At 27.4% G+C, this 50338-nt stretch carries 42 protein-coding genes, 1 other RNA gene and 1 pseudogene; 19 read left to right on the top strand and 25 right to left on the bottom strand.

Going from position 1 to position 50338, the window contains the following annotated elements; translation table 11 throughout:
- Window positions 1-857: 857 nt before the first annotated feature.
- Complete coding sequence (locus tag Q0K52_RS05560; protein ID WP_297297326.1) at window positions 858-1913, bottom strand: S-methyl-5-thioribose-1-phosphate isomerase; 1056 nt, start codon at window positions 1911-1913, stop codon at window positions 858-860.
- A gap of 22 nt (window positions 1914-1935) precedes the next feature.
- Window positions 1936-3159 carry an S-methyl-5-thioribose kinase gene (mtnK, locus tag Q0K52_RS05555; RefSeq protein ID WP_297297324.1) on the bottom strand — a complete coding sequence of 408 codons (1224 nt, stop codon included), beginning with the start codon at window positions 3157-3159 and terminating at the stop codon, window positions 1936-1938.
- A gap of 657 nt (window positions 3160-3816) precedes the next feature.
- Here mtnK and Q0K52_RS05550 point away from each other — a divergent pair.
- The 6 genes from Q0K52_RS05550 (at window position 3817) to Q0K52_RS05525 (ending at window position 8863) form a co-directional block, all read left to right on the top strand.
- Window positions 3817-5175 carry an FAD-dependent oxidoreductase gene (locus Q0K52_RS05550; protein ID WP_297297322.1) on the top strand — a complete coding sequence of 453 codons (1359 nt, stop codon included), beginning with the start codon at window positions 3817-3819 and terminating at the stop codon, window positions 5173-5175.
- A gap of 195 nt (window positions 5176-5370) precedes the next feature.
- A complete protein-coding gene (locus Q0K52_RS05545; protein WP_297297320.1) occupies window positions 5371-5922 on the top strand; it encodes an ECF transporter S component in 552 nt (183 codons plus the stop codon).
- Between the two features lie 27 nt (window positions 5923-5949).
- Window positions 5950-6501, top strand: a complete 552-nt coding sequence (locus tag Q0K52_RS05540; protein WP_297297319.1) for an ECF transporter S component — start codon at window positions 5950-5952, stop codon at window positions 6499-6501.
- Window positions 6502-6637: 136 nt separating this feature from the next.
- Window positions 6638-7198 (top strand): ECF transporter S component, encoded by a 561-nt coding sequence (locus tag Q0K52_RS05535; RefSeq protein WP_297297317.1) that lies wholly within the window; start codon window positions 6638-6640, stop codon window positions 7196-7198.
- Window positions 7199-7312: 114 nt separating this feature from the next.
- Window positions 7313-7894: an ECF transporter S component gene (locus tag Q0K52_RS05530; protein WP_297297315.1), complete on the top strand. Its 582-nt coding sequence runs from the start codon at window positions 7313-7315 to the stop codon at window positions 7892-7894.
- 15 nt (window positions 7895-7909) lie between these two features.
- On the top strand, window positions 7910-8863 hold the full coding sequence (locus Q0K52_RS05525; protein WP_297297313.1) for a membrane dipeptidase: 954 nt from the start codon (window positions 7910-7912) through the stop codon (window positions 8861-8863).
- Window positions 8864-8968: 105 nt separating this feature from the next.
- Here the strand turns inward: Q0K52_RS05525 and Q0K52_RS05520 are convergent, their stop codons facing one another.
- The gene (locus Q0K52_RS05520; protein ID WP_297297311.1) at window positions 8969-9565 is read right to left on the bottom strand and encodes a TetR/AcrR family transcriptional regulator; all 597 of its coding nucleotides are present in this window, start codon (window positions 9563-9565) and stop codon (window positions 8969-8971) included.
- Window positions 9566-9679: 114 nt separating this feature from the next.
- Here Q0K52_RS05520 and Q0K52_RS05515 point away from each other — a divergent pair, with 114 nt between their 5' ends.
- Both Q0K52_RS05515 and Q0K52_RS05510 read left to right on the top strand, forming a co-directional pair.
- Entirely contained in the window at window positions 9680-11563 is a 1884-nt protein-coding gene (locus Q0K52_RS05515) for an alkyl sulfatase dimerization domain-containing protein (protein WP_297297309.1), read from the top strand.
- 55 nt (window positions 11564-11618) lie between these two features.
- Window positions 11619-13502: an alkyl sulfatase dimerization domain-containing protein gene (locus Q0K52_RS05510; protein ID WP_297297307.1), complete on the top strand. Its 1884-nt coding sequence runs from the start codon at window positions 11619-11621 to the stop codon at window positions 13500-13502.
- Between the two features lie 816 nt (window positions 13503-14318).
- Here the strand turns inward: Q0K52_RS05510 and queA are convergent.
- Genes queA through lepB form a run of 3 tightly spaced genes read right to left on the bottom strand, consistent with a single transcriptional unit; the run spans window position 14319 to window position 18120 of the window.
- Complete coding sequence (gene queA, locus Q0K52_RS05505; protein ID WP_297297305.1) at window positions 14319-15395, bottom strand: tRNA preQ1(34) S-adenosylmethionine ribosyltransferase-isomerase QueA; 1077 nt, start codon at window positions 15393-15395, stop codon at window positions 14319-14321.
- Between the two features lie 23 nt (window positions 15396-15418).
- Window positions 15419-17059 (bottom strand): hypothetical protein, encoded by a 1641-nt coding sequence (locus Q0K52_RS05500; protein ID WP_297297303.1) that lies wholly within the window; start codon window positions 17057-17059, stop codon window positions 15419-15421.
- Window positions 17060-17070: 11 nt separating this feature from the next.
- Complete coding sequence (lepB, locus tag Q0K52_RS05495; protein ID WP_297297301.1) at window positions 17071-18120, bottom strand: signal peptidase I; 1050 nt, start codon at window positions 18118-18120, stop codon at window positions 17071-17073.
- A 175-nt stretch (window positions 18121-18295) separates the two neighbouring features.
- Between lepB and Q0K52_RS05490 the strand changes: the two genes are divergently transcribed.
- Entirely contained in the window at window positions 18296-18823 is a 528-nt protein-coding gene (locus tag Q0K52_RS05490) for a hypothetical protein (protein ID WP_297297299.1), read from the top strand.
- Window positions 18824-18946: 123 nt separating this feature from the next.
- Complete coding sequence (locus Q0K52_RS05485; RefSeq protein ID WP_297297297.1) at window positions 18947-19819, top strand: glycine--tRNA ligase subunit alpha; 873 nt, start codon at window positions 18947-18949, stop codon at window positions 19817-19819.
- 74 nt (window positions 19820-19893) lie between these two features.
- On the opposite strand, the gene Q0K52_RS05480 is transcribed toward Q0K52_RS05485, so the two are convergent.
- From Q0K52_RS05480 to Q0K52_RS05445, 8 genes are all read right to left on the bottom strand, one after another.
- Window positions 19894-20412 carry a shikimate kinase gene (locus tag Q0K52_RS05480; protein WP_297297295.1) on the bottom strand — a complete coding sequence of 173 codons (519 nt, stop codon included), beginning with the start codon at window positions 20410-20412 and terminating at the stop codon, window positions 19894-19896.
- A complete protein-coding gene (locus tag Q0K52_RS05475; protein WP_297297293.1) occupies window positions 20405-21526 on the bottom strand; it encodes a chorismate mutase in 1122 nt (373 codons plus the stop codon). Before Q0K52_RS05475 ends, Q0K52_RS05480 begins: the two co-directional genes overlap by 8 nt.
- A 656-nt stretch (window positions 21527-22182) precedes the next feature.
- Entirely contained in the window at window positions 22183-23367 is a 1185-nt protein-coding gene (gene metK / locus Q0K52_RS05470; protein WP_297297291.1) for a methionine adenosyltransferase, read from the bottom strand.
- 151 nt (window positions 23368-23518) lie between these two features.
- On the bottom strand, window positions 23519-24505 hold the full coding sequence (locus tag Q0K52_RS05465) for a VWA domain-containing protein (RefSeq protein WP_297297289.1): 987 nt from the start codon (window positions 24503-24505) through the stop codon (window positions 23519-23521).
- A 506-nt stretch (window positions 24506-25011) separates the two neighbouring features.
- On the bottom strand, window positions 25012-26016 hold the full coding sequence (locus tag Q0K52_RS05460) for an AAA family ATPase (RefSeq protein WP_297297287.1): 1005 nt from the start codon (window positions 26014-26016) through the stop codon (window positions 25012-25014).
- Between the two features lie 17 nt (window positions 26017-26033).
- On the bottom strand, window positions 26034-26723 hold the full coding sequence (gene pnuC, locus Q0K52_RS05455; RefSeq protein ID WP_297297285.1) for a nicotinamide riboside transporter PnuC: 690 nt from the start codon (window positions 26721-26723) through the stop codon (window positions 26034-26036).
- 22 nt (window positions 26724-26745) lie between these two features.
- Entirely contained in the window at window positions 26746-28557 is a 1812-nt protein-coding gene (locus Q0K52_RS05450; protein WP_297297283.1) for a methyl-accepting chemotaxis protein, read from the bottom strand.
- Window positions 28558-28565: 8 nt separating this feature from the next.
- Window positions 28566-30368, bottom strand: coding sequence for a methyl-accepting chemotaxis protein (locus Q0K52_RS05445; RefSeq protein ID WP_297297281.1), 1803 nt, complete (start codon window positions 30366-30368; stop codon window positions 28566-28568).
- A 202-nt stretch (window positions 30369-30570) separates the two neighbouring features.
- Between Q0K52_RS05445 and ssrA the strand changes: the two genes are divergently transcribed.
- Window positions 30571-30923, top strand: a transfer-messenger RNA (tmRNA) gene (ssrA, locus tag Q0K52_RS05440).
- Between the two features lie 365 nt (window positions 30924-31288).
- Here ssrA and Q0K52_RS05435 read toward each other — a convergent pair.
- The 7 genes from Q0K52_RS05435 to Q0K52_RS05405 all read right to left on the bottom strand — a co-directional run bounded on the left by Q0K52_RS05435 (window position 31289) and on the right by Q0K52_RS05405 (window position 36708).
- The gene (locus Q0K52_RS05435) at window positions 31289-31969 is read right to left on the bottom strand and encodes a leucine-rich repeat protein (protein WP_297297279.1); all 681 of its coding nucleotides are present in this window, start codon (window positions 31967-31969) and stop codon (window positions 31289-31291) included.
- Between the two features lie 18 nt (window positions 31970-31987).
- Window positions 31988-32986, bottom strand: coding sequence for a leucine-rich repeat domain-containing protein (locus tag Q0K52_RS05430; protein ID WP_297297277.1), 999 nt, complete (start codon window positions 32984-32986; stop codon window positions 31988-31990).
- A gap of 158 nt (window positions 32987-33144) precedes the next feature.
- Complete coding sequence (locus tag Q0K52_RS05425; RefSeq protein WP_297297275.1) at window positions 33145-33783, bottom strand: invasin; 639 nt, start codon at window positions 33781-33783, stop codon at window positions 33145-33147.
- 10 nt (window positions 33784-33793) lie between these two features.
- Window positions 33794-34459, bottom strand: coding sequence for a tia invasion determinant (locus Q0K52_RS05420; RefSeq protein WP_297297273.1), 666 nt, complete (start codon window positions 34457-34459; stop codon window positions 33794-33796).
- A gap of 20 nt (window positions 34460-34479) precedes the next feature.
- Window positions 34480-35211 (bottom strand): hypothetical protein, encoded by a 732-nt coding sequence (locus Q0K52_RS05415; protein WP_297297271.1) that lies wholly within the window; start codon window positions 35209-35211, stop codon window positions 34480-34482.
- 13 nt (window positions 35212-35224) lie between these two features.
- The gene (locus Q0K52_RS05410; protein ID WP_297297269.1) at window positions 35225-36169 is read right to left on the bottom strand and encodes a hypothetical protein; all 945 of its coding nucleotides are present in this window, start codon (window positions 36167-36169) and stop codon (window positions 35225-35227) included.
- A gap of 17 nt (window positions 36170-36186) precedes the next feature.
- On the bottom strand, window positions 36187-36708 hold the full coding sequence (locus Q0K52_RS05405; RefSeq protein ID WP_297297267.1) for a hypothetical protein: 522 nt from the start codon (window positions 36706-36708) through the stop codon (window positions 36187-36189).
- 380 nt (window positions 36709-37088) lie between these two features.
- Between Q0K52_RS05405 and Q0K52_RS05400 the strand changes: the two genes are divergently transcribed.
- The 7 genes from Q0K52_RS05400 (at window position 37089) to Q0K52_RS05370 (ending at window position 44665) form a co-directional block, all read left to right on the top strand.
- A complete protein-coding gene (locus Q0K52_RS05400) occupies window positions 37089-37508 on the top strand; it encodes an HIRAN domain-containing protein (protein ID WP_297297265.1) in 420 nt (139 codons plus the stop codon).
- A gap of 40 nt (window positions 37509-37548) precedes the next feature.
- Window positions 37549-38568: a DNA polymerase III subunit delta gene (holA, locus tag Q0K52_RS05395; RefSeq protein ID WP_297297263.1), complete on the top strand. Its 1020-nt coding sequence runs from the start codon at window positions 37549-37551 to the stop codon at window positions 38566-38568.
- Between the two features lie 290 nt (window positions 38569-38858).
- Window positions 38859-39539 carry a late competence development ComFB family protein gene (locus Q0K52_RS05390; RefSeq protein ID WP_297297261.1) on the top strand — a complete coding sequence of 227 codons (681 nt, stop codon included), beginning with the start codon at window positions 38859-38861 and terminating at the stop codon, window positions 39537-39539.
- A gap of 59 nt (window positions 39540-39598) precedes the next feature.
- A complete protein-coding gene (locus Q0K52_RS05385; RefSeq protein WP_297297259.1) occupies window positions 39599-40150 on the top strand; it encodes a hypothetical protein in 552 nt (183 codons plus the stop codon).
- Window positions 40151-40293: 143 nt separating this feature from the next.
- Window positions 40294-40680, top strand: a complete 387-nt coding sequence (locus tag Q0K52_RS05380; protein ID WP_297297257.1) for a transcriptional repressor — start codon at window positions 40294-40296, stop codon at window positions 40678-40680.
- A 146-nt stretch (window positions 40681-40826) separates the two neighbouring features.
- Complete coding sequence (locus Q0K52_RS05375) at window positions 40827-42413, top strand: 1,4-alpha-glucan branching protein domain-containing protein (RefSeq protein ID WP_297297255.1); 1587 nt, start codon at window positions 40827-40829, stop codon at window positions 42411-42413.
- A gap of 560 nt (window positions 42414-42973) precedes the next feature.
- Entirely contained in the window at window positions 42974-44665 is a 1692-nt protein-coding gene (locus Q0K52_RS05370; RefSeq protein WP_297297252.1) for a phospho-sugar mutase, read from the top strand.
- Window positions 44666-45081: 416 nt separating this feature from the next.
- Here the strand turns inward: Q0K52_RS05370 and Q0K52_RS05365 are convergent.
- Together Q0K52_RS05365 and Q0K52_RS05360 are read right to left on the bottom strand one after the other, a co-directional pair.
- A pseudogene (locus tag Q0K52_RS05365) lies at window positions 45082-48197 on the bottom strand (efflux RND transporter permease subunit).
- Between the two features lie 94 nt (window positions 48198-48291).
- A complete protein-coding gene (locus Q0K52_RS05360; RefSeq protein WP_297297251.1) occupies window positions 48292-48555 on the bottom strand; it encodes a hypothetical protein in 264 nt (87 codons plus the stop codon).
- Between the two features lie 121 nt (window positions 48556-48676).
- Here Q0K52_RS05360 and Q0K52_RS05355 point away from each other — a divergent pair, with 121 nt between their 5' ends.
- Window positions 48677-49294 (top strand): HD domain-containing protein, encoded by a 618-nt coding sequence (locus Q0K52_RS05355; RefSeq protein WP_297297249.1) that lies wholly within the window; start codon window positions 48677-48679, stop codon window positions 49292-49294.
- 168 nt (window positions 49295-49462) lie between these two features.
- Here Q0K52_RS05355 and Q0K52_RS05350 read toward each other — a convergent pair whose 3' ends face one another.
- Window positions 49463-49609 (bottom strand): hypothetical protein, encoded by a 147-nt coding sequence (locus tag Q0K52_RS05350; protein ID WP_297297246.1) that lies wholly within the window; start codon window positions 49607-49609, stop codon window positions 49463-49465.
- Window positions 49610-49774: 165 nt separating this feature from the next.
- A complete protein-coding gene (locus tag Q0K52_RS05345) occupies window positions 49775-50050 on the bottom strand; it encodes a hypothetical protein (RefSeq protein ID WP_297297244.1) in 276 nt (91 codons plus the stop codon).
- Window positions 50051-50338 lie beyond the last annotated feature (288 nt).

Here is a 50338-nt window from a genome sequence, read left to right as displayed (position 1 = left end):
TGCAACTTTGACGAAGTCCGCAGAGCGTGTGCGGCGGGAAAAAGTTGACTAAAAAAATGACAAAGTTAAAAATTTTTCAGTATATACCTAAACAATTATATTTTGTCAAAATAATTTTTTTAATTTAAAATATTTTCAGAGCTTTGCCATTACGAAGTACACAGCGTGCTGCACAGCCAGCCTTCGGCGAGAACCTATATCCTCGACAGGCTCGGATACGCTTCGCGAAAAACTGCATTTTTAGTACAAATCTAGGTTATACACTATATTTAATACATATATTTTTAATATAAAGTTCTAGCAGTTGCGTTTTTTGATACTTTGACGAAGTCGCGGCAAAAAAGTTGATAATTCTATATAAAGTGCATCAGTTGACAAACTTAAAAATTCTTAGTATATACCTAAACAACTATATTTTATCAAAATTAAAATTATATTTTCTTTTTAAGATATGGGGCTTTGCCCACTGCGAAGCACACAGAGTGCAGATCTGCGTGCTTACGCAACACCCCACTTCTTTTGCGACCGTAGGGAGTGCCTGTGGTATTGCCACAAAGAAGCTATATCCTCGAGAGGCTCGGATACGCTTTGCGAAAGGCGGCATTTCGACTTAAATTTAGTAATTTATCTTACATGTCAAACATAATTAGTATGATTTAATACTAATTTTATATTTGCACTTTTTGGTTCTTTGACGAAGTCCACAGAGCGTATGTGGCGGGAAAAAGAACAACAAAAAATCGACAAAGTTAAAAATTTTTAGTATATACTAAATATGATATTTATATTTTTTCAAAAGCATTAAGAATTGCCTTTTTATAATACATTTAGGGAATTATTGATTCAGTATATATTAATTAATACTCACCTTCATCATTTCCAACATAGTATTTGAAAACGTCATAAGGAGAATAAATACCCAAATCTGTTACAATAGCACTAACCAAATGCGGAGGAGTATAATCAAATGCAGGATAAAATCCTTTAACTCCCTCTTTAGAAGTTTTTACTCCCATAGCCTCTGTTACAAGCTTTTCATCTCTGAATTCAAAATGTATATCATCATATCCGTTATAACCTTTATCCGGAGCCCCTGTTACAAAATAAGGAATTCCTAAATATTTAGCTACAATAGCTATTTGGAAAGTACCTATTTTATTTACAACTGCCCCATTCAAACATATTAAGTCAGCAGCAGAAGTGAATACATCTATTTTTTTCTCCTGCATAGTATAAGCAACCATATTATCAGTTATAACTGTAACATCAGCTCCTTGATCATAGGCAACTGTAGCTGTAAGTCTTGCTCCTTGGAAATATGGTCTTGTTTCAGCACATACAACTTTTATATCTTTATTTTTATTTTGGAATTCCTGTATCATAAAGCCTACTATAGACTCACCAAAACATTGTGTAAGTATAGTACCTTTATCCGGATACATTGAAACTAAATTTTCTGCTATTTTTTTTATTTTGGAGTATCTTTTAGTAGATAAATCTATACCCATATTGAACATGGCTTCTATAGGGTCTTTATTAGATTTTATAGCTTCTATACCAGCATCAAGACAGTTTTTAGTTATAGACATCATTCTTGCACTTGTAGTAGGTCTTGAATTTGCCAATGTATTGCAGGCATTAGTTAAAAACTCTATTCTATCATTACCTTCCAAATGTCTCGATTCATAACCAGCCAATGCCATACCCATAGCAACTGCCAAATAAGGGCCGGCACTTTGAGTAACCATATCAGCTATAGCTTTTGAAACTTCTTTATGGGTTTTACATTCAACAAAATTTACTTTATTAGGATAAACTCTCCTATCCAATATTTTAACGCAGCCTTCATAATACCAAGCTATATTTTCAAATTGAAGCATAAAAGCTAAATTTTTATCTATCCTATCAAGCATAAAAAACTCCAAAATAACTAAATTAGATATTATTAAAATTTAAATTTTGAATTACATTATCAATAAATTTCATAAACTTATCTTCTTCAGAAAGTTTATCCCTATATATAATACATTCCATACCTAAATTTAATAATATATATTCCATTTTCTTTCTAGTATCTTCATCAGTAACAGATTCTATCTCTTTTACCTTAGCACATCCAGTAGTTCTTCTTAATATTTCAAGTCCGCAAATACCATAAGATGTTTTTAATACTTCAAGCAAATAAAATTCTATAAAACCATCACTTTGTACTGAAACATCAATACTTTCATGTATAAATTTAGTAATGAATTTATCTTTAAATAATTTTATTATATCATCTATAACCTTGTATAAGAAAGAAGTATAATTTTTATCATTAGTAATAACTAAATGATAAATATAAGCAAATATAAAATTAGCTACTATAGTACCTACATCATACCCTATTGGACCATAGAAAGCAAATTCACAGTCCATAATCTTCATACAATCGTCTTTAACAAATATTGATCCTGTATGTAAATCTCCATGTATTAAGGCTTGTGAATGATTCATAAATTCACATTTCAATTTTGCTGCCTCTAATTGAATATGTTTATTATCATAAAGATTTGTTTTTACAAAATCATTTAAAGATTCAGAAAAGCTATTTTCATTTAAAACATTAAAAAACGGCTCTCTAAATACAAGTTCTTCACTTATCTTACATAATTCTTTATTAACATATTTTGCTGCATTATCTTTCTTAACAAAACTATCTATAAAGAAATCTGCTGTAGATAAAGTACTTTCAACTAAAAAGTCAGTTATTTGTTCCTGTAAATGATGATAAATATGACCTTTCATCAAAGCATCTCTTAATGGAATATAATCTTTTAAATCTTCCATTACAAATAGCTTCATTACTTTATCTATGCATATAACTTCAGGTGCTAGATCCGGAAGTATATCTCCATAATAAGATAATACTTCAGCCTCTCTCCTATTTCTATTAACATCAAGTATTCTTCCTGATGAGTTACTTCTTGTATGAACCCCAGCCTGTTTTAATATTATAGACTTTTCTCCATTACTTATTCTATAAACATAATTGATATTACCATCGCCTATTTCTTTACAAGTAATATTATCATCTGCTTTAAAATATTTAAGTTTCTTTTTTACATAAAGAAGTACATCTTTTTCTTCCATTAAAAAATATTCATTAAATCTTAACATCGTTCAAACCCATAAATAAATTTCTTTTGCAAAATATAGCATAAAAAGTGTAAATATCAATATACTTATAAAATATAAAAATTACCCTTATAATATACTATAATGTAATATTATTTTAACACTTACTATAAAAGATATAAAAAAATTATTTTTTATACAAGTGCCTCATAATGAAAATATTTAAAGATCGGTATATATTTAATTAAATATAGTCTATTAAAATATAATTATACTATATTTTTTACATTTTATCCTTTATTAATATCCCTATTACATAAATAATAACTATTTTACATTTTATATATATTTCAAAATAATACGCATTTATATATTTTTAGTTATTATTAAATTATAATTAATCTATAACTATTATTTATAGTAAAATTACTAAACAATATGCATATATGTATAATAATAATTAATTAATAATTTTAAAAACTTAATAAAAATTAAATAATTCAACCTCATATAATGCTGATATTCTACTAAAAATAAAAGATTCATGCTTATTAGTGAAATAATTATCAAAAAAGGTATGAAAAAACTAAAAAAAAATGACACTTAACCTAATATACCTTGACCAAGTATATTTTTTGTACTATACTAAATACTAAATAAAATAATTTTATATTTCTAAAAATTAAGGGGTTAAATATTATGAAAGTTATTGTAATCGGTTGTAACCATGCTGGTACATGGGCAGCAAAAACATTGAAAGCTACAGATCCTAATTGTCAGGTAGTTACTTATGATAGAAATGATAATATATCTTTCTTAGCTTGCGGTATTGCTCTTTGGGTTGGCGGAGTAGTAAAAGACCCTAAAGGCTTATTCTATGCTAGTCCAGAAGGTTTAAAATCTGAAGGTATTGATGTCTATATGGGACATGAAGTAATGAAAATAGACTGGGCTAATAAAAAATTAACAGTTAAAGAATTAGCTACTGGAAAAGAATTTGAAGATAATTATGATAAACTTATTCTTGCTACTGGTTCTTGGCCTGTAACTCCTCCTATAGAAGGATTAAAACAAGAAGGTACTAAATATGGTCTTAAAGAAGGTATTTTCTTCTCTAAACTATATCAGCAAGGACAAGAAATTATTGATGAAATAGCTAAACCAGAAGTTAAAAAAGTTATGGTAGTTGGTGCTGGTTATATAGGTGTTGAACTTATAGAAGCATTCAAAAATCATGGTAAAGAAGTAATCTTAATGGAAGCTATGCCTAGAGTTATGGCTAACTACTTTGATAAAGAAATCACTGATGAAGCTGAAAAAAGAATCAAAGAAGCTGGCATAGAAATGCATTTAGGTGAAACTGTTAAAAAATTTGAAGGCGAAGGCAGAGTTAAAAAAGTAGTTACTGATAAAGGTTCTTATGATGTAGATATGGTTGTTATGTCAGTTGGTTTCAAACCTAATAGTGAACTTTATAAAGACTATTTAGAAACTTTACCTAATGGTGCTATTGTAGTAGATACTACTATGAAATCTTCTAAAGATGATAATGTTTATGCTATAGGAGACTGTGCTTCTGTATATTCTTGTTCTTCAAAAAGCAATGAATATATAGCTTTAGCTACTAATGCTGTAAGAATGGGTATTGTTGCTGCTAATAACGTTTTAGGTAAAAAAGTTAATTATTGCGGTACTCAAGGTTCTAATGCTATTTGCGTATTTGGATACAATATGGCTTCTACTGGTTGGTCTGAAGAAACTGCTAAGAAAAAAGGATTAAAAGTAAAATCTAATTTCTTTAAAGATGCTGAAAGACCAGAATTCATGCCTAGTTATGAAGATGTATTAGTAAAAATTGTTTATATGGAAGATACTGGACGCATAGTTGGTGCTCAAATAGCTTCTAAACATAATCACGCTGAAGCTATACATGCATTCTCTCTTGCTATAGCAAATGAAATGACTGTACAAGACTTTGCATTATCTGACTTCTTCTTCTTACCTCACTATAACAAACCATTATCTTGGATGACTATGGTTGCTTATACTGCTAAATAATTATAATTGATTTTATACAATATCATTTAAGCCCTAATAAATTTATATTTATTAGGGTTTTTTTTTGAAAAATAATAAATTTAAATATTTTTTTCTTGAAAATAAAATTATTTTAAGTTAGTATAAATCAGCATAATGGTATACTCTTATCATTTATAATTTTTCATAAAACATTAATATAATAGATAATAAAATATGAATACTAAATTACAATATAATACATTAGTGATATTGATTGGTATAATATCAAACCTTACATTAGTATCTATAGTAGTAATTTTGAACATACCATATTTATTTATGGATTCTATAGGTACAATATTAACTGCTGTTGTATTAGGACCTATATACGGTGCTATTGTTGGAATGCTTACTAATTTAATAACTTCTCTAACAATAGATTATATTAATTTGCATTTTACTATTGTAAATGTTTTTATAGGAATAACAGCAGGAATTATTGCTAAAAAATATTATTTAAAAAGTTTTTTCAATGCTATAATTATTGGAATAATCATAGGTATAGTTTCTGGACTGATATCTGTGCCTATATCTATAGCTTTGGGCTATGAAGTTCCAAATGAAATGCTGCATAAATATATAGAATCTTTAATAAATAGCGGAAAAAGTATTGCATTATCAACATCAATTGTAGTAATGCATGATGCCATTTTTGATAAAATACTATCTTGTTTAATTGTGTGTTTTATAGTAAACAAAATATACTTTTTCAAAATATACAAATAGTATTATAAACTTTATATGGAGAAAAGTATGATAAACAAAGTTAAATACTATATATTAATATTATTTATTGGCATAATATCAAATATAGCTTTAGCATTTGTTGTACTTTTCTTAAATATACCATTCTTATTTATGGACTCTATAGGCACAATATTAACTGCTGTTATATTAGGGCCTTTATATGGAGCGATTGTTGGCATTATTACAAATCTAATAACATCTGTTACAATAGATTATATTAATTTGCATTTTGCTATTGTAAATGTTTTGATAGGAATAATTGCAGGGCTTATAGCTGGAAAATATGATTTCACAAAAATAAAAGTATCAATTATCAGCGGTTTAATTATTGCAATAATAGCAGGCATAATATCAGCACCTATTTCTATAATATTGGCTAAAGGCTTTACAACAGGTACTATAGACCAATATATTAAAGCTTTAATTAATAGCGGAAAGAGTCTTACTACATCTGTTTCTATAGGAACATTTTTAACAAATATATCTGATAAAATATTTTCTTGCTTATTAGTTTCACTATCAGTAAAAAATGTATATTTCTTCAAAATGTATAAATAATTTTATAAAAATATCTTTATATTCCGAAAAATTTAAAATAGTTATATAAGTATTATATATTGAAAATTATTTATTTTCTATATATGATATTTACATGATGATATATTGAATGTCTTTGGAGGCTATTTGTAGTTTTATGGAGAAAAAAATTATAGATAATATTAGTATGATGCTTCTCGGTATTTTTATCAATACTATATTAGGACATTTAATCATACTATTTAAAATACCATTTTTATTTATGGATTCTGTAGGAACTATTCTAATTGCTGTAGTATTAGGGCCTATATATGGTTCCATTGTAGGAATAGCAACTAATTTTTTACTTTCTATGACTATAGAATATGTCAATCTGCATTTTGCCATAGTTAATGTGGTTATAGGTATAACTGCAGGAGTAATAGCTAAAAAATATGATTTTTCAAATATAAAAGTTTCAATTATTTCAGGAATAGTTATAGGTATAATTTCAAGCATGGTAGCAATACCAATATCAATTATTTTGGCTAAAGGTGTTACCAATAAGCCAATAGACAATTTTGTTCAAGTACTAAATAATAGCGGAAAAAGCCTTTTAATATCAATAACTATAAGTACAATATCAAGTTCTATGCTGGATAAAATATTGTCTTCTTTACTTGTATCTATATCAATAAAATCAATACCTTTTTTAAATAAAAAAAATAATCATAAATAATATAATTTTCATAATTTTATAATAAAATAGACAATTATATAAATAAAAAGCTATTGAAAAATAAGGTTTATCGTTGCATATTATAGAATAAGAGATTATTTATGGTAGATATTTATGGATAATAATTTAAAATACAACTTATTAATTGTATTAATAAGTGTTATCATTAATTTTGTTTTAGCATTTATAGTATTAGTTTTAAATGTACCATTTTTATTTATGGATTCTACCGGAACTGTACTCACTGCTGTTATACTAGGACCTGTTTATGGTGCTATGGTTGGTATTATAAGTAATATACTTATATCTTTTTTAAGCGATTCACATTTATATTTTAGCATAATCAATGCATTTATAGGCCTTATAGTGGGGGTTATAGCTAAAAAGTTTAAATTTAATATAATATCTGCAATAATTGTAGGCTTAATTATAGGAATAATGTCGCCAATAATGGGAGTTCCTATATCTATAATATTAACAGAAGGTTTCAGCGGCGGTACTATAGATAATTTCGTTACATCTTTAATGGATAAAGGTATAAATATAATTGAAGCTTCATTTATTGCAAGAATGTTTTCTAATATATTTGATAAAGTATTATCCTGTATTATTGTATATATTTTATTAAAGAAGGTTCATTTCTTTAATAAATACCTGCATATAGAAAATAGCCCTGAAACTAAAGTGCAAGAATAAAAGAGGTAAATAATAATGATTTTCGATGCCCACTCAGATATATGGACAGATGTAGCTGTAAAAAGTTCTAAAGGTGAAAATAATATAATAAAAAAATATCATTATGATAATTTAATAAAAGGTAAAATAGGCGGTTCAATATTTGTTATATGGACTGAACCTAAAAACTATAATAGAGCATTGGAAAGAGTAAGAGAAATACAAGATGCAATAAAAAAAGAATTAGAATACATTGACGATGTAATATTAATAGCAAAAAGCTATGATGATATAATAAAAGCACAAAAAGAAAATAAATTATATATTTTTATAGGTTTTGAAGGACTTATATCTATCGATGATAATATTAATTTATTAGATGAATATTATGAATTTGGTGCAAGACATGCAAGTCTTACTTGGAATGAAGAAAATAAACTTGCAACAGGAGCTAGAGGAGATTCAAACAGAGGATTAACTCCATTAGGAAAAAAGGCTGTAAAAAAGATGCAGGAAAAAGGAATGATAGTTGATGTATCCCATCTCAATGATAAATCATTCTTTGATATTATGGATATTACTTCTGCACCTATTATAGCTTCCCATTCTAATGCCAGAGCCTTATGCAATAGCATGAGAAATCTTACCGATGAACAATTAAGAGCCATAAGAGATGTAAACGGCGTTATTGGATATAATTCATACAAAGATTTTACAGATGAAAACACAGATAAACAGACTTTAAATAGAGCTGTAGATCATATAAAATACATAGCCGATAAAATAGGAATAGATCATATAGGGCTTGGTTTTGATTATAATGAATATTTTGAAGATGAGGAAGTTCCTCCTGCTGTAAAAGGCTTAGAAAATGCCTCCAAATCTTATGATATTATAGTAAAATTGAAAGAAGCTGGTTTCAATAGCGAAGAAATAGAAAAGATTGAATATAAAAATTTCCATAGAATAATAAAAGAAATTATTAAATAATGGATTTCTAAATATTATAAAGATAATTATAAAAATTGTGAACCTCTAACAAGTTTACTTAGCAGAGTCTTATAGAAAACAATTTTTATTAGCAATAATAATAAATTAATGATCTATTTTTACAAATAAAGATAAATATAATTTCATCTCTTTTTCAGTTTCTTTAACAAGATTGAAATTGCTGTTTGATAAAGCCCATTCATAAAAAAATCCTCTGAAAAACACTATAAGCCTTTTAGTTATAGCCTCTGCACTGTCATCATATATAACTAAATTCGATTTTTTTAATGAATCAACTAAAGATAAAATATGATTATAAAAAAAAGCATCTTTTGATAATAAAGCATTATTCCTATTCATAATACTATAATTGAATATTTCAAGTATTAAATCCCCGCCTAATTCATCAACTAATTTAGAAAATTCTTTAAAAGCATATAATATATCTTTATATGAATTAGTTTTTTCCCTTGATAATATTTTTTCTTTATATACTTCAGCATTTGTAGAAAAAATATAAACTATTATTTCCTGCTTATTAGTGAAATAATGATAAAAATTTCCTATAGATATACCAGCATTAGTGCAAATATCTTTGATTTGAAGATCATTTAATGAATGTTCTTTCAATAAATTTATAGTAGTTTCTACTATTTTTTTCTTTGTTTGCTCTGCTTGTTCTTTTCTTGTTACTTTTTCCATATTTTTCATAAAAGAATTATAACAAATAACTTGACAAATTGCAATTATATAATAGAATTAATTCAATGAATTAATTCAATGAATTTATTCTATAACAAACAAGGAGTGAATTTGATGAATAAAATATTAACTTCAATACTTTGTATTTTTTTAATATCCTGTTCTTCTAATAATTTCAATTCAGAAAGAAAAGAAGCCACAGAATATACCAAAAAAGAAAATGAAAAATTAAAAAACTATTTGCCATTTAATGACAATACTGATTTTGAAAATGCTAAAAGAGGATTTATAGAAACTTCAGAAGATAATATATCATTTCCTTTTATATCCAATCAGTCTGCCCCAGATACTGTTAATCCTTCTTTATGGAGACAAGCTCAATTAAATAATATATCCGGATTATTTGAAGTAACAGAAGGCATATACCAAATAAGAGCTTTTTATATTGCCAATATGACTTTTATAAAAGGAAATACAGGCTGGATAGTAATGGATCCATTAACTGTAAAGGAATCTGCAGAAAAGGCATTAAAACTTTTCAGAAAGAATTTCGGTGATGATCCTATAACAGGCATAATATTTACTCATTCGCATATAGATCATTTCGGCGGAATAAAAGCTGTAATTACAGATGAAAATAAAAATATACCAATAATAGCACCTGAAGGATTCTTTGAAGAGGCAATATCTGAAAATCTTCTAGCTGGAAATGTAATGGGAAGAAGAGCATTATATATGTATGGAAATTTACTTGAAGAAGATGAAAAAGGAAATGTTGATATAGGATTCGGTAAAAAGGTTGCTGGAGGAGAAGCAAGCATAATAAAGCCTACAAAAGTTATTTCAAAAGATTATGAATCATACACTATTGACGGAATAGAATTTGAATTTTTAATGGCACAAAATACTGAAGCTCCTTCCGAATTCATTGTTTATATACCAAAATACAAAGCAGCTTCAGGAGGAGATGTGATGAATCATTCATTACATAATTTATCAACTTTGAGAGGTGCTAAAACAAGAGAGGCAATTCTATGGTCTGATGTTATATCAAAATCAAAAGAATTTTTATCAGGCAGAACCGAAGTATTATTCGGATCTCATACTTGGCCTATATGGGGAGATGAAAATATTCAAGTATTTTTAACAAAGCAGTCTGATATATACAAATATATTCATGATCAAACTTTGAGGCTTGCTAATATGGGATATACACCATTAGAGATAGCAGAAAAAATACAAATACCAGACAGTTTATCTAAAGAGTTTTATAATAGAAATTATTATGGTACTGTTAATCATAATGTAAAAGCTGTTTATGATTTTTATTTCGGTGCTTGGTGGGACGGAAATCCTGCTAATTTATATAAGCTTCCTCCTGAAGAGTCAGCAAAAAGATATGTTGAGTTTATGGGCGGAGAAAATAATATCATAAAAATGGCTAAAAAATATTATGATAAAGGTGAATACAGATGGGTTGTTGAAGTACTAAATCATGTTGTTTTTGCCAATCCTAATAATATAGAAGCAAGAAGACTCAGTGCCGATGCTATGGAACAGCTTGGATATCAAAGTGAATCTGCTGTTTGGAGAGCTTATTTACTTACTGGTGCTTATGAGCTTAGAAATGGTATAGATGAAAACAGACAAATTCAAAAAACAGATTCTAAAGATATTATAAATAGCCTGCCTATATATAAAGTTTTAGATTATTTATCTGTTTCATTAAATCCGGATAAGACAAAAGATATAAGCATATATTTAAATCTATCAGATGAAAATAAATATTTAATAAAAATAGAAAATTCTGTATTAAAATATAAAAATTATAATGGTGAAGAAACTGATATACAAATAAATACAGACATCAATAATTTCAAAAAAGTATTATTTACAAAAAATATTAATAATTTAGATATAAACGATAAAGAAAAATTTAATGATTTTCTATCATCATTTGATATGCCTAAATTTTGGTTTGGTGTAGTAACTCCATAATCAAATTTTATAATATAAAAAAATTTCAAATAAAATAAATAAAAGGAGATAACGAATGAATAAAATATTAACTTCAATAATTTGTATTTTTTTAATATCCTGTTCTTCTAATAATTTCAATTCAGAAAGAAAAGAAGCAACAAAATACACTAAAAAAGAAAATGAAAAATTAAAAAACTATTTGCCGTTTAATGACAATACTGATTTTGAAAATGCAAGCAGAGGATTCATAGAAACTTCAGACGGAAACGTTTCTTTTCCTTTCATATCAAATCAGTCTGCACCGAATACTGTTAATCCTTCATTATGGAGGCAAGCTCAATTAAATAATATATCAGGATTATTTGAAGTAACTCCGGATATATATCAGGTAAGAGGTTTTGATTTAGCCAATATAACATTTGTAAGAGGCGATACAGGCTGGATTGTAATAGATGTGTTAACAACAAAAGAATCAGCATCTAAAGCAATAGAATTATTTAGAAAGAATAAAGGAAATGCTCCGATAACTGGAGTAATATTTACACATTCACATGTTGATCATTTCGGAGGAATAAGAGGAATCATAGAAAACAATAATATACCTATTGTGGCACCTGAAGGATTTTTTGAAGAAGCTGTATCAGAAAATCTTTTAGCAGGCAATGCTATGAGCAGACGCTCTTCTTATATGTACGGAGGACTTTTACCAAAAGATGAAAAAGGTACTGTTGATGCCGGACTTGGTAAATTAGTAGCAACTGGAACTCCAGGCATTATAAAACCAAACAAAATAATATCTAAAGATTATGAATCATTCACAATCGATGGAATAGAATTTCAATTTTTAATGGCACAAAATACAGAAGCACCTGCAGAGTTTATGATTTATATACCAAAATACAGAGCTGCATCAAGTGCTGAAGTAATGAATCATACACTTCATAATTTATCAACATTAAGAGGAGCAAAGACAAGAGATTCTATTGTATGGGCTAAGGCTATAGAGAAATCAAAAGAATTCTTAAAAAACAGAACTGATGTATTATTCGGTTCGCGTCATTGGCCTATATGGGAACAAAGCAATATAGATGATTTTCTAAATAAGCATGGAGATTTATATAAATACATTCATGATCAAACTTTAAGGCTTGCTAATATGGGATATACTCCTATAGAGATAGCAGAAAAAATACAAATCCCAGATAATTTAGCAAAAGAATTTTATAACAGAGGTTATTACGGTTCTGTAAATCATGATGTAAAAGCTGTTTATGATTTTTATTTCGGTGCTTGGTGGGACGGTAATCCTGTTAATTTATATAAACTTCCTCCTGAAGAATCAGCAAAAAGATATGTTGAGTTTATGGGCGGAGAAGATAATATCATAAAAATGGCTAAAAAATCTTATGATGAAGGAGATTACAGATGGGTTGTTGAAGTACTCAATAATGTAATATTTGCTAATCCTAATAATGAAAATGCAAGAAGACTCAGTGCAGATGCTATGGAACAATTAGGATATCAAAGCGAATCTGCTGTTTGGAGGGCTTATTTACTTACTGGTGCCTATGAACTTAGAAATGATATAGATCAAAATATGAAGGCTCCTCAAACTACATCATTGGATATGATAAATGCATTATCTGCAGAAAATATGTTTGAATATATATCTGTTGCTTTGAATCCTGATAAAGTAAAAGATAAAAATATATCAGTACTTTTTAATATTACAGATGATAATAAATATCTTGTAAAAATAGAAAACTCTGTATTAAAATATAAAAAATATAATAATGAAAATACTGACTATACAATAGATATTAATATGTCAGACTTTAAAAAGGCATTATTTACTAAAAAGGCTGATGATTTAAATATTAACAATAAAGAAACATTTAATGAGTTTTTATCTTATTTTGATAATTTTGAATACTGGTTTAATATAGTAACACCATAATTAATAACATCTTAAAAATAACAAATAAAAGCAATTTATTAAAACTTTATTGTTTTTATTTGTTATTATTTTTTTATATATTTATTTATACTTAATTTTTCTAATAAATCACAAAATTAATATATACCTAAACAACTATATTTTGTCAGAAATAATTTTTTTAAATTTTAAATATCTGCAGGCTTTGCTCTTACGAAGTACACAGAGTGCAGCCCCCACTTCTTTTGCGACCGTAGGGAGTGCCTGCGACCATAGGAAGTCCTTTAGAGTGGCGTGCACAAAGAACCTATATCCTCGACAAAATCGGATACGCTTCGCGAAAGGCTACATTTGGGCTTTAATTTAATAAATTATCTTACATGTAAAACGATTTTAGTATGATTTAATACTAATTTCATACTTGCACTTTTTGTAACTTTTTGCGGCGGGAAAAAGTTGAATAAAAAAATTGACAAACTTCAAAATTTTCAGTATATACCTAAACAATTATATTTTGTCAATTTTATTTTTTATATTGTTATTATTTTCGGGGACTAGTCCCCGAACCCCTACTTCTTTTGCCGATTAGGCACCTACTCGGTGGTGACCCAAAGAAGCAAAAAGACTGCATTTTGGCTTAAATTTAGTAGTTTATCTTATATGTAAAACATAATTAGTATGATTTAGTACTAATTTCACACTTGCACTTTTTGGTTCTTTTTGCGGCGGGAAAAAGAACAATAAAAAAATTGACAAACTTAAAAATTTTCAGTATATCTAAACAATTATACTTTTTTACTTCTTAATTATTATTTTATAATCATAGCAAATAAAAAATTAATACATAAACATAGCGTCGCCGTAAGAAAAAAATCTATAATTATTTTCTATAGCTAGCTTATAAGAATTCATTATATTATCATATCCGGCAAAAGCACTAACCATAGCAAGCAATGTAGAATGAGGTGTGTGAAAATTAGTAATTAAAGCATCAACGCATTTAAACTTATAAGGCGGATAAATAAATATATTAGTAGAACCTTCCATTCTTTTAAAATCATAATTATCATATTCGCTTTCTAATACTCTTGCAACAGTAGTTCCGCATGATACAACTCTCCTACCCTCTTTCTTGGCATTAATTATTATATCGTAGCTTTCTTTCGGTATTATAAATTTTTCTTCATGCATAACATGATTACGTAAATCATCTTCTTTTAAAGGATTAAAAGTAGAAAATCCAACATGCAATGTAACATAGCAAACTGTAATTCCCATAGACTTTATTTTCTCTAAAAGCTCTTTAGTAAAGTGAAGTCCTGATGTAGGAGAAGCAATACTTCCTTCGTTTTTAGCATATACATTCTGATAAAATTCCTTGTCTTTATCATTGTATTCTTCCTCGCCTTTCTTTTTTCTGCTTTGAATAATATATGGAGGAAGCGGAACTTTACCTATAGCATCTAAAATTTCACTTGTTAATGGTTTAGAAAATTTTATTAATTTAGTTGATATATTATCTTTTTCTAATACTGCCTCAATATTTCCAACATTCTCTAAATTGCTGTAATCTAAATATAATATATCCTTCTCTTTTATGTTTTTTCCTTTTATTAAACATTCCCAAGTACTTTCATCATCATTGAATTTATTAAGAAGCAATATTTCAACATTACCGCCGGTATTTTTCTTTGCATATATTCTAGCTGGTATTACCTTGCTGTCATTGAGAACTAAAACATCATCTTTTTTTAAATAATTGATTATATCTGAAAATATTTTATGCTCTATTTCTCCTGTAGATTTATTTAATATCATTAACTTACAATGATCCCTTTCATAATTCGGAGTTGTAGCTATTAAATTTTCTGGTAAATAAAAATTATAAGTTTCTTTATTTAAATAATCTATCATAATTTATTGCCGCTTTATTCAAATTAAAATGTTACTATTATCTTTCTTTGTCTTAAGAATTTTGTAAGACTCTTTTTAGTAGTAGAGCTTGATTTTATTATGGCATATTCATCATTAATTTTTGTCATAATAATACCCTTTCTTTTTGACTCATACATGATTTCTTCTAATTTATTAACATCTTTTATAATAACTAGAGTTACATTATCATAAACATGAGAAATAATGCCTCTTTCATACCATCTTTTTATACTTGTTTCAATATGTTTAGGCATTTCAACATTATTATCCAAAAGTATATTTTTCAAAACCACTAAAAATTTATCGAATACATAATCAGAGTTTTCATCACTAATTATAGTTTTTCCTTTTAATATACTTTCTTCTGTCATAGTATAAGTGTAAACTGTTTCCTGTTTATCAAGTTCAAAATACAAATTACACATATAAATAAAATTATTAGAAAATAGATGATGATTAATTAAAGTCAATTCAAAATTACCATTCATAAAACATTTTTTATCATTATTTTCTTCATTTGAAATTGCTCTAATTGCTAAGATAGCATTCTCATAAAAAGAAACTTCAACAAGTCCTAAAATAAACATAGAATATATAATATTATTATACATTTCTATTGTTATAGATGAACTGCTTTCTTTTAATTTCACAAATAATATAGATTTAGATATACTTTTATCTTCATCTAAAATATTAAATACTTTTTTGTAATAATCAGAATAATTTTTATAAATATTTTTTAATATAAGCTCTTGTCTAGCCTCTATAGAATTTGATAAATAATCTTTTATATTATCATATTCCAAAGATATATATCCCTTATTATCAAGCTTTATCAAAGATAATTTTGAACATATATTAATTATAATATTAGAATCTATATTATTAGTTAAGAAATCAATATTTATATCATCAGTACATAATTTTTGAACATCGCATTCATAAATAAAAGTTTCAATATCATTCAATATATTAAAATGATTGTTTATAAATATAGAACTTCCTATATTATCTTTTAAACTCTTTTCTAAATTAGATAAAACATTATTATTATTGATTCCAATATAAGGGTGAAGTTCCTCTCCAAAGAAATAAACAGAAACTATATTAGCCTTACATAAAGCAAATAATTCATCATCATCTATTTTTGCTTTATTATAATCAATGATATTGCCGTTCTCATATATATTTATTATTTTCTGCAAATATTTTTTATATACATTTGCAGTATATGAATCATCTGTATAACTAGGAATTTTTATATTATCTTTTAATAAAATATTCTCTATTATAGACTTTACATTAGGAAGAAAATATAAAGTATCATCATGAGAGTTTAATCTTCTTCTTTTTATTTTCAAATACAAAAGACCTGATTTTTTTATCTCATCTATATAATTAAAAAATACAGGTATTTGTTTTTGAGTATACTTAAGTGAATAAGCTATATCTATGGAATTTAATTCTTTGCTTTCATGCTTTAATAAATAAAGAATGATATTTTTAGCATCTTTAGATAAAGCATAAAATCTAAAAGAAACCAAAGATATATTAGAAGACTTAGCATCCAAGTCTTCTATACTTTTCACCTTCCAAGTTTTAAATAATTCTTTTAGAGTATCTTTAGAAATTTGGTCGTACATAATTGTTATTCTTATTTAATTATAAAATATTTAAAGAAGCCTTGTTCTACATTATCAGGTCTTTTTGACTGTATCCAAGCAATCATAGGCTGACCTTTAATTTGTCTGTATGGAACAAGTCCCCACATTCTACTATCGCAGCTTTGATCCCTATTATCTCCCATAACAAAGAAATAATCTTCAGGAACATTGTATATATATTCATCAGGTCTGTCTTCAGTATTAGGAACATATATATTCATCCAATACCATAATTTTATATCATCGCTTACTATTTTATCATTGATATAAACTTCAAAAGAACTAAGATCATTATAATAATCAGTTCTGTCTACAATTTTTTTGAATATTATAACATCACCCTTTTTAGGAATATAAATAGGTCCATATATATCTATAATAGGAACAAACTCTCTGTCATTTCCATAGAAGAAATAACCCCATTTGTCTTCTATTTCATTACCATCAATAATGATTTTTTTATTTCTAATTTCAACAGTTTCTCCAGCAGTAGCTATAACACGCTTAACAAATTCTTTTCTAGGATCCAAATCAACTGTTTTTAGCCCAAAAAATAAATTTGCCGGTGCTAAATGAGTTCCGCCTGTAAGTTTTTCTCCTATATAATCGGCAAGCAAAAATCTAGGATCCCAAGAAAAAGGAGTCAAAGCAAATACCATAACTGGAAGTTTTAACATTTGAACCAATGGAGAAGGCTCATAATAAGGCATAGCAGATTCGCATCCGAAAGAAGCTGAAGGAGGAGCTCTGAATACAACTAAATCTCCCCTTTGAGGTGATTTAATCTTTGGAAGTCTGTAGCCTAAAAGTCCGTCTGTAAATGGAAGTTTTACTCCATATACAAATCTATTAGCAAAAAGTCTGTCGCCAGGCATAATAATTGGTATCATAGAGCCTGTAGGAATTTGATAATTCTGTATTAAAAATGTATTTATAAGAAGCACTATTACTATAGCGTATAATATTTCTTTAAGAGTATGTTTAAAATTACGGCATTCGCCTATTATAGTTTCTGTAATATTTTTTATAGGATTCTCCATTAATTTAGCCCCTTCCAATAATAAATATTGATGTAAAAGTATATAATAAAACTATTAAAATAGCAATTAATAATAACTATTATTATCAAAAATAGTTATACTAAAAAATATTTTTATTTACAAAATCATCACTGGTTATATAATATATAACAATAAAACTATGGAGAGAATAATATTGAAAAAAATATTGCTGTTATTTATATTGATTATAACTTTATCATCTTGTGCTGCAAAAGTTCATGTAATAGAAGATTCTTTTTACGGACAAAAATTCTATCAAACTGATTATATTTCTATGAGTTATTGGTCAGCTACTCTTAAATTCAGATTAAGAAACATAAGCGGTACAGATGATATTATATTGGAAGCACAATATATAGCAGATGGTTCTTTCAATATTTCAGAAAAAAATAAAATAGTATTAAAATTTGCTGATAATACATTCTTAAATTTATATTACACATCTTTTGTACCAAAAACTGATGTGGAAGTAATATACGGCACTTCTATATATTTTATGGATACTGCTTATGTTGATAGAAGCTACAGCATACAGGCAGAAAACCAGATAAAAAATTTACCAGTTATAACTGATATAAGAGTGGAAACTGCTGAAGGATTCAAAAATTTTAAAGTAAAAGAAAGTCAGGCTGAGAATTTAATAAAGCTTTATAATGAAATGAAAACTTTATTATCCAATTAAGCTATATAATTACACTATAATTATACATTAAATATTTTTTAATAAAGTTATAGCATTTTAATTCATCATATTATATAATTATTGTTATTATTTAATTATATAAAAAATGGAGAGAGATTTATTATGACTTTCACAGATTTAATTATGACATTAAACAAATTCTGGAGTGAGAATAATTGTATTATACAGCAAGGTTATGACTTAGAAGTAGGAGCCGGTACTTTTAACCCTGCAACTGCATTAAGAGCATTAGGGCCAGAGCCTTTCAATGTTGCTTATGTAGAACCTTCAAGAAGACCAACTGATGGAAGATATGGAGAAAACCCTAACAGATTACAGCATTACTATCAATACCAAGTTATAATGAAACCATCTCCAGAAAATATTCAGGATTTATATATACAAAGTTTGGAAGCTTTAGGAATAAGCTTTAAAGATCATGATATACGTTTCGTACATGATGACTGGGAATCACCTACTCTTGGAGCTTGGGGACTTGGTTGGGAAGTTTGGCTTGATGGTATGGAAATAACTCAGTTTACATATTTCCAAGCTGTTGGAGGAGTAAACTTAAAACCTATAACAGGAGAAATCACTTACGGACTTGAAAGAATATGTATGTACTTACAAAATGTTGATAATGTTTATGATTTGGAATGGGGACATGGAATTAAATACGGTGATGTACATTTACAAAGTGAAAGAGAATTCTCTAAATATAATTTTGAAGTAGCTGATATAGATATGTATTTCAGACATTTTAAAGAATATGAAGAAGAATGCGACAGATGTTTAGCTAATGGATGCGTTCTTCCAGCTTATGATATGGTAATGAAAAGTTCACATGTATTCAATATGCTTGATGCTAGAAATGCAATAAGTGTAACAGAAAGAGCAGGATATATAGCAAGAGTTAGAGAGCTCATGAAAAAAGTTTCTGCTGCTTATATAGAATCAAGAGAAAAAATGGGATATCCATTAATAAAAAATAAATAAAATCATTATAACTTTTTTAATAAAAAAAGCCTCTGATAAAATAATCAGGGGCTTTTTATTTATTAATAAAAATATTAATCAAGATAAGACTTTATTTCATCATAAAATTTTGAAAAAGTTTTATTAATATCATCTTCCCAAGTATTATGAGTAAATATTATATCAGCAGCTTCTCTATATAAAGAATCTCTCTGTTTTGAAAGTTCTAATAATTTATTTTTATCTTTTGCTAATAATGGTCTTTCTTTAGGGTCTATATTTTGAAGTATTATATCAACACTTCTATCTATAAAAATAGTTAAACCTTTTTCTTTCATTGTTTTTCTGTTTCTTTCAGCTAATACTATACCGCCGCCTGTAGATAAAACCGCATTTTCTAAATTACTTAATTCTTCCAATACTTCACTTTCAATATTTCTAAAATAAGTCTCTCCTTCATCAGCAAAAATATTTGTAATGCTTCTATTTTCTTTTTTCTCAATGAATGAATCTAAATCATATAATGTATAATTTAATTTTTCTGCTAAAAGTTTTGATAAAGCACTTTTTCCTGATCCTGGCAAACCTATTATAAATATTACTTTATTATTCATCATACTGCCCCAAAATAATTAAATTCTCAACACTGTTTTCAAATTCTTCAAACTCCTTTTTATACTTTTCAAAATCCCCTGTCATATCAATATAAAAATAATATTGCCATTTTCTTTCGCTATGCGGACGGCTTACTATAGAAGTTAAATTAAAACTTTTTAATCTGTCAAGAGAATTAGCTAAACTTCCGTTCTCATGAGGAAGCAAGAATCTTATAGTCATTTTGTTTCCAGTTTTTAATGAATTGTCATAATTTGCAACTATTATAAAACGTGTTGTATTGCCTTTTATATTCTCTATATTTTCTCTGATCATTTCTAAATCGTAAATCTTCCAAGCATTTTTATTTGAAATAGAAGCAATAGTTTTATCATCTCCATTGGCAACTATAAAAGCAGCTTCAGCAGTATTTGATGCTGTAACAGTTTCAAAATTATTTTCTTTTATAAAATTAGAACATTGCTTTAATGCTTGATGATGAGATATAACTTTTTTAACATCTTTTATATCAGTGCCTTTTTTTACCATAAGTCCATATTCTATTGGTAAATAAATCTCCCCTACTATTTTGCAATTATAATCAGCAAGAATATCCAAAACTTCATTAACCATACCAGTAGAAGAATTCTCTAAAGGTAAAACTCCATAATAACTTTCACAGCTTCTTATGCTTTCAAGTACTTCTTCAAAATGTGCTTTCTTTATAAGTTTAGCATTTTCTCCAAAAAATTTTAAAGCAGCCTCATAACCGTTTCCGCCTTCTCTGCCTTGATAAACTATAGTCTCATCATATTTTATTTTTTCTTTATTATCTGATTTATTATCAGCTTCAGAGCTTTCATCAATCAAATGTTTCTGAAGTTGTTTTGATGTATACATTATATCATTATAAATCGTTGTTATTAAACTAGATAATTCTTTATTTTCAAGAAGTTCTATTTTTTTGGCAATAACTTCCTTTTCTCTTTTAGGATCAAATATAGGAGCGTCATATTTCTTTTTTGTTTCTCCTACTTTTATACTTACTTTCATTCTTTCATCTATTAAATTTACTATTTGTTTATCTATTCTATCAATTTCTTTTCTTAATTCTTGTAATTCTTCAGCTAGCATAATAATTCCTTATAAAAAATAATATTTCTAATTATAGTAATACAATAATAAAGATTATACTAAATAGGCGTAAATTGTAAAGTACTTTAAAATGATTATATTAATTAATAATTTTCTAATATATGAAAAAAATATAGTTTATACCTAAACAACTATATTTTGTCAATTTTTATATTTTCTAAATATATTATCAACTTTTTTGTCGCTCACGCTCTGCGGACTTCGTAAAAGTTGCTGCCTACGGCACGCAGAGCGAAAAACGCATATACTACAGCCTTATATTTTAAAAATATATATTAAAAGTAGTTTAATACCTTAAATTTTAGTAAAAAACGTAGTCCTTCGCGAAGCGTATCCGAGCCTGTCGAGGATATAGCTTCTTTGGGTCAACACCGAGTAGGTGCCTTGCCTACGGCACGCAGAGCGTCGGCAAAAGAAGTAGGGGTTCGGGGACTAGTCCCCGAAAATAATAACAATATAAAAACTAATTTTGACAAAGTTAAAAATTTTCAGTATATACTACTATAAAATATATTTCTAAATCATTAAATTCTTATTTAATTTTCATAAATAAGAAATTGAATAATATAAAAGGCTTGCTAATATTTTTATTAACAAGCCTTGAATGTTTAAAACTTTTTATATTCAATATTTAATTATTTAGCATTAGCAAATAAATCTTTTATATCTGTTTTTTCCCAAGTAAATTCTGGAAGCTCTCTACCGAAGTGTCCATAAGCTGTAGTTTTCTCATAAATAGGTCTTCTTAAATCGAGCTTTTTAATAATACCAGCTGGAGTTAAATCAATATGCTTAGTAATAATAGCAGCTAATACTTCATCATGAACTTTACAAGTACCGAAAGTATTAACATATACTGATAAAGGCTCTGGAACGCCTATAGCATAAGCAAATTGTACTAAAGCTCTGTCAGCTATACCTGAAGCAACTATGTTCTTAGCTACATATCTAGCCATATAACAAGCACTTCTATCTACTTTTGTAGGATCTTTACCAGAGAAAGCTCCGCCGCCATGAGCACCATGTCCGCCGTAACTGTCTACAATGATTTTTCTTCCTGTTAATCCGCAATCACCCATAGGTCCGCCAACTACAAATGAACCTGTTGGGTTAATATAATATTTTGTATTTTCATCAAGCATATTAGCTGGACATATCTCATTAATTACATATTTTTTGATGTCTTCTTCTATTTGTTTATGCTCAACACCAGCAGCATGCTGAGTAGAAATAACAACAGCATCTATTCTAGCAGCTTTACCGTCTTTATATTCAACAGTAACCTGACTTTTACCATCTGGTCTTAAATAGTCAACTACTTTATCCTTTCTAATTTTAGTTAAGCGTTCTGCTAATCTATGAGCTAAATGTATAGTTAAAGGCATAAAAGTTTCAGTTTCATTTATAGCATAACCGAACATTATACCTTGGTCGCCTGCACCTTCAGAAACATTTGATGATTCAGAATTAAATAAACCTTTACCAGCACTAACACCCATATCTATATCTGGAGATTGCTCTGCAATAGCCTCCATAACTGCACAAGTATCAGCATCAAAACCCATATCGCTGCTTGTGTATCCTATTCGCCTTACGGTATCTCTAGCGATTTTTTGATAATCCAATCTAGCTTTTGTAGTGATTTCGCCTGCTATTATTAGCATTCCAGTTTTTGCTAAAGTTTCGCATGCTACTCTAGAATTAGGATCTTGTTTTAAACATTCGTCTAAGACTGCATCGCTTACAGCATCACAGATCTTATCAGGATGGCCTTCTGTTACCGATTCAGAAGAGAAGTGATAATTCTTTATCTCTGCCATAGTTTTACCTCTTATTAAATATAATCAGCTTATTCTATATTAGTTAACATAAATAGTCAAGATAATATTTAATAATTATTATAATTTAGTATTAATATTTATTAAATATTATCTTAAAAAGAAGTTTATTGTGAATATTAAACATTTTAAACTACGGTATTACTAAGAATCTTGTGGTAGACAATACAATACTTAAACATAAACAAATCAAAGCTATTATAATAAACGGCTTATATAACTCATCATATTGAATTAAATTATCATCTAATATAGGCTTTTTTTCTATTCTGTCTATTGTATTATAAACATTATCCAAAGCAGATGCATTTCTGGCATTAAAATATTTACCGCCTGTAGTTGCTGCTATATCAATCAAAGATTCTTCATTGAGTGTAAAATCGGCTCTTATTCTTCTTTTACCATAATTAGGATCATCATAAGTAACCCAAGCATGACTTCCATTAGCATCACCTATACCTATTGTATATATTTTTATATTGAAATTTGATGCTATTTCTGAAGCTAATTTAGGGTCAATTTCTCCTGAATTATTTTCCCCGTCTGTAAGAAGAATTATAATCTTTTCATTATCCTCTTTTACACTTCTAAGCATATCTACTGCAGTAGCTATTCCAAGTCCTATCGAAGTAGAACCTTCTTCATCTATTTCTATATTTTTTATTTCTTCTTCTAATGAAGTATAATCAAATGTAGCAGGGGAAAGAACAGAAGCCCGCAAAGCAAATGAAACTAAACTAATCTTATCAAAATTTCTTTTTTTAATAAAATCTATCATAGTTTTTTTAGAAGCCTCAAGTCTTGTAGGTATCATATCTTCAGCCATCATAGAAGGAGAAACATCTACTACGAGAGAAATATATATACCCTCTCCATTTATATCAGATAAATGTGAAACTTTTGCCGGACGTGCTAAACCTATAATAGAAAAACAAAGTGCAAGCATTATAAGAAAAAATGGTATATCCTTAACATAGTACCTAGATTTCAAAACCTTTGACATACTTACCCTAGGGTGCTTCACTGAGTATGAATGATTCTTTCTAGTTTGAATATACACAAATATTATAATTGGTAAAGTTAACAGCAAGAATAAAAATTTTGGAGATACAAAAGTCATTTACCTATTTTCCTAATCATAATTTTATTATTAAAACATAAATATAATCATTAAAGTAATATTTGATAAATTATTATACTAAAATATATATAAAAGTAAAGTACCGAATTATTTTATAAGTTTATACTAAAAATTTTTAACTTTATCAACTAATAGATTTTATATAAAATTATCTACTTTTTTGCCGAGCTTCGCCAAAGTTGCTGCCTACGGCACGCAGAGCGAAAAACGCAACTACTAGAACTATATATAAAAAACATTCATATTAAATATAGGATATACCATAAAAATGCAGGCTTTCGCTAAGCGTATCCGAACCTGTCGAGGATATAGCTTCTTTGTGGCAATACCATACCTAGAGATACTCCTTTCAGTCGCAGTATTTCCTTCGGTTGCAAAATAAGTGTGGGTATAGGGCTAGTCCACAAATAATAAAAATAATTTTTAACAAAATATAATTGTTTAGGTATATACAAAAATATATTACAAACTAATAATATATTTAATCATAAAAATAATTTATCTATTATAGAAACAGCCTTTTTAAATCTTTCTTGATAATCGCCATTGATAGAATGATACTTTATATTTAAATTATGAAGTATATCTTTTATTTTATTGCTGTATTTAATTCTGTCATTCTTTATTACTTCGCTTCTGTCGCCATCTTGAATAAAATCAACATCGGGCTCTAAAAATAGTATAACATCATATTTATTTATATGTATAATAGCTTTTGCTAATCTTTCATTATCTATAATATTTTCATCTTCTAAAAAATGCATATAAAAGTTAGTTATTATTGCATCAGTATCAATAAATAATATCTTGTTGCTTCTTTCTATTGCTTTAATTTCATTTAATTTATGAGTAAGAAGTATTTCCGTAAAATCTTCTGAAAGCATAAGTAAATCAGTTCCGGATTTTTCAGACAATTCTCTGCCTGCTTCTTCTATATAGTTGGTATTATAATAATTTGCAAGATTAATTGTAAGTGTGGATTTTCCTGTACTTTCGCTTCCTAATAATAGAACTTTTTTTGTATAATAAGGCTTTACTATATTAGGCAAATAATCCCAGTATTTATAAACATTCTCTCTTATTTTTGAAGAGCTTATTTCATTTCTCTCTATAAATATTAACTCTGAATCTTTATAATATCTTGTATAAAAAGAATCTTTATTTTTATAATCATCTCCGCAAAATACAGCATCTATACGCTCACCTATAGCATTTTTTATTTTTATAGAATCTTCTTCCCAAAAATCTTCTGTATATTCTTCTTTTGTATTAGCATTATCTTCTATAAATATAATTTTTACATTTCCAATATGCTTTGTTAATTGATAAATCCAACGGTATCTTATTTTTTTATCAATTTCATTTCTGTTATTTCCAACACACAAAATTATATAAAGCTTTTTACATTGATTAGCAGCCTCTATTATACATCTTACATGCCCAAGATGAAGCGGATTAAAAGAACCTGCATACATTCCAACATTATACATAAAAACTCCAATAATGATTAATTAATGTTTTTAGATGATTCTTTATACCATTTTATAAACATAAACAAAGCATTAACTAAATAAACACTCCACATAAGCAAAGTAGCTATATTATCGCCGCCGCTTGAGAAATTAATATACCATATAGAAATATTTAAAATGTTTACTAATATCCACATTATCCATTGTTCTGTGCATCTCTTTACACATAGTATCTGAGCAGTTACAGCAAATACAGTACTTGCACTATCAATAAATGGAAGCGAACCGCCTAATTTTTTTAATATAAGTCCGTAAATAAATATTGATATAAAAGATAAAGTAAATATTATTATTTTAAATTTATTATTTAATTTTGTTTTTATTACTTCTTGGCTTTCAGTATTTATATTTCTGCTCCATAATACAAAGCCCACTATATTCATAGGTATATAATAAAATACATTGAGCATAAACTCACCGTAATATTTTGCATTAAAAGCTATAATAGAATAAAGAATAGTATTAACCATTCCAAATATATATGAAGATAATTTTCCTTTACCTGTAAGTATAACGCATAATATACCGCTTATAGATGATACTATACCTATAATATTTTCTTTCCAATAAATAGAAAGCGATAATATTATACCGCTTGCTAATATTATCCATAATATTTCTATTAATTTCCAATTTTGAAGTTCATTTTGTATAAATTTTTTCATAATTAATAAAAATTAAATTATATTATCTAAACTTAAAGAAGGATAATTCTTTTACTATATCCTCTGCCATTCTTGAAGTTTTAGCACTAGCCTCTGAAGCTTCTTTTGATAACTCTTCATTCTTTATCATTATTTCATTAATAATACCTATATCATTATTAATATTATTAATACGTTCTGTTTCATCTTGTGAAGAAGCAGATATCTCCAAAAGAATATTAGAAGTAGAAACAGAAGTTTTTGCTATCATATCTAAAGTTTTAGAAGCTCTTGCAACAGAATCACTTCCATTGTTAATCTTTTTAACAGCATCTTCTACTATAACAGTAATATCTTTTGTAGCCTGTGATACTGTAGTAGCAAGTTTTCTTATCTCGCTAGCAACTACAGCAAAACCTCTGCCCTGCTCTCCTGCACGAGCAGCCTCTACAGCAGCATTCAACGCTAATATATTAGTTTGTAATGCAATAGATTCTATAGATTTTGTTATCTCAAATATTTTTTTACTAGATGCTTGTATTTCATTCATATTGCTTTCTATTTCAAAAATAGTATGTACTCCAGTTTCTGTTGTATTTTCCATTTTATCCATAGAATCTTTAGAAGAAGCAATACTTAAAGACGATAAATTAATAGCAGTTGATATATCCTTTAAAGCTTCATCAAGTTTTTCCAAATTAACAGCTTGTACATAAGCTCTTTCCAAAAGCTTTTCACTAGAACTAGATATTTCAACACCAACACTATTAATATCTTCTATAGCTTTTTTTATTTTAAATACCAATTTACCAATTTTAGCTTCCATATTATCTATGGCACGTGCTAAATCGCCAGCTCTATTTCCTTTAGCTAATATCTTCTTATCTATTCTATAAGCAAAATTACCTTCTGCCATATTATCAATAGCAGTTATAGCCATATTCAAATAATTTGAAAGAGGAAGCAATACAATAGAAGTTAAAAATACTCCCATAATTAATAAGAATATAACTGTTAATACAAATATTAATGTTATCTTACCAAGTATAGAATTATATCTATCCAAACTGCCTTTTACAGCCAAAGCCCAATTAGCACCATTCACTTTTCTTACGCAAAACCAATTATTATTTTTTATAACTACAGGAGAATTATTATTAGTTATATATTGTGCAGCATCTTCAAAAATTTCATCACTATTAAATAAAGTAACTCCATCTTTAAGCACATAATTAGGATCTCTATGTCTCATATAATAACCATCAAGAGTAACTAAAAATATATTATTACTGCTTACATTTTTATAAGAATCTGTAAAACCAATACTTGAAAAATCTATACCAAGCACGCCTTTTAATTTTCCATTTGTATAAACAGCTTTAGAAAAAGTCACAAGAAGTTTTTGTGTATTAAAATCAACATAAGGCTCTGTTATATATATACCATTAGTAGTTAAAGCACCTTTATACCATACTCTTGAAGTTTGATCATAGTTAGTAGGATATTGATGCGTAACACTTAAAAATAAACCGCCTGCATAAAATGGAGTTTGATTACCATAAAGAATATCAAAAAAATCTAATCTCTTACTATAAACATTTGTCATAGATAAGCCCATTTCATAAGGAGTCAAATCTGATTTAGCATAAGAATCCAAAATATTTAATACTAAACCTATATTAGAAATTTCTCTCTCTATAGAATAATCTATAGAATCTATATCCATCTTCAATACTTCTAAATAGTTAGTCTTATATATATTTCTAAAAATCATAAATACTATTATAGCTGATATAATGATAAATAAAGAGTATGGAATAATTAATTTTAAAAGAAGTCTCACATTATTTTTCATATTACCTATTACTCCTTAGCCTTAAACTTAAAGAAAGAAAGTTCTTCTACTATATCATTAACTATCTTTGATGCTTTTACACTAGATTCAGCACTTTCATTAGCAAACTTAGTATTGCTTTTTGTTATATCATTAATTTTAGCAACTATATTATTAATATTATTAATTCCAGATTTCTTATCATTAGACATTCTATAAACTTCTGATAAAGAATTTGAAGATTCCAAAGAAGATGATTCTATACTTGTAAGAACTTCAGATGATTTACTTACAAATTCACTTCCATGTTCTATTTTAGAAACAGCACCTTCTACAATCTGAGTTATATTATCAGCAGAATTAGTTACTGTTTGTGCAAGAGAACGAACCTCTGTAGCAACAACAGCAAATCCCCTTCCCTGATCTCCTGCTCTTGCAGCTTCAACTGCCGCATTAAGAGCAAGTATATTAGTTTGAGATGCTATGGATTGTATTGTTTCTATAATATGAGAAATTTTATTACTTGATTCAGTTATTTCATTCATATTATTTTCTATTTCATTAATCATCTTAACGCCGACTTTTGTATTTTCAAATGATTCATCACTCATAGATTTAGCATCATCTGTTTTTTTAGATTCATATTCTATAGAAGAAGATATTGAATTAATAGCACTTACCAAATTAGATAAAGCATTGGACTGTTCATTTGCTTTGTTTGACAATTCAACACTGACATTCGCTATTGCTTCGCCATTTTTATTAACTTCTTCAACTCCCATTTTTATTCTATACATTGTCTTACCAAGATTTCTCTGCATTTTTTCTAATACTCCGGAGAGTTTTTTTGTAACTGTACTGTTCATTTTACTTTCTTTAATTCTCAAAGTAAAATCTCCTGTAGACATATTTTCCAAACAAGTTATAACATCATCTAATCTGTCTGAAAGAGGTATTATAGATATAGAAACTATTATTAATTCTCCAAACACAAATAATATACCAAAACCTATAAGGAATAATATTAAATATCTTATGCTGCTGTAATAGAAAGAAGCATCTCCTTTAACTGATATATACCAAGGAGCATTATTAATCTTAGCAACAGTATACCAATACTTTCCTTTAATATATATATTATTATTATCCATATTGTTTCTATATGAAGAAAATAATTCATCAGAAAATAGAAGTCTATCATTATTTAAAATATAATCTTCTTCATCATGTGTAATATATAAACCTTCTTTTGTAACAACATTAATACTTTCATTATTCTTTTCAGATATAAGCATATTCATATTATCAAAATCTATTCCGAAATATCCAGCCAATCTATTATTAATCTTTATTTTATTAATGAATGTTATTACCAATTTATCAGTTGTAAAATCAAGATAAGGCTCTGTCATATATAAATCTAAAGAAGATTTTGAAGCATTAACATACCATTCCCTAGTAGTCTGATCATAATTTGCAGGATATGTTATTCTTGAACTGATAAAAGTACCGCCTCTGCTATATGGAACAGTATTGCAGTAAAATACATCAAAATAATTTCCAAATTGTCTTACATTAGTGATAGTAGTAGCTATATTAGGAGTATTAATACCAAGTTCAGCATAAGAACTTAAAAAACTAAGAGAGTTTACTATATCATCTACTTTACCCTCTACATCTTTTTTAACAGTGTTTACATCTACTGAAACTTTATTGAAATAAAAATCTCTATTAATAGGAATAAATATTGATACTAATATAATACCTAATATTGCAATAAATACTACATAAGGTATTGTGAAACTTAATATAAGTCTTATTCTATTTTTCATAATAATTTCCAAAATATGTTATATAAAAAGGATATAAAATTTATTAAAAATTTCAAGTTAATAAATGGAAAAAACTTAACTATATATAGAAAAGTATATTACATTATGATTATTTTTATATTTTTTCATAAAAATAATACAAACAATCATTGACAAATTATTAATTAATGATATTATCCTTGCATATAATTGATCTTTGAAAGGGGATGCTCCGGCTTCGACTGCGATGGTTGGAACGTATTTTGCATAGTCGTGCTAGGTGTATGCACGTTAATATCATACCGAAGAATAAGTGCAGACGAATATGCACTCGCAGCTTAATTGAAGTTGCCGCTGATTAAGTGATTTGTCTATGGGTTACTTTTTCGGTGCCAAAACACATAGAACTTGTATTAGGTGCCGTATGAGCCTAATATTACGTACACCCATGCTAGTCTTATAGTTTTTCTGCTTGTCTTCTACCTATAAGGCGAAACTTCTGAAGATAAGATATGCTATGTAGACGAATATGGTACGCTTCGTAGGACGCGGGTTCGAGTCCCGCCATCTCCACATATTCATTCCCTTTCTTTTCCTATTTTTTAATCTCTTAAATAAAATTTCTTTTTAATCAATGTTTATACTGAAAATTTTTAAGTTTGTCATTTTTTTTATTCAACTTTTTCCCGTTGCAAAAAGTGCAATTACATAATTAGTACTAAATCATACTAAAATTGTTTTATATGTAAGATAGGTTATTAATTTAAGCTAAAATATAGTCCTTTTGCTTCTTTGGGCCACCAAAAGAAGTGGGGTGTTGCGTAAGCACGCAGAGCGGTGGGCAAAGCCCTGCAAATATTTAAAATTCAAAAAAATTATTTCTGGCAAAGTATATTTGTTTAGGTATATACCAATTATTAAATTATATAAGGAAGAAAATATTATTTAGGCATAGAAACGCCGTAATGTATATTAACCCAAGCAACACCTAAAAAATTCTTCCAGCTTCCATCTCCCGGATCTGAAGGAACATTAGGTAAATATAAATCTGTAGGTTTTGAAGCAGTAAATGGATTTGCCGTTACAGCATTTGCGGAAGTACCTAAATATTCAACATTTTTTATGGAAGTACAATTATTAAAGCATGAATCCCTTATTATTGTTATTCCATTAGGTATTTGAATACTTGTTAATGAAGTACATCCGCTTAAAAAATCTGCAATAATTTCCTGCATATTAGGAAGCAATATAGTTATTAATGAAGTAATATTATTTAATGTAAATTTATTATCTGTATTTAAATTACTTCCTGATAAATCTAATATTATATCTTTTTCATTTTGAATAACCGTTTTTATATTATCAAAAATTTTAGATGAATTATCAATATACCCTGTTACAACTATAATATTTTTACCAGCTATTCCTTTATTATTTTCTAATGCTGTTCTTATTTCTTCTTCAGTAGAATTGGCACCAACAGTATATAAATTATTATTTATATCACCGGCATCACCTGTATTATCTGTACTGCATTCATATTGTATTTTTGGAGAAGTTATTTTGTATTTACAAGAAAGCAAAATAAAAAAAATGAATAATAATATTATAGCTTTTTTCATTTATATGTTTTTTCCTTGTTATTTTGGCATAGTCTTACCATAATGTATAGTCTGCTTACTCCAATCATACTTCAAGAAATTATTCCAAGTTCCATCTTTAGGATCAGCAGCAACATTAGGAAGATATAAGTTTACAGGAGTACTATTTTCAGTATATCCATCAAATACCCCTCCTCGTTGTACGGTTATAGCAGAAGGATTATTTCCTAAATATTCCACATCTTTTAATGATGTACAATCACCAAAAGTATAATGATACATATTAACTAATGAACTAGGCAAACTGATTTTCTCTAATGATTTACATTTAACAAATGCTGACGGCCATATTATAGATAATTTAGATGGCAAATTTATTTCTTTTAATGCATAACAATCACCAAATGAGTTGTTTTTTATGGTAGTAACTGTTTCAGGAAGTACAGCCTTAGTTAAACTAGAACTGTTAAGAAATAAATTAGATTCTAATATTCTTAATTTTGTTTGGCTTAAATCAGCAACTTGTAAACTCAAACAGCTTTGAAAAGCTCCGACTTTAATTTCTGTTATAGAAGATGGAAAGTTAATTTCTGTTAAACTAGAACAATCTCTAAATGCATATTGACCTATAGTTGTTATGGTATTAGGCAATGTAACTTTATTTAAATTTCTATTTCCATTAAATGCATTATCTGCTAATTCTGTAATTGTTGTTCTGCTTAAATCAAGATATACTCCGTCTTTTGTATATGTTTCTTTTTTTATTATAGTATTTATTTTTTCTAATGTTTTATTATTATCAATGTTTTCTTTTGTATCTTCTAAAAATATTGCATAAGAACCTTTGTCTGTAAAATACTTCTGCATTTTAGCTTCTATATCAGCTTCTGTAGTATCTGCTTTTACAATGTAGTCAGTAACATTTTCAATAGGTGTTTCTACTGGATTATTTGCTGATGGATTCGTTGAAGAATTATTGCAAGAATATACAAATGCTATTAAGACTATAAATATAATATTATTTATCATTTTTTTCATATTATTTACCTCCGATTAATACACTATAATCAAGCGTTTTTTAGTATATTAAATTTGAAATTACAAAAAATCAAGTAAAAATAAAAATTATTTTACTCCTTTATTTATACCATAATTATTTTTTATAATATGAAATCTTAGTATTTATATAACAAATATTATATTTTAGGCACTTTAAATCTTAGTCCAGCCAAAACTTCATGATAACCTTGTGCTTTAGTATCTATCAAATATCTATATCCGATATCTATAGACATATAAGGAAGCACATTGAATGCCATTCCTCCGCTAACTCCGAAAACTAATGTACTTAAAGAATTTTGTAATTTTACCCCATTTAATTCTTCAGGTATTCCAGTGTTTATTCTTCCGCCTATTGAAAGACCGAAATAAATTGTGAAAGGTGCATATTTAGTGAGCAATGTCTGTTTATAAACTTCATCTGTTAATTTTTCTTTAGTTAATAAAAAGTTTATATCAAAAAATACAGAACCTAATAATGTATGCATTTGCATATCATCAGACATGCTTACTAATTTTCTTCCAAGATACTCAAATTCAAATCTTACAGGAGATGATTTATTTATAGTAGGTATGCTGTAGCCTAATGCAAAACCTCCTCCCATATAATTGAAATATCCTTTTTCCCCATTATCTTTATTATAGGCATAAGAACCATCATGAGCAAATGCTGCTTTAGGAGTTATATACAAACCTTCCGGAATTATTGAGAACAGCTTTTGAGTGCTATGAAATAAAAATATAAACATAAATATTATTATATAACTTTTTTTCATTAGTCAACTCCTAAAAATTTAGCCTTACAGATGCTACAACATCATGACTTAATTGAGAACTTGTATTAAGAAGCAATCTGTATCCTAAATCAACACTAACTATTTCAGTTATATGAAATGCTAAACCGCCTCCGAACCCATAAATAAATTGTGTTTTATTATAATATTTACTTGTTTTAAATAGAGCTAAATATTCATAATTCATACAAGTAATATATCTATTCAATTCCCCGCCTAATATAAATCCGGCATATACTGACATAACAGGTCTTTTTCCGCCGTTTAATTCACTTCTTACAGAATCAGGATTATCATAATTGATATATAAGAAATTAAAATCATAATAAGCACCAACTAAAAATGTATGCGACTGTACAGTTTTTATATCTGAAGTATAAGCATTTCCAGGTAATGCATTCCTATATAAATATTCAAATTCTACCCTTACAGTACTATACTTATGAAATATATCAAAGTTATAACCTACAGCAAGTCCTCCGCCTGCATACATATTTAAAGTGTTTTTAGTATTGCCTTGTATCTTTAATCCTGAATCTCCTATATTGAATATAAATTTAGGTGCCAAATAAGCTCCTATATCAATAGGCATAAGTATGCTGCTGAAACATACAAGAATAACAAAAACAAATAATAACTTCTTTATATTAAACTTCATAATGATTCCTCAAGCATAAATTAAAACAATATCCCTATAGCAAATCTTGGCAAAGGTACAAGTCTTATTAAATTATTATAAGATAATCCAATATCAATAATAGATATATCAAGGAATGGACGTACCCCGCTATTTACTCCTAAGCCTCTGGACATATCTATTCTAAATCCAAGCTCTCCAGAAATATAGAAATCATACATATATGACATTCTATTTGTATATGTAGAACTTTCTTTTATATATTCTCTATTTTCAGTCATAAATATAGTAGTACCTATTTTAGGCATCAAGAAAAATCCAGATGCTTTATCTTTGCTATTACAATAGAATCTTCCTCCAACAGAGAAGCCAAGGGCATATACATTTCCATTATAAGTCATTTTAGAATTATCATAGTATGTTTTCATAGTAGCAAAAGTTGTATCTACATTTATATCTATTTTTTCAGATGCTCTGTATGTATATGTTATACCCAATCCAAAAGTTCCCTGAGTTTTAAGATGGCTAGGATCGCCGCTTGGAAAAATGAGATTAAATACTGTTGGTGCTGTTAACATATAAAATATAGTAGGCCCAAAATTTACACCTAAAGAATGTCTATGAGACATTGTATTAGTTACTGTAGATACATTATTATCTTTATTCAAGTTTTTTTCTACTGTATTATTTGTAGGTTCTTTAGCTGTTTGCTGAGCAAAAGAGATGCTAGTAAGTATAAATAAAAATAAAGCTATTAATTGTTTCTTTCTCATTTTATACCCCTAACTAAAATCTTAAACTAAAGCCTATTCTAGGAAACAAAGCAAATTTTATAGCTGATACATAATTAGCCCAACCAGGAAATGAATTCCAAGAAGGTATCATAGCAGATAAATCAACTAAACCGCTTCCAAAGAAACCTATGCCTTCTCTAATATCTTCATAAAGTCCAGGCATTCCAGAACGTACATAATAACCTATTTCAAATAATGATATATCTATATAAGGTTTTACAGGCCATTCTCTCGTAGGGAATAATTCTATAGTCCAGCCTAATTCATAAGATAAATACATTGTAGCATCAACTGTATGACGTCTAGTTTTTAATCCCGAAATACCATTTTCTGTTTCTACATCATACATAAAAGTTTCAATTCCAAATCTTAATGTATTAACAACCTGTCTTTTTTTACCGCCGTAGAATTTTATTCCTATTGTAGCAGGCATATATATTAAAGAAGCTTGCAAATAAGTATCAGAACCTATTAAAGAACCGATATTATCTCCTGTAATACCGCCAGTTCCTGAATCTGGGAGAAAAGCACCAGCCAAATCTCCTACTTTATCTTTAGGTATTCCAAGTCTAAATGTCATAGATTGAACACCAAATCCTAATTCTATTCCTATACGAGGGTGAACTAATAAAGTATATGATATATTAGGTACATACCAAAAACTGCCTTTAGCTTCTATAGCTTCAATATATTTTCCAATATCACCTAATTCAAAATTAGCCAATCCGGCCAATGTTTGATAATTATTAAATACTGTATCGATTAAATGAGGGAACAATGCCACATATCCTGGATTTAAGTTTACACTTACTATTTGTCTTCCTTTAATCCAACTGTAAGTATTAGTATCAGATTGTGTTGACATTGGTATGCCGTTAGCATATAGATTAATTATAAATACATTAAATACTATAATAGCTGTAAGGATTTTTTTCATGTCAAAGCCTTATATATTTATTGTTTTGGCCCTATCTGACTAGGATTGCCAAAATTGCTGGAACTTAATCCGCCGAATAATTCTATTAACCTATCTTTTTCTTCTTCTGTAACATTTAAACTTGCTGCTATTTTATCTACATCTATTTTATTAGGATCGCCGCCGCTATTAACAATATCTTTCATAACACCAGTAATATTTTCTTCGCCGACTATATTCATAACTTCATCAATAGATTCTTTAGCCTGCTGATCCATCTCTACAGTATACAAATTATCTCCGCCTGGTACTGCTACTATATAGCCTTTATCTCCGCCTTGATAAACACCGCCTACACCTAATATTGTATCATTAAATGTATAATCTTTTCCATCTATTTTTAATTTATCGCCATCTACTGTGACACCTTGCCAATTACCGCTAGCTATTTTATTTAAAAAGAAATCAGGGCCAGGTTCTGTTATTGTCAAACTTGTTTTCTTACATGAAAATGATGCTAGTAAAATAAATACTATAATAGCATATTTTGAAAATCTCATTAATGTTCTCCTAAAATAAAAATATATTATATAATTATACTATTTTTATTTATAAAAACAACTATAATATCATCTATATAAACTCGGATATATATATATTAAAATTTAATTTTGAAAGCATATATTTATAGTTATTATTAAATAATTGTATTTACATAAAAACAAAATTATTTCATATTCTAAAAAAATAATATAAAAAATAATTTAACATATAAAACATAATTCATAATAAATAACACATATATAATATACTTTAACAAAAACTATAAATACTTTTTATTAATAAAATTGTATTATCTGTAAAATAACACCTTGACAGAAAATTTGAATTGAAGTAAAATTTACAACATGCATCAAATTTAAGGTAAATCTTTTGTTATATGAATAAAAATACAAAACATACTACTTGTATCATAAATCATGAAGAAAGTTTTAAAAGAATCATTATAAATAGAAATTACAAAACAAAAAGATACTCTATAGATTTTTTTGTAGCTGGATATAAATATAATAATGGTAAAGATGTAATAGATTTATTGCTAAAAAATGAACCTATTAACTTTATACATGAAATAACAAATCCTTATGATAGATTTGCTATAGCTATTTATGATAGAAGCTTTGACTTTAGGCTTGGTTATGTTCCAAGTATCATTTCTCCATTAATCTCGTACAAATTAGAAGATAAAAGAAACAAAGTTCATGCTATTATAAAAAATGTTAAGCTAGATGCTATTGATGAATGTAAAATAGAAATCAGAGTATTTATAGATATAGCTAAGAAAAAGAAAGCTATATAATACTTGTTGCATATAAAAAAATATATGATATTATATATTTATGGTCAGTAAAGTTTCAGTAAAAACAGAAATAGAATTTCAAAAAGTAAAAGATAATTTTGTAAAAGAGCCTTTTAATTATGGTATTTATATATTAACAGGAAAAGAAAGGCTTTTCAAAAAGGCATTTGTTGCTGCTATGCATTCCGCTATGTTTCCAGACGAAGGAGACAGCGAAATGAATTACAGTGTTTTTTATGATAAAAATGATGCTGTAGGTTTTGCCCCATTAGAGGTAGCTGATACTCCCCCATTCGGTTCAAAATTAAGACTTATAGTTATTTATAAATACAATAATTTTCAGGAGGATTTTTTAGAATATTGTTCCAGTCCTTCTAAAACTGCTGTAGTTATACTTGAAACTGAAAGCAATTTAGATGAAGATCCATTATATAAATACTTTTCAAAGAAACAAAATGCTAATAATATATATTTTATAGATTTTCCGTTACCTGATGAGAGAGATTTTAGAGGATTAATCAATGCCTATATTACAAAACAAGGCAAAAAAATAGCTTCTGATGCTGTTGAATATTTAATCAATAATATAAATTTGGATTATGATTCACTTTATTCAGAGCTTGCTAAAATTTGTAATTATAACGATAAAGAATATTTGAATGTTGAAGATATAATGGATTTTACTTATGTATCTAAAAATAGAAATATATTCGATTTCTTAGATGCCGTTTTTGAAAGAAACAGAAAAAAAAGTTTTAGTATAATGCATAGATTAGATCAAGATGCTTCAAGCTCTTTAACTTTGATGATGAATAATTTTCTAGCAATATACTATATGAAAATATTTCCGCCTCAAACTACTTTAAATGAAATAAGCAAAATAACAAAGATTCCAGAATTTATCTTGAAAAAGAAAAAAAATTCATTGAAACTTTTTTCATTAGAAGAAGTTACTGACATAATATCTAAAATATCATATTTAAATACATTAAGCGTTACAACACCAGTAAACGTTTTTAAAGCCCGTTTTGAATTATTTTTGTTTACAATTACAAAATAAATTTATAAAAAAATAATCATCAAAACTTTAAATCAGAATATTTACAGTAAGCAAAAGCACTATAATTAAACATATTAATCATTCACATAAAAATAAATTAATATAAATTTAAATTTTTATTATCTGAAAGTTATATTTTTTTATTATATTATTACTATGAGATATTTTTAATTGTTTAAATATTTATTTAAAAGAATTTATACAAAAAAATTATATTACAATATAAATTTGTTTTGACAAATAATAGTTTGTTTTGTATAATATTTTACAAAGTTTTGGAGGACGGTTTTATGTATTTAGTAAATCTTATGGAACAGAAAGTTTCAAAACTAGCAGATTCATATTTAAAAGATAAAAATATTCCTGTTAATACAAATATGCGTATGGATATTATAGCATATACTTTAAATAGAGTTCAGCCTCAGTATGTTACAAGTGCCAGAGGAGTACTTCACAGCTATAATAAAGATCCTATACAAAGCAATACAGAAATATTAAGCATAATAGCCGATGCTTGTGAAAAAGTTACAAGAAGAAAAGAAAATACATTATTAGAATCTGTGCCTTCAATAGATGAAAGCGGTTATTATTTAACATACCCTAGTATAATGGGAAATATTACTGCTTCAAACAATTTTGAAAAAATTGATAATGCTTTAGTTTATATATTCTGCGAGGGTCAAATACTTCAAGGTTACGGAGTTAATTTCCCTAATCCTGCTATAGTATCAAGTAATGTACCTGGAAAGTTTATGTTCTGCTTTATGCCTAAAAAAGTGGATTCTAATAAAGAAGTTGATGTTAAACTTGATATAGTTATAGAATCAGAAAAATTTATGCAATATGAAAGTGTATTGACATTTAAATTAAAACCATCATATTATAATGCTGGAGACATGCCTCTATTCTCCATAGAAGAAGTTAATGATATATTATTAATAGAAAATCATAATATACCTAATAATAATTAATTGTTATATATAATAAAAATAATTATCATAGCCCTAGTATAATCTTTTAAGAGAAGTTAATGAGAGTAATTAGATTTATCGTATTTGCATGTTTTTTGATTATTTTTATTGTAATAGCAAATTTAATTCATAAAAACAGTACTTCTTATGAAGTTGTTACTATAACAAGTCCATTTACTTATAAAAACATAATAACCTATAGTAATAATGATATAAAAGCCTTAGCTTCTTTATCTTTTAAAGATTCATTAGATAGTTTATCTGAAATGTTTGATATAGATGCCGCATTTATAGGAAATAATATTTTAAAAAAAAATATAAAAATAAGAGAAGATGAAGCGGAATTAGTAGTCTTTACTCAAAATAAGAATATAGGTCAAATAACTATTAACAGTTCTAAAAATGTAGATGTTTTTTTGGATAATGTTCTAGATGGGCTTTCATCGAATAATATACGTTTAGAAAAGCATTTATTAGATGATGAAAATGGCGATATTTTAGCTGAAATATATACTCATCAAGCTGAAAGCTATAAAATAATTATTACAAAAACATATTTAGAAAATTCACAAAATTTATCTATAGACTATATAAATTTGAATACTATTTGATATATTTGTATTATTTGTATTAAATCTGTAAAAATATTATTTTTTTTCCTTGACAAAAAATTTACTTAATATTAATATTATCATTACTAAATGAGATTAATTATCAATTATAAATTATTTTTTTATTATAGGGAATTATGATTATGAATAATACAAGAAATACCATACAAAAACAAGTTATATTAAACGCTGTTAAAGAATTAAAAAATCACCCAACTTCAGAAGAAGTTTACAACTATATAAAGCCTAATTTCCCATCTATAAGTTTAGGCACAGTATATAGAAATTTAAATTTACTATCAGAAACTAAAGAAATACAAAAGTTATCAGTTATAGATGATGCAGTACGTTTTGATCATATCACAAATGAACATTATCATTTCCAATGCAGTAAATGTAAAAAGCTATTAGATATACCTATGGAATATCAAAAAAAGCTAGATGAATTGGTTGCAAAAGAATATGATGTTGAAGTTTTTAAACATGATATAGTATTTACTGGAATATGTAAAGAATGTAAAGATTCTTAATTTTTTTAATTATTGTAATCGGTTTTTTTACATTAAAAAATAATTTATTTATATTCATTTTGTTAATAACTGTATCAAAAAGTCTTGATTTTAGTACTTATATTTTATATACTATTTGTATAACATTTTAAATTTAAGGAATAATTATGTCAAAAGGCTATTTAGCTTTAGTGCTACATGCTCACTTACCTTATGTGAGACACCCTGAACATGAAAACTTTTTGGAAGAAGAATGGTTATATGAAGCCATTACGGAAACATATATCCCTTTATTAGATGCATATGATCGAATGGTTAATGACGGAGTAAATTTTAAAATTACTATGAGTGTAACTCCTCCATTAATGAATATGTTAGCTAATGAATTACTTCAAAATAGATATGTTAATTATATAGAGAAATTGATAAAATTATCAGAATTAGAGTGTGAAAGAACATCATTAGATCCTAATTTTCATCATACTGCCGAATTTTATAGAGATAAGTTCAGAAAGATTAGAGATATTTTTGTTTATAAATACAATAAAAACATATTAAATGGATTCAGATATTTTTTGGAAAGAGGAAATTTAGAAATAATAACCTGCGGTGCTACACATGGATTTTTCCCATTCATGCAGGAATATCCTAAAGCAATAGAAGCTCAGCTAAAAATGGCTGTAAAAACTCATGAAAAACATTTAGGAAGAAAACCTACTGGTATATGGCTTGGAGAATGCGGATTCTTCCCTGGACTTGAAAAACATCTTGCAAACAATGGAATTAAATATTTCTTTGTTGATACTCATGGTATTATGTATGCTGACAGAGTACCTAAATACGGTGTTTACGCTCCTTTATATTGTTCAAGAGAAAGCAGAGTTGCTGCATTTGGTAGAGATATAGAAAGTTCAAGAAGTGTATGGAGTGCTGAAGTTGGATATCCAGGAGACTTCAGATACAGAGAATTCTATAGAGATATAGGTTATGATTTGCCATTTGAATATATTAAAGACTTTATACAAAGCAATGGACTTAGAAAAAACACTGGTATAAAATATTATAGAATTACTGGTAAAGATTGTGCAAAAGAGCCTTATAATCCTGAATGGGCTATGGAAGCTGCTGGAGATCATGCTGGAAACTTCATGTTCAACAGAGAAAAACAGATTGAGTATTTATCTTCTGTTATGGACAGACCTCCAATAGTGGTATCTCCTTATGATGCTGAATTATTCGGACACTGGTGGTATGAAGGTCCTATGTTTATAGAATTCTTAATGAGAAAAATTCATTATGATCAAAATACAATAGAAACTATTACTCCAAAAGAATATTTGGAAAGACACCCAGTAAATCAGATATCAATGCCTTCAATGTCAAGCTGGGGTGCTAATGGTTACGGAGAAGTATGGCTTAATGGTACTAATGGCTGGATATACAGACACTTACATAAAGCTGCTGAACGTATGATAGAATTAGCACATGACTATTACAATGAAACTGGTCTTTATGAGAGAGCTTTGAATCAGGCAGCACGTGAATTATTACTTGCTCAAAGCAGTGACTGGGCTTTCATTATGCATACTGGTACTATGGTTGATTATGCTGTTAATACAACTAAACTATATGTAAAAAGATTTACTGACCTATATTATGCTATTAAAAATAGGGACTTAAACGAAGAATGGTTAAGTAAATTAGAATGGCGTGATGATATATTCCCAGAAATGGACTTTAGAATATATAGTTAAATAATTAATTAAGAAATTTATTCAAGAGTATGTATATTACAAAATATGCATACTCTTTTTTATATCAAGTATTTATACCTAAACAACTACATTTTGTCAGAAATAATTTTTTTGAATTTTAAATATCTGCAGGGCTTTGCCCCGCACCCCAGTTCTTTTGCGACCGTAGGGAGTGCCTGTGGTATTGGCACAAAGAACCAAAAAGACTGCATTTTTAGTCTAAATTTAGGTTATATTCCATATTTAATGAATATTTTTCAAATATAAAGTTCTAGCAATTGCGTTTTCGCGAAGCGTATCCGAGCTTGTTGAGGATATAGCTACTTTTTTGTGCGGCAAAAAAGTTGATAATTCTATATAAAGTGCATCAGTTGACAAACTTAAAAATTTTCAGTATATATTATCCAATATTGACGAATTACAATTAATTATGTTTTATAAAAAACAGTTTTATATTTTTAGTATAAAATAAGATTTTACTTGATTATATATTTTTTGTATACTATAATTTATATATAAAAATTTTTTTAAAATAAAAAATAAATATTTAGAGGTGTATAATGGAACAAGAGGTAAAAGCAAGAATTGATTCTTGGTTAAATGGTTCTTATGATGAAGAAACCAAAAAAGAGATTAGAGCATTATTAGATGCAGGTAATGAAAAAGAGTTAATAGATGCATTCTATAGAGATTTAGAATTTGGTACTGGCGGACTTAGAGGTATAATGGGTGTTGGTACTAATAGAATGAATAAATATACTGTTGGTGTTGCTACTCAAGGTTTAGCTAACTATATATTAAAACAAGGCGGAAGTGATTATAAAGTTGCTATAGGATATGATTCAAGAAATAATTCTGATGTATTTTCTAAAGCTGCTGCTGAAATACTTTCTTCAAATGGTATAAGTGTTTATTTATATGATGATATTCACCCTATTTCACTTCTTTCTTATGCTGTTAGAAGTTTAGGCTGTATTGCAGGAATAGTTGTTACTGCTAGCCATAACCCTAAAGAATATAATGGTTATAAAGTTTATTGGACTGACGGTGCTCAAGTTATTCCTCCTCATGACAAAAACATAATAGAAGAAGTATTGAAAGTAAAACCTGAAGAAGTAAAAATGGGAGATGCTTCAAAAGTTACTTTTATAGGAAAAGATATTGAAGATAAATATATGAATGATTTAATGGGATATTTAGTTAACCCTGATATCATCAAAAAACATCATGATATAAAAATAGTTTATACTCCTATTCACGGTTCCGGATACAAAATGGTTCCTATGGCTTTAAGAAAAGCAGGATTCACTAATTTAACAACTATGGAAGGAGCTCAGCCGCCTAACGGAAACTTCCCTACTGTTGAATCACCTAACCCAGAGAATCCTGAAGCATTAAAAATTGCTGTTGATAAAGCTAAAGAAATAGGTGCTGAACTTGTTATGGGTACTGACCCTGACTGCGACAGAATGGGCTGTGCTTTACTTACTAAAGATGGTTCTTATATGTACCTTACTGGAAACCAAATCGGTTCTATTATGGCTTATTATCTCATTACAAATAAAAAGAATGTTAAAAATCCATATATAGTAAAAACTATAGTTACTACTGAACTTGCAAGAGCTATTGCTGATGCTAATAATGTAAAACTTTATGATGTTCTTACTGGATTCAAATGGATTGCTGATGTTATAGAAAGAGATAAAGAAGGAACATATTTATTTGGATTTGAAGAAAGTTTCGGATATTGTATCAACTCTAATGTACGCGATAAAGACGGCGTTAGTTCTTGTTTAATGCTAGCTGAAGTACTTGCTTATTGTAAAGAAAACAATATGACTTTAGCTGATTACTTAGAAAGCATTTATGAAAAATATGGCTATTTCTATGAAGAAACTATTTCTATAACTAAAAAAGGTGCTGATGGTGCTAAAGCTATAGCTGATTTAATGACTTACTACAGAAACAATTTACCTAAAGAAATTTCTGGTGTTGAAGTTGTAAGCATAAGCGATTATGAGAAAAAAGAAGTTTATGATAATACTGGTAAAAAAATAAATGATATTACTTTACCTAAATCTAATGTTCTTCAGTACATACTTGCTGATAAAACAAAAATTACTATCAGACCTTCTGGTACTGAGCCAAAAATCAAATTCTATTTTGAAGTTTGTGTAAAAGAAAGCAAAGATAAGAGACTTGCAGTTGCTAAAGAAAAAGTAGCTAATTTCAAAAAGTTTATTAAAGAATAAAATAATAATTTATTTATATAATTAATAAATATCAAAAGCCTCATTATTTTAATGGGGCTTTTTGATATTTAAAGATTTATTCTAAATCCCGCCCTTTATTCCTTATTACTATTTTTTAATTTTAATATTAATTATCTTAATAACTTAATCAGAAATTTCAGCACCCACCCAAGTGCTGATTAGATTTTTAATGCATTTAACGCACGGTGAACTAAATTTATAATATAATAAAAATTCGAATTACAAACAAATATATATTTTTTAGCTTATTCTGCGTGCGGTTAATACACCATAAATTAAAAAAATCCTGGGCGGGCAGCTAAAATAACGGTTAAAATAGAAAAGAAAAAAGAATACAAAAATAACAGAATAGCATTAATAAACCTAAAGGGCGGGCAAATGTAATTAAAACTATATTAATCTTCACGTATTTTTATATTAAATCTATTTCTAAAACTAGAATAAACCGAAGGTATTATTATCAATGTAAACATAGTAGAAAATATTAAACCTCCGCATACAGCTATAGCTAAAGGTCTGTACATTTCACTTCCATTACCAACTTCAAATATCATAGGAAGCAAACCTAATATAGTAGTTAATGATGTCATAAGTACAGGTCTTAATCTTCTCTTACAAGATTCTAAAGCTGCATTGTCCCAGCTTATTTTTTTCTCAATAACTACCCTATTCATATAATCAATCAATACTATGCCATTATTAACAACTATACCAACAAGCATTATTATTCCTATACCGCTATAAACATTTAAAGTTTGCTTTCCTAAATATAAAAATACTAATGCTCCAAATAATGCAAATGGAACTGCTAAAGATATTACAAAAGGCGTAATATAAGATTCAAATTGTCCTGCTATAATAGCATATACAAATACTAAAGCCATTATTAAAGAAATAATCAATTGCATAAATGCTTCCTGCATATCCTCATAATCACCTGAAAAATTTACAGAAAACCCGCTAGGTATATATATTGTTAAGCTCTTTTCTAATATCATTAATAATTTCATTTATAGGTCTTCCAAAAGAACTTGCACTTATTTCTATTATTCTTTTATCATTTTTTCTATTTATCTCTGTCGGACCTGTAGCTTTATGAATATTAACAACAGAAGAAATAGGCACTATACCATTTGAAGTTGGTATCATCATCTTTTGAATAGTTGAAATAGTATCTCTGTTTATATCTTCTAAACGAACTATAATATCAGTGTCTACATATATAGAATTATTTAAAGTCATTTTGCTGGCTGTAGTACCGCTGAAAGATGTTCTTATAATATTAGCAATGGTGTTAATATTTATACCCATTTTGGAAACTAAATCTCTATTAATATCAAAAATAAGTTCATGATTCGAATCATCTTCTTTTACTAAAACATTTCTCACCCCATCAACTTTAGATGCAGCGGCTATAATATTACTTGCCACATCATAACCTCTTTCCAAATCTTCACCCACAAGTTCTATAACTATAGCACTATAATCCTTAGGCTTACCTAAAGCAACATTCTCAGAATTAAGTTCTATACGTCCTGGATAACCATTAACTCTGTTTCTAATCATCTCTATATAATAACTTATATCTAATTTTCTTCCTAATTCTCTATCAACTAATTTTACCCTAACCTCTCCATGATGCTCATTTCTCCCTGTTCTAACTCTTGTTTCATAATATTCCATATTGTTTCCAACAGCATCTTCTATATAATGCTCCATAGATTTCATAAACATATCTGTAAATTCTACTCTGGCACCTACTGGAAGTCTTAATCTTGAAATAATTGTTCCTTCATCGGATACTGGATATCCTTCTTTTCCTATATTAGTTAATAATAAAAATAATGATATGCTTAATGATAAGCCTATTAAAGCAAATGATTTCTTTTTATTTCTTATCACTATATAAAGTGCAGCTAAATAAAATTGTTCTATTTTACTATGCAAATTCTTATTAAAAAAATCAGATAATTTATTTAATATCAAATTCAATTTGCTTTGATTATTTAATTTTCTTAATCTTGAAGCTAACAAAGGAACTATAGTTAAAGCTACAAATAGTGAAGTGATTAATGAAATAGAAACAGTCATACATAAATCACTAAACATCTGCCCCATTTGTCCTTGAACAAAAAGAAATGGCAGGAATACGCATACGCTTGTTAAAGTAGAAGCTGTTATAGCAATAGATACTTCACTTGTACCTAAAATAGATGATTTTAAATTATTTATTCTAGTAGTTTTTTTGTCATAATTATATTTTGAATAATAATTATTATAATAAAAAATATTTTCTAGAACAACTATAGAATTGTCAAACATCATTCCAACACCTAGAACCAAACCTGAAAGCGATATTACATTTATTGTTATATCAAAGAAATACATTAATATAAAAGTACTTATAACTGATATAGGTATGGAAACACTTATAATAAATACGCTTTTTATATCCCATAAATAAAACATAAGAACTATAACAGCAAATAAAGCACCCTGCCAAACTGTATTTAATACATTGCGTATAGAATTATTTATTGTATCTGAACTGTTAAATAATATTTGATAATAAACACCAGCAGGCAAATTAATACTATCAAGTCTTTTCTGTATATCTCTTGATATTTGTATGATATTGCCTCCTGATTCTTTAGTTATAGCGACAGTTAATGCCTTGCTTCCATTTATACGAACTATTTCTGAATCATCTTCATAATCTTCATGAACATAAGCTATATCTCTTACTCTCAAAGGATAAATTCTATCTCTTAAAGCTATAACTACATCTTCAATATCTTCTACCTCTCTGAACTCTCCTGTAGTTCTTATATTATATTTGTATACTCCTTCATAAGTTTCGCCGCCTGCAATATTCTGATTTTCTAAAGCCAAAGTACGAACTATATCATTAATATTTATGGAATAAGCATTAAGTCTATTTAAATCTATATCAACACAAATAATTTTTTTTAATCCGCCCCTTATTTCTGTTTGGGCAACTCCGTCAACTTGTTCTAATCTTGTAAGTATTTGACTATCCACTAAATCATACAAAGAAGATAAATTATCCGTACCAAAAAAAAGCTATATTCATTATAGGTGTAGCATCACTTGAAAATTTTGATATATTAGGGTTTTCTGCCTCATCTGGTAAAGATGATCTGATCATATCTATAGCTTCCCTTATATCATCGGCTGCGGTTTGTAAATCTGTGCCCCAATTAAATTCTATTTCAACATTAGATTCAGACTCTTTTGATTTTGACTTAATGTTTTTTACATTATTAACAGAAGATACAGCACTTTCTACTATTCTGGTAACCGATTTCTCAACTTCTTCTGGTCCAGCATTCTCATAAGTTGTTTTTATGCTGATAATAGGTACTTCCATATCAGGCAAATAATTTATATTAAATCTTGAAATACTTATAAATCCAATTATGAACATGGATACGAGTGTAACAAATACTGTTGTCGGTCTGCTTACTATGACAGTAATAAATTTTTTCATTTTTATAAATTTAAATCATAAAAATATTTCGCAAATATGATATTAAATTCTAAAAAATATTCAATAGCATTTATTAAGAAAAAAACAACAAAAACTATTCTTTTTTATTATTTTTATCTTTATTATATAGCATTTTTACTAGGAAAACTAATGCAATAATTATTAATACTTTGATAATAATGCTAAGTATGCCATGAATACCAAAATGAGGTCCAAACAACATTGGAAAATCAAAATAATTCCTTGCATGTGGGTGAGCTGGGGGCATATGAAACATTCTGTCAAATGCCGGAGAACATGAACTCAATAAAAAAAGTGATAATATAGAAGAAATTATAAAAGTAAGTTTTTTTAACATAGTAGTTATCCATTGTTTTATTTGCTTTATTAGACGAAAAATTATAATAAAAGTTCCCAATAAATATTTATTTTTCATAAAAAAGTTGTATTATTATAATTAATATAAATAGGAAATAATTATGGAAATATTAGATTTAGAAAGAGCCGAATACGAATTAAACAAAGCATACAAATCAAACCCTACTCCTTGGGCTGAACATTCAAGATATGTTGCCAAAGCTGCAAGGATAATAGCTTCTGAATACAATAAAAAATCAACAAATAAAAAATTAGATGAAGACAATTCCTACATATTCGGACTTTTACATGATATAGGAAGATACACTGGTATAAGTGTAGAAAGGCATTTGATAGATGGATACAAATACTGCATTAATTACGGCTGGGAGAAAATGGCTCAAATATGCATAACTCATGCCTTTATGATACCAGATGTAAATACTGCAATAGGAAAATTTGATATGCCTGAAGAAGATTTCAACTTCATAAAAAATTTCGTTACCAATGCTGTATATGATGATTATGATTTACTTATTCAATTATGCGACAGTCTTGCATTGCCTTCCGGATTTTGTTTGCTCGAAAAAAGATTTATAGATGTTGCCTTAAGATACGGAACATTTCCGCAAAGTGCATTGAGGTGGAAAAGGGTATTTGAAATAAAAGCATATTTTGAAAGTGTTATAGGAACTTCAATTTACAATTTACTTCCGAACATAAAAGACAATATTTTCTAAGTATTCGCCTATACCCTTACTTCGTTGCGGGTACACTTCGTGCGGGCTTCCCGCACAGCACTGCAACCCATTAAGGATAGACATCTATATACGACAGAAGTAAGTACTATAAAGTATGCAGATGACTACCCAACAAACAAAAAATTATAAAAATAATAAGAACATAATTTAATAAAATTCTCTACTTATATCAGTATAATCTAAATTATATAAATTACTTTCTCTAGGCTTCATTTTATATAATGGTATTCTTATACCATATTTACTTTTCAAAATACTTGCAATTAGTGCAATATTTTCATCTTCAGCATTCATACCAAAATAAATAGCCTTAATTGGTAAATAAATATACTCTTCTTTAGTATCAGCAATAATCCTATATTCATATTCATATTTCCAATCTTTGTATTTTAAATAAAATAAATAGTTTTATCAATAAAAAGAATTAATATATAAATAATTTAATCATATAGCAATAATTTACTGATTAAGTCTAAGCAAATCTATTTGTTCCACATTCATAGGCGATTGATTATAAATATAATTGCATTCTTTACATAAAGGTACTATATATATCGTATCATGAGAATAATTAGGATAAACATGAGCTCCAACCTCAGCATCATTATTACATGCTAAATTAGAGCACTTTTGAAATTTTCTTTCTTTTTTATCTTCCCAATACTCTTTCCAAGTATTATAACCACTTGGTGGATTTTCATTTGAAGTTCCTATTTTATTATATACTGTAATCATCATAACTCCTTTGTAATTTATATAAATTATAATAATGTAATAATTTTATTTAAACATCTTATAGTTCCTTTTTAATAACCTTCTATAACCCTCACTTCATCATCGGCCAAATTGTATAAAGAATACACAATCTTATCAAAAGATTTCCTCACTTCATGAATACTGCAATTAAACAGAATAACCATTTGTAAAGATAATCTATATCTTAAAATTAAGGGGCTGTCCTAGATAACTAAAAAAGCTCCTTTTGTGCTAAATTATATATAATTTCTAATTGTTTTTCAACTT

This window comes from uncultured Brachyspira sp. (genome assembly GCF_944390845.1).
Taxonomy (GTDB): Bacteria; Spirochaetota; Brachyspiria; order Brachyspirales; family Brachyspiraceae; genus Brachyspira; species Brachyspira pulli.
This window is presented reverse-complemented; position numbering and strand designations above follow the sequence as displayed.

Excerpts from the sequence above, each read along its gene's own strand:
- Q0K52_RS05550 (WP_297297322.1), top strand. The coding sequence starts at position 3,817 with ATGAAAGTTATTGTAATCGGTTGTAACCATGCTGGTACATGGGCAGCA.
- Q0K52_RS05530 (WP_297297315.1), top strand. The coding sequence starts at position 7,313 with ATGGATAATAATTTAAAATACAACTTATTAATTGTATTAATAAGTGTT.
- queA (WP_297297305.1), bottom strand. The coding sequence starts at position 15,395 with ATGATAGATTATTTAAATAAAGAAACTTATAATTTTTATTTACCAGAA.
- Q0K52_RS05405 (WP_297297267.1), bottom strand. The coding sequence starts at position 36,708 with ATGAGATTTTCAAAATATGCTATTATAGTATTTATTTTACTAGCATCA.
- Q0K52_RS05520 (WP_297297311.1), bottom strand. The coding sequence starts at position 9,565 with ATGGAAAAAGTAACAAGAAAAGAACAAGCAGAGCAAACAAAGAAAAAA.
- Q0K52_RS05515 (WP_297297309.1), top strand. The coding sequence starts at position 9,680 with ATGAATAAAATATTAACTTCAATACTTTGTATTTTTTTAATATCCTGT.
- Q0K52_RS05380 (WP_297297257.1), top strand. The coding sequence starts at position 40,294 with ATGAATAATACAAGAAATACCATACAAAAACAAGTTATATTAAACGCT.
- Q0K52_RS05350 (WP_297297246.1), bottom strand. The coding sequence starts at position 49,609 with ATGAATGCTGAAGATGAAAATATTGCACTAATTGCAAGTATTTTGAAA.
- Q0K52_RS05510 (WP_297297307.1), top strand. The coding sequence starts at position 11,619 with ATGAATAAAATATTAACTTCAATAATTTGTATTTTTTTAATATCCTGT.
- pnuC (WP_297297285.1), bottom strand. The coding sequence starts at position 26,723 with ATGAAAAAATTTATACAAAATGAACTTCAAAATTGGAAATTAATAGAA.
- Q0K52_RS05450 (WP_297297283.1), bottom strand. The coding sequence starts at position 28,557 with ATGAAAAATAATGTGAGACTTCTTTTAAAATTAATTATTCCATACTCT.
- Q0K52_RS05410 (WP_297297269.1), bottom strand. The coding sequence starts at position 36,169 with ATGAAAAAAATCCTTACAGCTATTATAGTATTTAATGTATTTATAATT.
- Q0K52_RS05385 (WP_297297259.1), top strand. The coding sequence starts at position 39,599 with ATGAGAGTAATTAGATTTATCGTATTTGCATGTTTTTTGATTATTTTT.
- mtnK (WP_297297324.1), bottom strand. The coding sequence starts at position 3,159 with ATGTTAAGATTTAATGAATATTTTTTAATGGAAGAAAAAGATGTACTT.
- metK (WP_297297291.1), bottom strand. The coding sequence starts at position 23,367 with ATGGCAGAGATAAAGAATTATCACTTCTCTTCTGAATCGGTAACAGAA.
- Q0K52_RS05480 (WP_297297295.1), bottom strand. The coding sequence starts at position 20,412 with ATGAATAATAAAGTAATATTTATAATAGGTTTGCCAGGATCAGGAAAA.
- Q0K52_RS05355 (WP_297297249.1), top strand. The coding sequence starts at position 48,677 with ATGGAAATATTAGATTTAGAAAGAGCCGAATACGAATTAAACAAAGCA.
- lepB (WP_297297301.1), bottom strand. The coding sequence starts at position 18,120 with ATGGAGAATCCTATAAAAAATATTACAGAAACTATAATAGGCGAATGC.
- Q0K52_RS05500 (WP_297297303.1), bottom strand. The coding sequence starts at position 17,059 with ATGTACGACCAAATTTCTAAAGATACTCTAAAAGAATTATTTAAAACT.
- Q0K52_RS05465 (WP_297297289.1), bottom strand. The coding sequence starts at position 24,505 with ATGACTTTTGTATCTCCAAAATTTTTATTCTTGCTGTTAACTTTACCA.
- Q0K52_RS05485 (WP_297297297.1), top strand. The coding sequence starts at position 18,947 with ATGACTTTCACAGATTTAATTATGACATTAAACAAATTCTGGAGTGAG.
- Q0K52_RS05435 (WP_297297279.1), bottom strand. The coding sequence starts at position 31,969 with ATGAAAAAAGCTATAATATTATTATTCATTTTTTTTATTTTGCTTTCT.
- Q0K52_RS05390 (WP_297297261.1), top strand. The coding sequence starts at position 38,859 with ATGTATTTAGTAAATCTTATGGAACAGAAAGTTTCAAAACTAGCAGAT.
- Q0K52_RS05415 (WP_297297271.1), bottom strand. The coding sequence starts at position 35,211 with ATGAGAAAGAAACAATTAATAGCTTTATTTTTATTTATACTTACTAGC.
- Q0K52_RS05375 (WP_297297255.1), top strand. The coding sequence starts at position 40,827 with ATGTCAAAAGGCTATTTAGCTTTAGTGCTACATGCTCACTTACCTTAT.
- Q0K52_RS05560 (WP_297297326.1), bottom strand. The coding sequence starts at position 1,913 with ATGCTTGATAGGATAGATAAAAATTTAGCTTTTATGCTTCAATTTGAA.
- Q0K52_RS05370 (WP_297297252.1), top strand. The coding sequence starts at position 42,974 with ATGGAACAAGAGGTAAAAGCAAGAATTGATTCTTGGTTAAATGGTTCT.
- Q0K52_RS05545 (WP_297297320.1), top strand. The coding sequence starts at position 5,371 with ATGAATACTAAATTACAATATAATACATTAGTGATATTGATTGGTATA.
- Q0K52_RS05525 (WP_297297313.1), top strand. The coding sequence starts at position 7,910 with ATGATTTTCGATGCCCACTCAGATATATGGACAGATGTAGCTGTAAAA.
- holA (WP_297297263.1), top strand. The coding sequence starts at position 37,549 with ATGGTCAGTAAAGTTTCAGTAAAAACAGAAATAGAATTTCAAAAAGTA.
- Q0K52_RS05420 (WP_297297273.1), bottom strand. The coding sequence starts at position 34,459 with ATGAAGTTTAATATAAAGAAGTTATTATTTGTTTTTGTTATTCTTGTA.
- Q0K52_RS05430 (WP_297297277.1), bottom strand. The coding sequence starts at position 32,986 with ATGAAAAAAATGATAAATAATATTATATTTATAGTCTTAATAGCATTT.
- Q0K52_RS05425 (WP_297297275.1), bottom strand. The coding sequence starts at position 33,783 with ATGAAAAAAAGTTATATAATAATATTTATGTTTATATTTTTATTTCAT.
- Q0K52_RS05540 (WP_297297319.1), top strand. The coding sequence starts at position 5,950 with ATGATAAACAAAGTTAAATACTATATATTAATATTATTTATTGGCATA.
- Q0K52_RS05345 (WP_297297244.1), bottom strand. The coding sequence starts at position 50,050 with ATGATTACAGTATATAATAAAATAGGAACTTCAAATGAAAATCCACCA.
- Q0K52_RS05400 (WP_297297265.1), top strand. The coding sequence starts at position 37,089 with ATGAATAAAAATACAAAACATACTACTTGTATCATAAATCATGAAGAA.
- Q0K52_RS05460 (WP_297297287.1), bottom strand. The coding sequence starts at position 26,016 with ATGTATAATGTTGGAATGTATGCAGGTTCTTTTAATCCGCTTCATCTT.
- Q0K52_RS05475 (WP_297297293.1), bottom strand. The coding sequence starts at position 21,526 with ATGCTAGCTGAAGAATTACAAGAATTAAGAAAAGAAATTGATAGAATA.
- Q0K52_RS05535 (WP_297297317.1), top strand. The coding sequence starts at position 6,638 with ATGGAGAAAAAAATTATAGATAATATTAGTATGATGCTTCTCGGTATT.
- Q0K52_RS05445 (WP_297297281.1), bottom strand. The coding sequence starts at position 30,368 with ATGAAAAATAGAATAAGACTTATATTAAGTTTCACAATACCTTATGTA.
- Q0K52_RS05360 (WP_297297251.1), bottom strand. The coding sequence starts at position 48,555 with ATGTTAAAAAAACTTACTTTTATAATTTCTTCTATATTATCACTTTTT.